Source organism: Cerasicoccus frondis, assembly GCA_031296915.1.
GTDB classification, from domain to species: domain Bacteria; phylum Verrucomicrobiota; class Verrucomicrobiia; order Opitutales; family Cerasicoccaceae; genus Cerasicoccus; species Cerasicoccus frondis.
Window position 1 is genome coordinate 173,015 of the sequence record JAVDPC010000003.1, and the last position, 57,671, is coordinate 230,685.

General features: G+C 55.3%; 43 protein-coding genes (1 of these 43 cut by a window edge). 21 read left to right on the plus strand and 22 right to left on the minus strand.

Translation table 11 applies throughout. From position 1 onward, the window contains the following. Positions 1–235 precede the first annotated feature (235 nt). Positions 236–2,245: a GumC family protein gene (locus tag RBB63_RS03510; RefSeq protein ID WP_309381137.1), complete on the plus strand. Its 2,010-nt coding sequence runs from the start codon at positions 236–238 to the stop codon at positions 2,243–2,245. On the opposite strand, the gene RBB63_RS03515 is transcribed toward RBB63_RS03510, so the two are convergent. Beyond that, the gene (locus RBB63_RS03515; protein ID WP_309381139.1) at positions 2,242–2,937 is read right to left on the minus strand and encodes a pirin family protein; all 696 of its coding nucleotides are present in this window, start codon (positions 2,935–2,937) and stop codon (positions 2,242–2,244) included. The two genes, RBB63_RS03510 and RBB63_RS03515, sit on opposite strands and share 4 nt — an antisense overlap. Before the next feature lie 404 nt (positions 2,938–3,341). Here RBB63_RS03515 and RBB63_RS03520 point away from each other — a divergent pair, with 404 nt between their 5' ends. From RBB63_RS03520 to RBB63_RS03535, 4 genes are all read left to right on the plus strand, one after another. Next, on the plus strand, positions 3,342–4,748 hold the full coding sequence (locus RBB63_RS03520; protein ID WP_309381140.1) for an ammonium transporter: 1,407 nt from the start codon (positions 3,342–3,344) through the stop codon (positions 4,746–4,748). A 61-nt stretch (positions 4,749–4,809) separates the two neighbouring features. Next, complete coding sequence (locus RBB63_RS03525) at positions 4,810–5,148, plus strand: P-II family nitrogen regulator (protein ID WP_309381142.1); 339 nt, start codon at positions 4,810–4,812, stop codon at positions 5,146–5,148. Between the two features lie 144 nt (positions 5,149–5,292). Beyond that, a complete protein-coding gene (locus RBB63_RS03530) occupies positions 5,293–6,432 on the plus strand; it encodes an MlaE family ABC transporter permease (RefSeq protein ID WP_309381144.1) in 1,140 nt (379 codons plus the stop codon). 42 nt (positions 6,433–6,474) lie between these two features. Beyond that, complete coding sequence (locus RBB63_RS03535) at positions 6,475–7,851, plus strand: MFS transporter (RefSeq protein WP_309381145.1); 1,377 nt, start codon at positions 6,475–6,477, stop codon at positions 7,849–7,851. A 6-nt stretch (positions 7,852–7,857) separates the two neighbouring features. Here the strand turns inward: RBB63_RS03535 and RBB63_RS03540 are convergent, their stop codons facing one another. Next, on the minus strand, positions 7,858–9,426 hold the full coding sequence (locus RBB63_RS03540; RefSeq protein ID WP_309381147.1) for a hypothetical protein: 1,569 nt from the start codon (positions 9,424–9,426) through the stop codon (positions 7,858–7,860). Positions 9,427–9,519: 93 nt separating this feature from the next. After that, the gene (locus tag RBB63_RS03545; RefSeq protein ID WP_309381149.1) at positions 9,520–10,689 is read right to left on the minus strand and encodes a Gfo/Idh/MocA family protein; all 1,170 of its coding nucleotides are present in this window, start codon (positions 10,687–10,689) and stop codon (positions 9,520–9,522) included. 464 nt (positions 10,690–11,153) lie between these two features. Here RBB63_RS03545 and RBB63_RS03550 point away from each other — a divergent pair, with 464 nt between their 5' ends. From RBB63_RS03550 to RBB63_RS03560, 3 genes are read left to right on the plus strand one after another with little or no spacing between them, the layout of a single operon-like run. Further along, entirely contained in the window at positions 11,154–12,002 is an 849-nt protein-coding gene (locus RBB63_RS03550) for a DUF4272 domain-containing protein (protein ID WP_309381151.1), read from the plus strand. Between the two features lie 55 nt (positions 12,003–12,057). After that, a complete protein-coding gene (locus RBB63_RS03555) occupies positions 12,058–12,600 on the plus strand; it encodes a hypothetical protein (protein ID WP_309381153.1) in 543 nt (180 codons plus the stop codon). Positions 12,601–12,643: 43 nt separating this feature from the next. After that, the gene (locus RBB63_RS03560) at positions 12,644–13,444 is read left to right on the plus strand and encodes a hypothetical protein (protein WP_309381155.1); all 801 of its coding nucleotides are present in this window, start codon (positions 12,644–12,646) and stop codon (positions 13,442–13,444) included. Positions 13,445–13,625: 181 nt separating this feature from the next. Here RBB63_RS03560 and gap read toward each other — a convergent pair whose 3' ends face one another. The 11 genes from gap to RBB63_RS03615 form a co-directional block, all read right to left on the minus strand. Then, a complete protein-coding gene (gene gap / locus RBB63_RS03565; protein ID WP_309381157.1) occupies positions 13,626–14,651 on the minus strand; it encodes a type I glyceraldehyde-3-phosphate dehydrogenase in 1,026 nt (341 codons plus the stop codon). A gap of 195 nt (positions 14,652–14,846) precedes the next feature. Then, positions 14,847–15,518, minus strand: a complete 672-nt coding sequence (locus RBB63_RS03570; RefSeq protein WP_309381159.1) for a hypothetical protein — start codon at positions 15,516–15,518, stop codon at positions 14,847–14,849. 47 nt (positions 15,519–15,565) lie between these two features. Then, complete coding sequence (locus RBB63_RS03575; RefSeq protein ID WP_309381161.1) at positions 15,566–16,447, minus strand: tetratricopeptide repeat protein; 882 nt, start codon at positions 16,445–16,447, stop codon at positions 15,566–15,568. 41 nt (positions 16,448–16,488) lie between these two features. After that, entirely contained in the window at positions 16,489–18,234 is a 1,746-nt protein-coding gene (locus RBB63_RS03580; RefSeq protein ID WP_309381163.1) for a BatA domain-containing protein, read from the minus strand. Beyond that, positions 18,231–19,130, minus strand: coding sequence for a DUF58 domain-containing protein (locus tag RBB63_RS03585; protein ID WP_309381166.1), 900 nt, complete (start codon positions 19,128–19,130; stop codon positions 18,231–18,233). Before RBB63_RS03585 ends, RBB63_RS03580 begins: the two co-directional genes overlap by 4 nt. Continuing rightward, complete coding sequence (locus RBB63_RS03590) at positions 19,127–20,620, minus strand: hypothetical protein (protein ID WP_309381168.1); 1,494 nt, start codon at positions 20,618–20,620, stop codon at positions 19,127–19,129. The genes RBB63_RS03585 and RBB63_RS03590 overlap by 4 nt, the downstream gene beginning before the upstream one ends. A 9-nt stretch (positions 20,621–20,629) precedes the next feature. After that, positions 20,630–21,370, minus strand: coding sequence for a hypothetical protein (locus RBB63_RS03595; RefSeq protein WP_309381170.1), 741 nt, complete (start codon positions 21,368–21,370; stop codon positions 20,630–20,632). A 1-nt stretch (position 21,371) separates the two neighbouring features. Beyond that, positions 21,372–22,325, minus strand: coding sequence for an ABC transporter ATP-binding protein (locus RBB63_RS03600; RefSeq protein ID WP_309381172.1), 954 nt, complete (start codon positions 22,323–22,325; stop codon positions 21,372–21,374). After that, complete coding sequence (locus RBB63_RS03605) at positions 22,326–24,212, minus strand: hypothetical protein (protein WP_309381174.1); 1,887 nt, start codon at positions 24,210–24,212, stop codon at positions 22,326–22,328. Positions 24,213–24,218: 6 nt separating this feature from the next. Then, on the minus strand, positions 24,219–25,241 hold the full coding sequence (locus RBB63_RS03610; RefSeq protein ID WP_309381176.1) for an AAA family ATPase: 1,023 nt from the start codon (positions 25,239–25,241) through the stop codon (positions 24,219–24,221). A gap of 3 nt (positions 25,242–25,244) precedes the next feature. Beyond that, positions 25,245–26,555 (minus strand): hypothetical protein, encoded by a 1,311-nt coding sequence (locus RBB63_RS03615; protein ID WP_309381178.1) that lies wholly within the window; start codon positions 26,553–26,555, stop codon positions 25,245–25,247. 321 nt (positions 26,556–26,876) lie between these two features. Here RBB63_RS03615 and RBB63_RS03620 point away from each other — a divergent pair, with 321 nt between their 5' ends. Then, positions 26,877–27,440 (plus strand): hypothetical protein, encoded by a 564-nt coding sequence (locus tag RBB63_RS03620; protein ID WP_309381180.1) that lies wholly within the window; start codon positions 26,877–26,879, stop codon positions 27,438–27,440. A gap of 1 nt (position 27,441) precedes the next feature. Here RBB63_RS03620 and RBB63_RS03625 read toward each other — a convergent pair whose 3' ends face one another. Next, on the minus strand, positions 27,442–29,022 hold the full coding sequence (locus tag RBB63_RS03625) for a phytoene desaturase family protein (protein WP_309381182.1): 1,581 nt from the start codon (positions 29,020–29,022) through the stop codon (positions 27,442–27,444). Between the two features lie 271 nt (positions 29,023–29,293). Here RBB63_RS03625 and RBB63_RS03630 point away from each other — a divergent pair, with 271 nt between their 5' ends. The 9 genes from RBB63_RS03630 (at position 29,294) to RBB63_RS03670 (ending at position 40,750) form a co-directional block, all read left to right on the plus strand. After that, on the plus strand, positions 29,294–30,760 hold the full coding sequence (locus tag RBB63_RS03630) for a NarK family nitrate/nitrite MFS transporter (RefSeq protein WP_309381184.1): 1,467 nt from the start codon (positions 29,294–29,296) through the stop codon (positions 30,758–30,760). A 9-nt stretch (positions 30,761–30,769) separates the two neighbouring features. Then, positions 30,770–32,512, plus strand: a complete 1,743-nt coding sequence (locus RBB63_RS03635) for a bifunctional protein-serine/threonine kinase/phosphatase (RefSeq protein WP_309381187.1) — start codon at positions 30,770–30,772, stop codon at positions 32,510–32,512. Positions 32,513–32,641: 129 nt separating this feature from the next. Next, positions 32,642–35,623 carry a nitrite reductase large subunit NirB gene (gene nirB, locus RBB63_RS03640; RefSeq protein WP_309381188.1) on the plus strand — a complete coding sequence of 994 codons (2,982 nt, stop codon included), beginning with the start codon at positions 32,642–32,644 and terminating at the stop codon, positions 35,621–35,623. 180 nt (positions 35,624–35,803) lie between these two features. Next, on the plus strand, positions 35,804–36,466 hold the full coding sequence (locus RBB63_RS03645; RefSeq protein ID WP_309381190.1) for a hypothetical protein: 663 nt from the start codon (positions 35,804–35,806) through the stop codon (positions 36,464–36,466). 112 nt (positions 36,467–36,578) lie between these two features. Beyond that, on the plus strand, positions 36,579–37,199 hold the full coding sequence (locus tag RBB63_RS03650) for a DUF4202 domain-containing protein (RefSeq protein ID WP_309381192.1): 621 nt from the start codon (positions 36,579–36,581) through the stop codon (positions 37,197–37,199). A 55-nt stretch (positions 37,200–37,254) separates the two neighbouring features. Continuing rightward, on the plus strand, positions 37,255–38,055 hold the full coding sequence (modA, locus tag RBB63_RS03655; RefSeq protein WP_309381194.1) for a molybdate ABC transporter substrate-binding protein: 801 nt from the start codon (positions 37,255–37,257) through the stop codon (positions 38,053–38,055). Position 38,056: 1 nt separating this feature from the next. Continuing rightward, the gene (gene modB, locus RBB63_RS03660; RefSeq protein WP_309381196.1) at positions 38,057–38,761 is read left to right on the plus strand and encodes a molybdate ABC transporter permease subunit; all 705 of its coding nucleotides are present in this window, start codon (positions 38,057–38,059) and stop codon (positions 38,759–38,761) included. After that, complete coding sequence (gene modC, locus RBB63_RS03665) at positions 38,739–39,839, plus strand: molybdenum ABC transporter ATP-binding protein (RefSeq protein ID WP_309381199.1); 1,101 nt, start codon at positions 38,739–38,741, stop codon at positions 39,837–39,839. The genes modB and modC overlap by 23 nt, the downstream gene beginning before the upstream one ends. 68 nt (positions 39,840–39,907) lie before the next feature. Then, positions 39,908–40,750: a carotenoid biosynthesis protein gene (locus RBB63_RS03670; RefSeq protein WP_309381201.1), complete on the plus strand. Its 843-nt coding sequence runs from the start codon at positions 39,908–39,910 to the stop codon at positions 40,748–40,750. A 42-nt stretch (positions 40,751–40,792) separates the two neighbouring features. Here the strand turns inward: RBB63_RS03670 and RBB63_RS03675 are convergent, their stop codons facing one another. The 3 genes from RBB63_RS03675 to RBB63_RS03685 form a co-directional block, all read right to left on the minus strand. After that, complete coding sequence (locus tag RBB63_RS03675) at positions 40,793–41,770, minus strand: DUF4159 domain-containing protein (RefSeq protein ID WP_309381203.1); 978 nt, start codon at positions 41,768–41,770, stop codon at positions 40,793–40,795. Positions 41,771–41,893: 123 nt separating this feature from the next. Beyond that, on the minus strand, positions 41,894–42,694 hold the full coding sequence (locus RBB63_RS03680; protein WP_309381205.1) for a hypothetical protein: 801 nt from the start codon (positions 42,692–42,694) through the stop codon (positions 41,894–41,896). 130 nt (positions 42,695–42,824) lie between these two features. Next, the gene (locus RBB63_RS03685; RefSeq protein ID WP_309381208.1) at positions 42,825–43,754 is read right to left on the minus strand and encodes a transporter; all 930 of its coding nucleotides are present in this window, start codon (positions 43,752–43,754) and stop codon (positions 42,825–42,827) included. Positions 43,755–44,782: 1,028 nt separating this feature from the next. On the opposite strand from RBB63_RS03685, the gene RBB63_RS03690 reads away from it, so the two are divergent. From RBB63_RS03690 to RBB63_RS03700, 3 genes are all read left to right on the plus strand, one after another. Then, positions 44,783–46,219 (plus strand): PP2C family protein-serine/threonine phosphatase, encoded by a 1,437-nt coding sequence (locus RBB63_RS03690; protein WP_309381210.1) that lies wholly within the window; start codon positions 44,783–44,785, stop codon positions 46,217–46,219. Between the two features lie 85 nt (positions 46,220–46,304). Then, positions 46,305–47,540, plus strand: coding sequence for a tryptophan synthase subunit beta (trpB, locus tag RBB63_RS03695; protein WP_309381212.1), 1,236 nt, complete (start codon positions 46,305–46,307; stop codon positions 47,538–47,540). After that, positions 47,537–48,139 (plus strand): GNAT family N-acetyltransferase, encoded by a 603-nt coding sequence (locus tag RBB63_RS03700; RefSeq protein WP_309381214.1) that lies wholly within the window; start codon positions 47,537–47,539, stop codon positions 48,137–48,139. Before trpB ends, RBB63_RS03700 begins: the two co-directional genes overlap by 4 nt. A 160-nt stretch (positions 48,140–48,299) precedes the next feature. On the opposite strand, the gene RBB63_RS03705 is transcribed toward RBB63_RS03700, so the two are convergent. From RBB63_RS03705 to rpsA, 4 genes are all read right to left on the minus strand, one after another. Next, entirely contained in the window at positions 48,300–48,938 is a 639-nt protein-coding gene (locus RBB63_RS03705) for a hypothetical protein (protein ID WP_309381216.1), read from the minus strand. A 101-nt stretch (positions 48,939–49,039) separates the two neighbouring features. Next, positions 49,040–50,128: a tRNA 2-thiouridine(34) synthase MnmA gene (mnmA, locus tag RBB63_RS03710; RefSeq protein ID WP_309381218.1), complete on the minus strand. Its 1,089-nt coding sequence runs from the start codon at positions 50,126–50,128 to the stop codon at positions 49,040–49,042. 158 nt (positions 50,129–50,286) lie between these two features. Next, positions 50,287–55,545, minus strand: coding sequence for an InlB B-repeat-containing protein (locus RBB63_RS03715; RefSeq protein ID WP_309381220.1), 5,259 nt, complete (start codon positions 55,543–55,545; stop codon positions 50,287–50,289). Between the two features lie 1,080 nt (positions 55,546–56,625). Beyond that, on the minus strand, positions 56,626–57,671 hold the 3' portion of the coding sequence (rpsA, locus tag RBB63_RS03720) for a 30S ribosomal protein S1 (RefSeq protein ID WP_309381223.1). 604 nt of this gene lie beyond the right edge of the window; only the last 1,046 of its 1,650 coding nucleotides appear in the window; its start codon lies off the right edge, out of view; the stop codon is at positions 56,626–56,628.

Below are 57,671 nucleotides of genomic sequence, written 5' to 3' on the forward strand. Positions count from 1 at the left end.
TATGTCGCAAAACCAAGCGAAGAAAGCCTTGAATCCGAATGCAAGCGGGGGAGTGTCCGTTCCGGCGCCAGTCCGCAATTGGCGAGATTATCTGCTGATGATCCGTGAGCGATGGCTTATTGGAGTGAGTCTCGGTCTTCTGTGCTCCTGTCTATTTGCATTCTACGCGCTCAAAGAGCCGCCGCTTTATCGTTCTACGGCAACTTTGCTCATTGAATCCAAGACGGACCGAGTGGTGGACATTGCTGAAGTCGTTGATAACAACGTTCGCAATAGCACTGAACTGCGCAACCATCTCTCGCAGATGCGCAGCCGTAGCTTCACTCGACGAGTCATCGATAGCTTTACGGAAAAAGAGGCGGCAAAGATTACACAACCATATGATACCGAGGAGTCCAAAGGGAATTTGGGCTCGATAGCCTCCAACATCAGCATCAGTCTTCCTGAGGGGCAGGTGTTCTACTTTACAGCGACCCACCGGGACCCAGAGATGGCGGCGCTGATTGCCAATCGTTACATCCGCGAGTACATACAGTATTTGTTGGAGCGCACGACCGTAGGTGAGACTTCAGCGAACCAGTTTCTACAGGCTCAGGCTGATAAGCTCAAAGACAAAGTCACTGCCGGAGAAGAGGCGTTGGAGAAATATCGCCGTGAAAATAACATGGTGTCGTTGGATGAAAGTCAGGATGTGATTGGCGTTCGTTTGCAAAGTTTGAATGCAGCTGTCACCGCTGCTCGGGTCGAAAAGCTGAATGTCGAAACAAAGCTACAGCAGGTGGAGGATGCTCAAGCCAATGATGCCGACCTATTGCAGATCCCTGTTGTCAGTGAATATGGCAATCTCGCGGAGACCATTGGAAATAGGCAGCAGTTGGAGGCAGAGCGGAAGCTGTTATCGCATCGTTATCTTGAGCGCCATCCGCGGATGGTGGAAAATCAGAATAAGCTGGATGCGAATCAGGCGCTGATCAATGAGATCGCGCAGAAGGCAATCGCTGACCTTCGCGCCCAGTTGGCGGGAGCAAACCGCAAGTTTGAGAATCTCCAGCAGGAGATGGCTAAGGCGGAGAAGGACTCTCTTGACTTAGATGAGCTTCGCATCGTCTACAATGGCATGCGACGTGAGGTCGATAGCGACCGAGCGCTGTACCAGCAAATTCTTTCTCGCATGAACGAGACAACGATCTCGGCGCAACTTGATAACAGCAACATGCGCACGCTCGACGAAGCAGCGCCTTCATCGATGCCTTTTTCGCCGGATCGTGAAGCGGTTATCACCAAGGCAGTTGGTCTTTTCTTCATCATCGCCATCGGTGTGCCGATCCTGCTCGAACTCGTGAATAATCGGCTTCATGGGTATTGGGATGTTCAAGTTTATCTGCAGCGTGAGTTACTTGGCGAGGTTCCCCGTAGTAATCGGATCGATCCCGAAAAACTTCCTTTTGCAATTCGTGACGATCTGAATGATTCGCTATCCGAGGCTTTTCGTGTGCTTTATGGCCAGATTTCGATGATATCCGAAAGGGAGTTTCCGAAATCAATCTTAGTTACCAGCACTGTGCCAGGCGAAGGTAAGTCTACCTTGGCGGCCAACTTGGCATTTACTTTCGCCAAGCATGGTAAGAAAGTTCTCTTGATCGATTTCGATTTGCGTCGACCTGTTTTGCACCGCTTCTATAAATTGGAGAATGAAAAGGGTTTGCTGAATTGGTGGAACAGCAAAAAGGAGGTCCATGAGTCACTGCCTTTGATTGAGGATAATGACTTGGGCATCGTTAATCTCCAGGGGAATATGTGGATGCTCCCGTCCAGTGGCACTTCCAAGAATGCGACGGAAATGTTGTCGCAGACTCGTTTTGAGGAATTGGTTTTCCAACTTAAGAAAGAGTTCGATCTTGTGCTTTTCGACACACCTCCTGCCGGCATTTTCGTTGAGACTCTGCAACTAGGTGAAGTGGTTGATGAAGTTGTATATGTTTCCCGCCAAAACGCGGTGAATCGCAACAAGGCAAAAAGGGTTTTACAGGACTTCGACAAGGTGGGCGTCAATGTGCTTGGTGTCGTCCTTAACTCCGTTAAAGGCGCTGGTGCGCAGCGTTACGGCTATTATGGTTATTCTTATAGCTCAACTGATTATGTCTATCGATACTACCAGAGACGTGATCGCAAAGACCGTAAGAAGCTAAAGGAAGATAATTCTAGCAAGGATTCACAGAAGGACAAGGAAGCGGTTAATCGTTAAGATTGCTCCGTTTGAAACCATAGAAACTGCGCATCTTGTCTCGTCAGTATCTCAACTGAGTCTGGGCCATGCGTAGCTAACCCATCTCCAGCGCTGAGCTGAAATTTGTCTTGGGATATTTCGCCTTTGATTAGGTGTAAGTAGCCATAAGGCGCTTGGCTGGGTAGCGTGATTCGTGATTCCTGTTTGGCCTCGCCTAGCCAAAGTTGAGCGTTTGCCAGCCAGTGGATGGGGGCTTCATCAGACTTGGCTGCAATGAGCTTCAGGCCGTTCTGCGTGGCAATATCAGCTGAATTCGCTTTCTTGTAGTTAGGCTTGGTATCCAAGTCAGCTGGCAGCAGCCAAACCTGTAGGAAATGCACGGGCTCTGAGCCTGGGTTATATTCGCTGTGGGTTACACCGCGGCCTGCGCTCATATATTGAAACTCGCCAGGCTTGATTCGGTCGCCGTTTCCCAAGCTGTCTCGGTGTTCCAGTTCGCCCGAAATGACATAGCTCAGGATCTCTGCGTTCCGGTGAGGGTGTGCTCCAAAGCCTCTTCCAGCCTCTACTGAATCATCGTTAAGGACACGTAGTGCGCCATGCTGGACGCGTTTGGGATTGTGGTAGCTGCCAAAACTGAAGCTGTGGTGGCTTTTGAGCCAACCTAGATTCGTCAGGCCTCGTTCATTGGAGTCTATTTTGATTTTCATAAGTATATGCTCAATGAAAAGCATCTTGATGTAAAGACAAATTCCCTACGTGATTTTTGCACAAAATTCTGGTTAAAAATATGCAGAAAAATAATTAAGCTGGCGTCGGAGACGTGGAGATGCGGGCAAATATACGCAGCTTCCGAATAGGTTTGAGACAGTTGTTGCTCAAAAGAAACACAGTTGGCGTATATTTTTTGCCAGTTGAGCTCTTTCTGAATGAATTGATTTCATGTGAAGTTGTTTTTTCTCTCATAGGTTTTATGCGATTTACAGGGAGCCGCTGGGATCGAGTCATGTTGGATTAGCCTAAATTGGCACGATGGGTGCTTTTGTAGGCGCCTCTCAGAAAAACTCCGGTTATCCACGGAAAAATTCTCAATCCAACAAACTAAACTATGATCATGAAACTCAGACTCCTGAAATTCTTGATGCTTATGCTCGGACTGTCCTTTTTCGGATTTTCCGGGGCCATGGCTCAGGATGAAGTGGTAGAAGAAGTGACAGCAGTCGTTGAAGAAGCGACGGCAGCTGAACCAGACGAGGATTACCTCGCGCTGGTAGAGACGTATGGCGTCACTTTTGACTTTTTCACCATCAGTAACCTCTGGACTTTGATTGCCGCTGCTTTGGTGTTCCTAATGCACCTCGGTTTTGCGACTCTCGAGTCCGGTCTCGCACAGAGTAAGAATACGGTCAACGTTCTGTTCAAGAACGTGTTCATCATTTGCATGGGCCTGATCTCTTACCTTGTTTGGGGCTTCAACGCAATGTATCCTGGCGACTTCAATGGCTTCTTTGCCATGGGAACTCCGCTGACCATGGCAGATTACGGCGCCACTGACTTTTCTTACGGTGGCACAGGTCTCTGCATGACTGGCTGGTCGGACTTCATCTTCCAGGCTATGTTTGCTGCTACAGCGGCTACCATCGTTTCCGGCGCCGTTGCTGAGCGTGTTAAGCTCTCGAGCTTCATGATCTTCGCAACTCTGCTCGTGACTTTCGGCTATCCGGTAACTGGCTCCTGGAAGTGGGGCGGTGGTTGGCTCGACGCCAAGGGCTTCTACGACTTTGCCGGTTCCTCGCTGGTTCACGCTTTCGGTGGTTTCGCTGCCTTGGCTTGTGTGCTCCTGCTTGGTGCTCGTAAGGGCAAATACCTTGAGAACGGTAAGATCAAGCCGATCCTCGGTCACTCCATGCCGCTCGCCACGATCGGTGTATTCCTTCTCTTCCTCGGTTGGTTTGGATTTAACGGCGGTTCTGTTCTTTCGGCAAACCCGGAACTCGTGTCCTTCGTATTCGTTACTACTGCAATGGCCGCTGCCGCTGGTGGCTTGGCTGCCATCGCTGTTTCCTGGGCACTGCTCAAGAAGCCGGACCTCTCCATGGCTCTCAACGGTATCCTCGCTGGTCTCGTTGGCATCACCGCTGGGGCTGACTCTGTGACTCTGCTCGGTTCGGTCATTATCGGCCTGATCGCTGGCGCCTTGGTGGTTGTTTCCATCCTGTTCTTCGACAAGATCAAGATCGACGACCCGGTTGGTGCTGTTTCCGTTCACGGTGTTTGCGGTATCTTCGGAACCGTAGCCGTAGCGATCTTCCAACAGGAAGGCGCTGGTTTCAGCTTCATGACTCAGCTCATTGGCACGCTGGCTGTATCAGCCTTTGCTTTCATCTTCTCCATCATCTTCTTCGGTATCCTGAAGGTTACCATCGGCATTCGTGTCAGCGAAGAGGAAGAAGCCGAAGGTCTCGACATTGGCGAACATGGTCAGGAAGCATACCCGCAGTTTGCTCCAGACATCAAGTAATGGTCAGAGTCTCTTCTTGATTCATTGCCAATAACGGAATAATCATTAATACGAATTAGTTATGAAACTCGTAAAAGCCATTATCAAGCCCTTCAAACTCGAAGAAGTGAAGGAAGCTCTCTCGGAGATCGGCATCGAAGGCATGACCGTAACTGAGGTTAAAGGTTTCGGTCGCCAGAAGGGCCACACCGAAATCTATCGCGGCAGCGAATACACCGTGGACTTCCTCCCGAAGGTCATGGTTGACATTGCCGTTCCTTCCGACATTGCGGAAAAGACTGTCGAAACCATCGCTAAGGCTGCTAAGACCGGCAAGATTGGTGACGGCAAAATCTTCGTCATTCCGATCGAAGAGTCTGTACGTATCCGCACTGACGAAAAGGGCGAAGGCGCTATCTAAGGCATTCCTTAGAAACTGTCGTTAAATTTCGAACCCCGCTGGTATTTCGCCAGCGGGGTTTTTTGTACTACAGTTGCAATTTCCTCGGTCTGCGCACGAAAGTGATTGGCAAATGACGCGTTACCAACAAGATCAGTGCCCAACATGGCTGAAAGTCAGGCGACAGCTGATTTAAATTTCCGGCGTGAAGCAGGCTCCTTGGTCCTGGTGCTGGCAGGTGAGTGGAAGTTCGGATCAGCGCTTCCCGACTTTTCTGCGGTAGAATCTCAGTTCAAGGAATCGAAGCCGCCATCAAAACTAGCCTTTGAGTCCACGAAGGTATCCGCCTGGGATACGGCGCTGATGACCTTTTTGCAGAAGGTTGGAGACTTGGCGAAACTAACTAAGACAGAGCTCGATTTATCCGGTTTGCCTCCAGGGGCGGAAGGGCTGCTGAAGCTGGCGACCGCCGTGCCGAAAAAAGAGGGGACAGGGCGCGATGAGAAGCGTGAGTCATTCTTTACGCAGGTAGGCAATGCGACTTTAAATTTTGGAAAGGAACTGCGAGAAACGACTGAATTCATCGGCGAATCGACGCTTTCTTTTGGTCGTTTTCTGCGTGGCAAAGCGCGTTTTCGGTGGGTTGATTTATGGGTTGTGGTTCAGCAAACGGGGGCTGAAGCCCTGCCGATTGTGGCATTGATCAATTTCCTTGTGGGCGTCATTCTAGCCTTTGTTGGCGCCGTACAACTTCAGAAATTTGGCGCTGATATCTATGTGGCAGACTTGGTTGGTTTGGCCATGGTGCGTGAAATGGGCGCCATCATGACGGGCATTATCATGTGTGGCCGAACTGGCGCTGCGTTCGCTGCGTCGCTTGGCAGCATGAAGGTTTCCGAGGAAATCGATGCATTGAAGACGCTGGGGTTGTCGCCGATGGATTTTCTCGTGCTGCCGCGTATGCTGGCGCTGTGTTGCATGATGCCAATGCTGGTGTTGTTCGCTGACTTCATTGGTATCTTGGGGGGCATGATCATCGGCACCTCAATGCTCGATGTCACCGTTCAGCAATTCATCAACCGCACTATTGGCGCTATTGATTTGGCGAATTTTTCCACGGGCATCATTAAGGCGGCGATCATTGGGATCATTGTCGCCGGCGCGGGTTGTATGCGTGGGATGCAGTGCGGCAGCAGCTCGGCGGCGGTTGGCCAGGCAACGACTTCTGCTGTGGTGACGGGCATTACGTTGATTATTGTCACTGACGCCATTTTTGCAGTGCTCTTCAACATCGTTGGCCTGTAAGCCGACTTGTTTATCGTTGTTCTGTGTGGGCTGTGACGCTTCGTGCTGGCCTCGCTGGCGGGATTCCTTAAAGTAGACTTAATGGGTGGTTATGTAAGCGATGGAAATCAAGTTGAGGGGCCAGGGGGGGCTCGAGCTTGGTTGATCTGGGGAACGGCGGCCTTATTTTATTTATACGAGTTTTTTGTCCGCGTGGCGCCCTCGGTGATGGAGCCTGAGCTGCAGTCCTCCTTTCATCTCAGCGCAGGGGCTATCGGTGGCGTGCTCGGCGTTTACTTCTATATTTATGCGCCGATGCAACTGATCGTCGGCCCAACGCTTGATCGGTTTAGCGCTAAGGCGATCCTGGTGCCTGCCTGTTTGCTGTGCGCGGTGGGCTGCATTGTAGTGATGTCCGGGCATACGGGAGCTGGTTTGGGGCTGGCGCGGCTTTGTCAGGGTTTTGGGTCTTCATTTGCTTTTGTGGGTACGATGTACCTCGCGGCGGAGTGGTTTCCCCGGCATCGCCTGGCGTTGTTGTCCGGGCTGACTACTTCGCTCGGAATGATTGGCGCCATCGTTGGCAATGCAGGGATTGCTGATGCGGTATCTCAGCTGGGTTGGCGGGTCACGATGAAGGATGCGGGCTATTTCGGGCTGTTCGTCATGGTGCTGATTTTCGTGGTGATTCCTCATAAGCCGCCTCATGAGCGACCTAAACATGCAGGTTCTTCCAAAGGATGGCTGCATGGATTGAAAACGGTGTTAATGAATCCGCAGACTTGGTTGGCCGCGTTGGTGACTTCTGCCCTGTATATGCCGCTCTCGATCATTGGGGCGCTGTGGGGGGTGCAATACATCATGGCGCTGACGGGAGAGGATAAAGTCGAGGCATCGGGAGCAGTTTCGATGTTGTATGTTGGCTGGTTGTTTGGGGCTCCGCTGGCTGGTTGGCTTTCAGAGCATCTGGGGCATCGGCGCTTGCTCTTGGGGGCGTCCTCTTTGTTGACGCTTGCGGGCACTTCATTGCTGCTGCTGTTCAGCTCAATTGACATGTGGGCGGTCTATGGCCTTATGTTGATGATTGGCTTAGTTTCCTGCCCACAGGTCATCGGCTTCGTGGTCGCGGTGGAGCATAATCCGCGCGAATATAGCGGTACCTCGATCGCTGTGACAAACATGATGGTCATGCTGTTTGGCGGGCTGGCAATGGCGTTTTTTGGCATGGTGCTCGACTGGACTACAAGCACGGAGCTGATTAGCGCCGATGGGCATTATTCGGTCCACGCCTACCGCTGGGCGATGGCGATGTTGCCCGCTTTTGCGATGGTGGGGGGCGTTGCGGCCTGGCTGCTCAAGGAGAGCATTGACCGCGATGAGCATTTAATGGCAAAGAACAAACGAAAGCAGGAGAAACTTGCGGCGGCGGCCGAAGCCTGAGCGTGCTTAACGGCGCGGGCCGCGACGCTCGATGTGGCTGCTGGACTCTTCTTCAATTTCTGGTGGAGCCGTCGGCGCGACTGCCTTGGGCTTTACCTCTTTGATTTCGGCAACCACGGGCAGCTCAAATCGCCATGAGCCATTACCTGACTGGGGGGGGGGCGTCGCGGTGGATTCGCGAGCATTGGTTAATTGGCCGGGGGGGATCTTGTTGGGCTTGGGTGAAGCGTCTGGCTGCTTCTCGGGCAGCTCTTGGCGCTTCACGTCGATGACCTCCACCATGCGGCTGGGATCGCGGCTGGAGCCCGCCTCCTGAACTGCGGCGACCGCCATGGCCTGCAAAGACGTGGGCGCCGGAGGGGAGGGGGGGGCAGCGGTTACGGCTGCCTTCGGAGTCTCGGTGGCGAGGGGTAAATTGGAGTGTTTGCTTTCCGCCGTGGGGGGGAGGGGGGGGAGGTCGTATTCAAATTGCCGTTCGGCCTGGCGGGAAAGCAGCTCCTGTTGGCCGCGGAGCGCGCTCAGGTCGGCATAGGCGTCGGCGAGCTGCTGGCGTAGGTCGGCGTTGCTTTGGGCGAGGTCGGCGTTGTCCTTGGCCAGGCGTTCCTGCCGCACCGAGATTTGGGCAACGGAGGCGGCGGAGAATCCACGCGCGTCCTGGGTGTCCTCCAATTGTGCGAGTAGGTCTGCGTTGACTTCCTGCATGCGCTGAAGTTCCTCGCCAGAGCGGAGTTGCTCGTTTTCGGCGATGAGCTTCTTTTGGTTGGCTTGAAATTCAGCAATGATTGCGTCGCGGCGCTTGAGCTCGGCGGACTGTGCTTCGAGCAGCTTTTGCAGCTCCGCAGCCTCGGCTTCTTTGGCTTGGAGCAGTGTGTCGAGCTCGAGGATTTGCTTTTCGAGTTGCTGATAATCCTCCTGCGGCGTGACGTCGGCATCGAGGTTGGCGAACATCGTGATCTCGCCGGTGGCCTTGGCTGTTTCGCCAGTGTCGGGGTTGATGAAGGTAAGCTCGAAAGTTGCTTGTTTATAGGGGGGGGCGGTGGTGAAAGGCTCGGTGGAGTCGACCATACCTCCTTTTTCATCAACCAACAAAATACTCAAAAATGAAATTTTATAACCGCTGTTAAGGGCATCTCCTGCCATGTTTGCAGTGAAGCTAATTTTGTCTGCTTCCTCTTTATCTTCACCATTCTTTATGTATATGTAGCCGACTAGCAGATGATCAGGATTTGGAAGGGACAGGTGTCCCTCATAGCTAATTACGTAATTCCTATCTAACGTGAATTCAGCATCCAATATGGACATCGTGGGTAGCAAGTTCGGCAGCCCCTCTTCAAGTTCGAGTTCCGGGAATTTAGCTGTCTCCATTGTCCCCGACAGCACACGGGGCGGGCCGATGTCTGCGCGCAGCACCGGGTCGACGTAGTCCACGTCGCCCTCGAAGACGAACGTGGGCGTGGCGTCGAGGTTTTCGGGCTCAGCGGCGTCGTCCTGCGCGCAAAGTGCGAGCGGGATCAGCGTGAGCAAGACTGTGGCGATGCGGCGCATGGAGGGATGAGACAGGTATGGAATGATCAAGTTTCAAAGGTCAGATCTCAATTTTCAATGTGAGGCGGGGGGGATGCCTCGACATTGAAAACTGACCATTGAAAACCGACAACTGACAATCAACTACAGCTTCGGGAACTTGGTCCACTTGGCCTTGGCTTTGGCGGACTTCACGCAGGTGTCGATGAAGGCCATGCCGTAGAGGCCATCGTCGACGCTGACGATGTCGTAGCCGGACTTGCGGGGATATTTGCCCTGAACTTCGTCGATGATGGCGTCGGCTGCGTCCCGGTAAATATTCGCAAAGGCTTCGAGGAAACCTTCGGGGTGGCCGGGGGGGATGCGTCCGGCGGCTTGCGCAGTCTTCGTCAGGTAGCCCTGACCACGCTTGAGGATTTCGCGGGGCTTGTCGGGGTATTTAACGATGAGCTCGGTCGGGGTTTCCTGATGCCACTCAAGCGAGGCTTTCGTGCCGTAGATGCGGATGTTGAGCCCGTTTTCTTCGCCAGCGGAAATCTGCGAGGCGTAAAGGATGCCCTTGGCGCCGCCCTTGTAGCGGAGGAGCATGTTGCCGTCGTCTTCCAGCGTGCGGCCGGGGACGAAGCTGGTGAACTCAGCGCAGATGGCTTCAATTTCGAGCCCGGTGATGTAGTGGGCGAGGTTTTCGGCGTGGGTGCCAATGTCGCCCACGGCGCAGCTGGCGCCAGCGCGCTTGGGGTCGGTGCGCCAGGCGGCCTGCTTTTGGTCGTCGGCTTCGAGGGCGGAGAGAAGCCAGTCCTGCGGGTATTCGGCGACAATCTTGAGCACCTCGCCGATCTTGCCTTTCTTCACCCATTCGCGGGCTTCCTTGACCATCGGGTAGCCGGTGTAGTTGTGCGTGAGGGCAAAGACTTTGCCGGACTTTTCGACGACCTTTTTCAGCGCCTTGGCTTCTTTGAGGTCGAAGGTCATTGGCTTGTCGCAGATGACGTTGAACCCGGCTTCGAGGAAGCACTTGGCCACGGGGAAGTGCATGAAATTGGGCGTGACGATGGACACGAAATCCAGGCGCTGGTCTTCAGGCAGCGCTGCTTCGGCCTTGGCCATTTCTTCGTAAGACGTGTAGGTGCGGTCGGGGGACACGTAGAGATCCTGCCCGGAGAGGCGGGAGCGGCCGGGGTCGCTGGAGAAGCAACCGGCGACGAGTTCCATTTGGCCGTCGAGGTTCGCGGCCATGCGGTGCACCGCGCCAATGAAGGCGTCGCGGCCACCACCGATCATACCATAGCGGAGTTTGCGTTTGAGCTTATTCATAAAAAAGAGGGGGAGGGTGAATATGAAGTGCGGATTTATTAATTAGGGGGGAGGGGGGGCGCCAATGGGCGAAACTTGGGAAAAGTGAACCATGAATTCCTGCGCCACGCAAGTCAACCAACGTCCCGTTGGATCGGAGATATTTGAGGCAATGCGTGGCCAAGGAGCGGCGGTAGGGCGGTTGATGGCAACCGTCCCAGTTTTTCAAGAGGAGGGGGGGACTGCCCGAAAGGGATAATCGGGCGCTACCTGTTAACTCGAAATAGAGTCCGGGCCGCTACGTCGGAAAATGAGAGAATGGATGGTGATTTTGCATGAACGTAAATATATTTATCGGTGTCTGGATTCGCAACGAAAATTTTAATACGGAATCACTTTATTAGTGAAAGCTACTCACTATTAACTCGTGCTGAGCATCAAGGATTTACAGCGCTGATATTGCTGTTTTAACTGACGCGAAAATCATGATGCGTATTTTTATTTCGTTTTTTGCGATCCAAATGGCGGCAACGCTGGCTTGGTCAGTTGAACCAACGGGGCCGGTTTATGCCGAGCCGCACGCCACGAAATCCATCGAGGAACTGGGTGGGGACCCGACGACCCATAACACCGAGCAACCGGACCCTCTCGGCGCCGCCCTGCGTGCGCACTCGAACCATGCGCTGGAAGAGGCCGGGTTCCGGTGTGCGCCCTCGCTGCCGACCCTGGGGCATCGTGCGGGCGTGCCCGGCAAATTGCGGCCCGAGGGGGACATTGAGAAACGCCTGCTGGTGAATTACGTGCTCTACCTCTACGTGGTGTTCGGCGAGGACGATATTTCCAAGGATGACTTGGGCGCCTTCATGTCGGTCTATAATTTGCCGGACGAGTTTACGCAGGAGGAGGCGGTGATCCTCACCACGCCGCGTAGTGAGGCGCGGAAGCAATACATGGACAGCATTGGCTGGAAGCTGGAAAACATGGCCGCGCTGGCTTGGCTGCTGGGTTACGACGTGAAGCCCTCGCTGGATGGCAAGATGATTCACGGCGACGCAATTGGCGCCTTGCTGGAGTTTACTGGGGGCGCTTGGGAAGGGCCGGAGGCGTTTCGAAAGGCTTTGAAACTGCGCTCCGAAGCTGAGGTGCAGCAGCTTGAGGATACCTTTTACTGCGCACACAATGCGGTTCGCTCCGCGCAAATGGGTTACGCGGATCAAGCGCCGAAGGGCTTTCATCCGGTGATGAACGGCGGCGTCATCCACGAAAAACGCCATGTGCTGACGTGGGCGTTGTCACCCGGCACGCCTTGGGATGAGACGGATTTAAGCACGTGAGTGAACGGCAAGAATGCAGGTGCATGTGCTTGATGGGATGTGATATTACCTGCATGTGAAATGGTTTTTACGCATCATGATGTATGGCAGTTTGGTGCTGATATTGTGGGGCATCTCTGTGCCAAGCTTTGGATGTCGTGGTGTTAGTACACCGAGTGCTAAATCCCGCGCGCAGATTGCTGGCTACAGCACTGCGCTAAGTGCCTTCAAAAATGAATACGGCGAGTTCCCGAAGATGTTTCAGGAGACCGGTAGCGTGAATCTAGCTGAGGGGCTGAATGCCGAGCGTTTCTTCATCGTGCTTAGCGGACGTTATCCTGACGGTTCACGTAATATCGAGGCCGCGCGCCAGCAAGGGAATCGGAAATGCATCGCGTTCTATTCGTTTGGGACCAGGGAATGGCAGACCCCCGAAGGTTGGAGCCGTCCCACACTCGTTGATGGCTACGGTAACCGGAATATCGTCGTGGTCGTTGACATCGATGGCGATGGGAAGATTTCGGTCCCAGTCGATGGAGAGATGACTGAGATCGATGCACCAATTGGGATTTACACACTCACGGATAATCCTGATGAGTTCGTTGCGACTTATTTGTAATGATGATCGAGGTCTGTTTACAAGCATGTGGCCGTTTATTAAAGTGAATAGCAAATCGTTGTTTTGCGCACTTGGGCTGCTGCTGTATGGCGTGATTCCGGTGTTTGGGCTCATCCCACCGCCCTATTCTTTCCCCGAAGTGGCGTCGTTTGCGGATGTAGTCTTCATCGGAAAGATGGTGGGGGCTCGGCATGCGGAAGAGTATCAGTTCAAGCAGTATGGCATGACTCAGGATATTGAAGATCTGATCCTCATCGATCTGGAGGTGGTCGAATCTTTCACGCCTGGATTCGATAGCGAGGTGGTGGAACTCTTTGGCGTTAACACGTATGGGGTTGGTTTAGGCTATCGGTCTGATATCCGTTTTAAAAAAGATACCGTCGCGTTGTTCATGGCGACAAAGACTGACGTGGAGAACCAATACAGTGTTTCGATGTATGGTTATGCCGCGCTGCAAAACCGAACTGAGGAACTACAAGCTCTGCGTGAATGGAAGGAGGGCGGTTATGAGGGCGACCTGCGAGCTATCTACGATGGCGGCATCGCTGAGAAAGAGCGCTTGGAAAAGGAGCGCATTGCGCGGGAGAAGGCTTGGTATAATGAGCAACTGGAAAAAATGGCGCCCATTCTAATGATTGCCGATCGAGCCGAGCGCCGCCGACAGTTGATGGCGCTGATCGAAGCGTCTGGTTTTGACGGACGGAGAGAAAAAACCGAGCGCCGACCGACTAATGCGCCAGTTGACTGGCGGGATGAGTTTTGGCGCGTTGCCTCGGGCCACGTCGAAGTCGTCGAGTTAATCGAGTGCAATAAGCCGTCTGATCAGAGCGGTTCCGGCCGTTGATTCCTACAAAACTGCGGCGGCTTGTCTAGAGACTGCGCCCTACCTTCAGTGCGACAGCATTTGCGGCCTGCTCAAATCTCCGGATGCAGCGCATCCGACGGTGCAGCGGGACGCTGCAAAAAACCGCCCCCATTGCTGGAGGCGGTTTTAAAGCGGTTTAATCTAAAAGCTTGCTGACAGCTTAGAGCATGCCGGCAACCTTCTGGATCAGCTCGACGCAACGGTTGGAGTAGCCCCATTCGTTGTCATACCAGGAAACGAGCTTGAAGAAGTCGTCGGAGAGACCGAGGCCGCTGCCTGCATCGAAGATCGAGGACAGTTCGCAGTGGATGAAGTCGCTGGAAACCACTTCGTCGGCGGTGTAACCGAGGATGCCCTTGAGGGAGCCTTCGGATGCAGCCTTCATCTTCTCGCAGATTTCCTCGTAAGAGGTCTTCTTGGCGGTCTTTACGGTCAGGTCCACAACCGAAACGGTCGGGGTCGGAACGCGGAAAGCCATACCGGTGAGCTTGCCCTTAACTTCCGGCAGCACGAGGCCAACAGCCTTGGCGGCGCCAGTGGTGGAGGGGATGATGTTGATCGCTGCGCTGCGGCCGCCCTTCCAGTCCTTCATGCTCGGGCCGTCAACCGTCTTCTGGGTTGCGGTGTAGCTGTGGACCGTGGTCATGAGACCTTCAACGATGCCGAACTCTTCGAGGACAACCTTGGTCATCGGAGCCAAGCAGTTGGTGGTGCAGCTTGCGTTGGAAATGATGTTGTCGTCTGCGGTCAGGGACTCGCAGTTGACGCCGAGAACGACGGTCTTCACGCCGTCACCCTTGCCGGGAGCGGAGATGATGACCTTCTTGGCGCCAGCGTCGAGGTGGCCTTGAGCCTTCTTGTCTTCGACGAAGAGGCCGGTGGACTCGATGACGATGTCTACGCCGAGCTCGCCCCAAGGGAGAGCTGCCGGGCCTTCGCGCACGGAGAGGCTCTTGATCGTGTGACCGTTGACGACGAGCGTGTCGGCGTCAGGCGCTTCGACGGTGCCGTTGAAGCGGCCCTGAATCGAGTCGTACTTGAGGAGGTAAGCCAAGTTGTCCGCGGGGACGAGGTCGTTGATTGCAACGACTTCAATTTCCGTGCCGAGCAAACCCTTGTCGACAAGAGCGCGGAACACGAGGCGTCCGATACGGCCGAAGCCGTTGATACCTACTTTTACTGCCATGATATCTGGTTTTTGTTGGTTCTGGTTGAAAATACTCCGTGCAGAGTGGTGTGGAAGGGCGAAACAAAGCCTGATTTCGACCCTTTGCAAGCGTTATTCTGCGCAAGGCTGGTTTGCCAGTGCTTTATGACGAAGTTAAATTAGAAAATTCGGAAAAACTTATATAAGTCAAGATTGGTATAAGAAAAAGTTTTGTTACGGCTGGGGTGTATCTGCCTGACTCATGCCGTTGACCTGCTCTGCTCGCACACCTGGGGCCAGTAGCGCCTCTCGGGGCAATCCACCAGTGGCAGCCCAATTGTTGCAATGCACCACCGCGTCGCTTAGCTCGAGGTTTGCGTCGAAGATGAAAAGCTGCTTGTCATCGTAGGCGTCCCAAAGCTCGTAATGGTGTCTGGTAGAATAAATCTTGGTTTCGCTGTTGTAAGTCGTTCTCGCAACGCTAAATAGCAACCAACCCATTTCGGCATTCCACCATTTGGGCGAATGGACATCGGCTTTCAGCCATGGGCGTTCGTTGAGGAGAAGATCTTGGGGCAGCAGCTCTGCGAGCACGAGGTGTTCGGCGTTTTTGACTCGAACTAAGAGAAAGTAGGCAAACTTTCCTCCGTCTAGGATCAGCATGATGTAATCGCTCGAGGCGGGATCGTAGCCGTAAGTCGCAACAGACTGCCTTTCCGGGATGACGTATAAGTTATCGGCGTTAAGATAGATCAGGAAATCTCGGGTTACATTTGGAACTTGAATGAAAGACAAGTCATTGTAGCCCTCAACCACGCTGAACTCCTGGGGTGTAAATAATTGTAGGATATCGCCCTGAAGATGACTGGCGAACCAGGCAAAGATTGTGATCGTGGCTAAGCGCACCCTCATTATTTGGCCGGAATCATTGTGTTCATTTAAGTCTGCTTGAGCTAATTTAGCTGTTCAAGGATTTCTTTCGCGCGTTGGTGGCTGGGCGCCAGTTCCAGCGCTTTCTCCAAATGAACGCGGGCGGCGTCGGGGAGACCTTGGCGGAGCAGTAGCTCGGCTTTGACCACCGACACCTCGGCATACCACGGGGCGGCCTGGCCGCAGCGGATGATGAGCGACTCAGCCTCGGCGGCTTGGCCGTCGACCCCGTATTGACGGGCAATTTCTGTGGCGACGATAATCTCGGGCGAGTCGGTTTTTTGCGCATAGATGCGCTGCTCCCAACTGCGGCCCATGATCGCGAATAGGTTGACGCTCATCAGGCCGACCCAGCAAATTACGAGCACGCTCGTGGCCCGCCAACCGTGGCGCCGGATCATTGCCTGGCGGCCGCGCTCGGTGTCACGCCAGAATGTCACCCCGCGCACAAACAGCGCTGCGATGGTGATCGAGAGCCCCATGCCGCCGAGCAGCACGGGAAAGTGGTCGAACGGCGTGACGAGCCCCGGCGCGATGCCGCTGAAGGGGATCATTTCGACGAAGGAAATCACGACTCCGTAGAAAATCCACGGCTCGATCTTTTTCAGCCGCCACGCAAACCGGATGAAGAGCACCAGGATCAGCCAGTAAAAGAGGCCCTCGCGCATAACGGCTCCCGGGGCGACGGTAAAGGTTAGCGGTTCGCGGGCCATCGGCCAGAGCCAGTAGCCAAGCTGTTCGAGGATCAGATGTGGCGCGAGCAAGATGCGTTGGCCGAGGGAAAGCGCGGGCAGCAAAGTCGTCTCCACGGGGCTGGCCTCCTGCCACAGCCAATAAAAGCTGGGCGAGATCAGCCAGATAAACGCCGCGACGGGCAGGATCGACTTTGCGGGGGTGAGTTTCACGGCGACAGCCAAGCGCGGCGCGACGGCCCGAGGCAAGGCAATTACTGATTGCGCCCGGCGAAATGGTAGCTGGCCAGCATGGCGCCGACGAGGAGCAGGCCCCAGAGCGGCGTGAGGAAGTCGTCCTCGGTGTTTTGGCGGATGAGTTTCTCGTTGCCGGCGGTGAGGTCGTATTCGCTACTGGCGCGGGCGAAGTTGGCCTCGCGGATGTCGGCAAAGCGTGCGGCGCCGCGGAGCATGGGCTGGTCATTGTCCAGAATCGTGAATAAGCCGGGGGCGGCGGGGGCGTTCCAGGAGATGAGCGGCGCGGCGGAGTCGTCTTCACTTTGCATTGCAAAGCTTGCTTCGCCGCCGGGCAGGGGAAGCGGTTGATGCGTTTCGAAATTTTCGCGCCAGGGCGTGCGTCGCTGTTCGCGGGCGCTGGCGATGTAGCGGTTGATCAGGATGACGTAGGCGGGCAGGCGGTCGAGGTTGCTTTGCTCGGGATCGAAGCGAAACACTAGAGCACGGCCTTGCGTGGTTGGCTGCAGATAAATCAGCGGTTCGGCGCCGGACCACACGAGCACTTCGGCTTGGTCGCTGGGGGGGAGGGGCAGGTTTTCGCCACGCTGCATGACGAGGCCATTGAAGGTCAGCCCTTCGACCAGAGAATGTTGCTCCACGAACGACTGTGGGGCGGCGAGCGAAGCGCCCTCGGCTGGAAGCTTGGCGAAGGCGATCGCGTAAGGCTCGGGCAGCGTGCCCAGGCGGTCGGGGCTTTCCAAAGAGTAAACGCCGACATCTGTTTGCCCAGCCACGTTGCCATAGCGCAGGCCTGGCATGCGGTCAATGACCTGACGAATCCAGGTGCTGAACCCTTGGTCGCCAAATAACTTCGCCGCGACAGGGCGGATTTGTGGGCTGACGATTGGCGCACGGTCATCCAGCGTAAAAGCGTCTGCTTGCAACTGAAGCGTGATCGCGGTTTGGTCCGTGGGAAATGTTCCGCCGACTTGCCGCACGCCTTGCGCGGGGATGGTGATGGCTTGCGGTTCGGTTTGTTGGCCATTTTCAGTGGCGATCCACCAAGTGCGCTTTTGTGGCGCATCGCTGTAGTTGCGGATCATCGCTTGCCAAATCAATTGGCCGTCTTTCGTGTCCGCGCGCACGCCGGTAAAGCCGACATTGGGGAGGGGGGCGCCCACGGTAATGACTTCCGCGAGGGCGCCGAGGGATGGTTGCGGTGCGTCGGTAATGTAAATGACGCGGCCTTCACGGCCCACGCCTGACTGCGCAGCGCGGAGTGCGGGCTCGACCTCGTGAGCGCTGCGGTTAGGGCGGTAGTCGGTCAAACTTTGCATTGCAGAGTAACTGTCGGTTCCGTGGTAAAGCCGTTGGCTGGTCGGGTGCGAATCGCGAATGAGCCAAGTGGTGCTGCCAGCCAGGCGCTGGGTGTCACGAATTGCGCGTTCGACGGCCTGTGCGGCCTCAGTCTGAAAGGCGCTCATCGAGGCGGAGGCGTCGAGCACGATGGCGACCTTGGCCGTGGATTCATCCTTGATCAAGCGCGGTTGTGTGAGCAGTAGCGTAATGAGCAGCGCGGCGAGAATCTGCATCCAAAAAGCCCAGGAATGCCGCCAGAATTCCCAGCGTCGTCCCGAACGGCTCTCGGACTTCGGCTTGGGCATCAGGAAAAGGGTGGAGGTGAGGATGGGCCGAGCCTTGTGCTGAAAGCAGTGGATCGCAATGATCGCCGGGATCGCGAGGAGGCCCAGCAAGCCCCATTGATTCGCGAGGAAGATATTCATGCGCCGAGGACCTCCACGGCTTGCGAGTTGAGGGCTTCGCGGGTGAGCGCGGGAACGAGTTCGCCACTGGAGCGCACGCGGGCGAAGTCCACCGAGCGTCGTCGACAGGCGTCACTCCACGCTGCAAAGTGCCCACGGTAACGTTGGCGGTAGGCTTCGAGTTCGGTGGCGGACAGGTTGTGCGTTTGCCGTATTTTTTGTTCGCAGTCGATCAGCTCGACGTTGCCGATCCAGTCAGGGTTGGCTTCCGCTTCGGCCCATGGGCAAAACACAATACAGCGCATGCGGCCAGCAGAGAGAATGTTGACCACGGCTTCCGGCGCGCTGGGAAACAGCAAATCGCTGACGATGACGCGGAGCGACTGCGCACGCCAGGGGACGCGATCGAAATGGGGGACGGCGTTTGCCCCATCTGAATCGGCAACCAAGTCCAGCTTGCCACTGCGCAGGCTCTCGGGCGCAATGAGTTTTACCTGGTCGCCCACAACTTGATAGGCCCTGAGCTGCGCGTTGATTTGAAACGTGCTTTGCGATGCAAAGTAAAGCAGCTCCAGTGAGCGTTGCGCCTTTTCCGGCGTGACAAACATTGAGGCTGACGCGTCGAAGACAAGGTCCACCTGTGGGCTTACTTCCTCGCGGTACAGCTTCATGGTGTAGTTGCCACTGCGGGCGTAGGCTTGCCAATTGATGTGGCGTGGGTCATCGCCGGGGATGTATTGGCGATGATCCTGAAAATCGATTGAGCTGCCGATGCCCATGCCCGCCCAGTTGCCTGCCTGCCCACGCCAGTTGTCGCGGCGAAATGCGAGTTGGAGCACACGGGCGGCGGCCTCGGCGTTCTTCAAAACTTTGCGATGCAAAGTAAGATCGGGCAACTGTGTGGCGTGATCACTCATGCTTCAACGGTGGCCGATTGCGTGGCGGCGGTTTCTGATTTAGAGGCGTCTGCTCGTTCGTTGATCTCGATTGCGCTTTGCTCCAACTGCTGAATCAAGCGACGTTGGCGCCAGCCGCCGAAGAGCACGATGGCATAGCAGATTGAGGCGAACGCAGCATTGCCAATGAGGTAGAGCGTGAACTTACTCGAATGCTCATCAATCAAGCCGATGCTCAATACGCCAGCTTGTGGCAACCAGAACAGTAGTGCGGTGAGTTCCCATTTTTTCACTTCTTCGGTCAGCATCGCGAGCACGACGATGCAAATCAGCACCAACTGAATCAGCATGAATAAGCGCATGCCGCCATCGCGCATTCTCAGGCAAATAAAGATGGCGCGCGGCATCAGGAGTGATCCAAAGAGGGAAATGAGCACCAGGTATGCTTTGCCGAGATCGCTGTGTCCGCTGCTGAGCCAATTGAGAATCACGGCAAGCATGCAGAACGTCAAAAGCGTAAAGTTGGCGCCGGAAATCCATCCGGGATACAGCAATGTGCGCCCGAGGAATTTGCCCAGAAATCCTTTACGCACAAACGGACAATAGACGCCGGGTAACTTGATGGGTTCGCCAACGATCGCGCTGATGCTCACGGCGGTCATTGCCAAGCAGAGTACGGTAAAAATCGTATTGATGGCCTCGGTATGGCTGAAGAGATAAGTCAGCCACCACAGCGCGATGACGCCCAGTAGGTACAGGCGTTTCAGCGTTTCGTGGTTCTCCGCCATCGGGCTGATGCGCGCACTGGCAAACTCCAAAAACAAGCCGCCAACCAACGCGCTGAGCATGAGCATGATGGGGATGACGTAGTAGAAGTTTTGCGCGTCGATGGAGTTGATGATGTCGTCGATGTCGATGTGTGCGTTATCCAGTACTTCGATAAACATCATGCTGCCAAAGAAGAGGCCAATCACCACAATGACGCGGAGTACTTTTCCCCGCACGACCGAGACACATATTGCAGCGCCGGATAAAACCAGCGAGCAATACAGCATGACGCCGAGGATGATGAGTTCGTAAAGCGGGTTCACCGACCCCGTGAAATAGCGCAACACAATGTAGGGCAGCAGCGAAAGCACCACGAGCAAACCTTGGAAATTCAGCGAAAGCCATTTGCCCAGAACGATGCCCCGCGAGTTCATGCTCGAAAGTTGTAGCAAGTCCAAGCGTGCGTCGTCGTATTCACGCCCCAGTGAATTGAGCCCCGATAGCGGCAGGATGAACAGAAGGTAAACGCCGACGATAAACCAGAATGCGACGCTGACCTCTTCGACATCGTTGGACCCCGAGGCCGTGGCGAGCACGAAGATGACGAAGAGAATCATCGCAATTTGCACCGCGACGAACACGCCGACGAATTGGCGCGAGCGCACTGACTGCCGGAGCTCTTTGAGGAGGACCGGGTTGATGAAATCGCTTGGTTCGCGGTTGCCTGTAAGTCGCTTCAGCATGCTGGGAAATTAGGCGCGGATGTAAGGAGTGGGTTCAAAAAATGGCATGGGTTCGGCGGTCTGTCGTTCGAGTATCGAGCAAGCCGCCATGAACATAATGACGCTGATCACGCATTGGCAGACGCCCATGAGAATAATCGCGGCGATGATTTGATTGGTCGCGGCGCCAAAAATTGCTGAAAACAACAGCAGGAAAAATCCGCCGAAGACAAAGAAAAAGCTACGTCCCCACCGGGTTCGCGCAGCCGAGGCGCTAACGGTGAGATTCGTAGCGATGAGCGAGCCATAGATCAAGCCGCCGAGGATCATCAATTCGTGCAATGGATTCACGGCGCCAGTGAAGTAACGTAGCGCTAGATAGGGCATGAGCGAGAGGACCGTCAACCAGCATTGGATGTTGAGCGACAGCCATTTGCCCAGTGCTATTTTTTGAGCTTGGAGGTGCGTAATGCGCAGCAGCTCAAACCGGCCATCCCGGTATTCCGTTGCGATGGCGTTAAGCCCTCTGAGTGGATGAATGAACAACATATAGGCGCCGACTAAGTTCCAGAACTGCGTCTGTGATTGGCTGACGTTGGCAGAGGTGGACGCCGTGGCCATGCTGAAAGTAACGTAGAGCACCATCGCGATTTGGACGATGACGAATAGGCTCACAAACATGGGTGAACGCACCGCCTGACGCAGCTCTTTGATCAGGATTGGGTTGAGCCAGTCGCTCGGGTTTGCGAAGTCTGGGAGAGCAATGCGCACGTTAGTTTTTCTTGCCGGTTAGCATGTCGACAAACGCATCTTCCAGGCGCTTGGGCTCGCGGTGGAAATCATACACTTCGATGCCGTGCGCGATCAGCTCTTGCAGCAAGGTGTGCAGCGAGTCTTCGACGTTGGCTGATTCTTCGATGACGAAGGCCACGGAGGCTCCACGCGGCAGGTTTTCGCGCTTGGTCAACTGGGCGTGTTGTTCGATGAACTGGTGAAGCTTTTCTGGCTGGCCTTTGGTGAGGATACGCAACACCAGCCCCTCGACGCCGTCGTGTAGCAGGCTTTCTGCGTCGCCATGGTGGACCAGTCGGCCCGCATCGATGAAAAGCAGCGAATCGCACATTTCACCTAATTCAGATAGGATATGAGAACTGATGAAAAGCGTCTTGCCCATCTGCTTGAGCTGGCGGACGAGGTTCTTGAATTCCAGACGCGCCTTGGGGTCGAGCCCAGCGGCAGGCTCGTCGAGGATCAGCACTTTGGGGTCCGAGAGTAGGGTGCGCCCGAGGCAGAGGCGTTGCTTCTCGCCTTTGGAGAGTGTCTGGCAGGGGCGCTCGGCGAGGCGATTGAGCTCGGTGAAGTCCATGACTTCATCAATGCGCGCCTTGCGATGCTGTCCCTTCAAGTCGTAAGCCCGTGCGAAGAAATCCATGTAGTCTAGCACGTCCATGTTGGGGTAGGCTCCGTAATGGTCAGGCATCCAGCCGACGAGGTTGCGTACTTCGCGCGGATGGGCGAGGGTGTTGTAGCCAGCCATTTTGATGTAGCCACTGTCGGGATTATCCAACGTGACCATCATGCGCATGGTGGTGGTTTTGCCGGCTCCATTGGCGCCAATGAAACCAACGACGCGGTTGGCTTCGACGGAAAAGCTTAGCCCGCCAACGGCCTGCACATTTTTGAAACGTCGGTGGACGCTTTCGACTTCGATCATGGTTTCCGCCATTTAATTGCCCTCCTGGTTAACAACGGGCCCGGCGATAATCGTTTGGTGGTTTTCCCAGTTGATCTTCGTGAGCGTTTCGGGGTAGGCGTCTTGCATGGGCTCCGCCAAGGCGTAGAACCAACCTTTGTGAATGGCGAGGTTGCGGTAGTCGGAGAAGAGATGGCCGACCCCGCCGTGCAACTGACGCTGTTGCCACCACTGTTGAAAGTCTTCCTTGGTGCAAGAGGTGGCTAAGTCGCTACGGCCGACGCCTAAGTTTTGCACGCGCCAGAAGTCGCCATCGTCATCGATGTAGTAAAGCTCGCGACAGTTAGCCTGGAGATTGGAGCTGATTGTCACTTGGCCCTCGCCGCCTTTCACCAGCACTGCTTCGCGTGAAGGCGAAACGTTGATCAGCCGGTTCCATTGAAGCCGACGGCTTTTGTAGTAATCGCCCTGGTAGTGATTACTTTGCAGTGCAAAGTTACCGGATTTTTGGAGGGTGGAGTTTGGCAGCTCGGAGCCGATGTGCCGGTAGGTTGCCGTATCGGGCAAGTTAAAGGAACTGCCCATGAGAATGCCCGTTACGGAAAGCTCGTCCTGGATGTTGACGCGGATTTTGCGGATAGGATCGATGACTACGATGCGGCTGATTTTGCCATCACCGCCAAAGCCATCACCCAGAATGATGCTGGCAATGATCAGCAGGCAAAACGCCAGTGAGATGACTGGTATTGTAATGAACACACGCCAGCGATTGCGCCCGCGGGCGAAGACAAAGAAATTGACCGGGCCGACGATCAAGCCGAAAGCGATGACGCTGAGAATGACGATCGTGAAATTGACGCCGTCAATCGCGATGCTGTGCTCAAAGTATTTGCTCTGTTCGGCGGCCTTATCGAGCAGGCTGCTGAGTGTGTCATCGGATTTGGTGGCCGCGTATTTTACCGGTATGCTGCCGGGCGTTGGCGCTGAATAGCGAAAGTTGAGAAAGGCATTGTTATTTCGTTCATAAAACGACTGGCTCAAAATTTGGCTGTCATTTTGCCGCGAATGCGTCGTCGTGCCGCTGATGCTGTCTATGTCGGCGTTCAGCGCGTCGAGGCTTTCGTTGAAAACGATGACTTTTCCCATGCCATGGCCGCGGACATGGCCGCCGTCGGGAATGTCGCTTAAGTCGACGTCCAGCGGATGGCCCGAGTCGACCAGGATGCGTAGCTCCCCTGCGAGTAACACCCAGTCGAGTATCGCCCGCCGCGCGGCGGCGGACAGCGAATCCCAGTCCTGCTGACTGAAGAGTAACTGATCAAAGGCCAGGTAGGCGCGCCAGTCTTCAGGGGCAATGCCAGGCGTGACTTCGGTGTACTGGATGCCCCCGCCGCCGGCGCTACTGATTCGGTTGACAAGCTTGACGCCGATCTCGTTGTAAAGCCCATCGGACAAACCAGAGAACACATTTAAAGAGCTCCCATAGTTCCCTCGTGAACTGCGGTGAAAACTTGCCCGTTGATTGATGCTGGTCCCGGTGAAGTTGACCATCACGTCGTTGCTTGCATCCGAGTTGGCGAGCGGGCAGAGAAAGCGGAAGGTGCGTTTATCGCCGGCGGGTACTTCGAGAGACGCATTTGCGGACTCCAGTATATGCGTGTTGCGGTAGCCGGAGGAGCTCTCACTCGAGACCTGCCAGCGTCCGTCATCCTTGGAGCCGTTGGTGATGTGGATGAGAATCGGGTAGTAGCCGTCGTGCTCGTAGGGAAGCAGCTCCCACGGGACTTGCACATCGATCTGCACACGGCTGGTAGGGCTTGCATAAACGGTAAAAGTGCCCGTCGCTGCAAGTGCGCGAGGCGACAGCGTGGATGCAATGACTAACAGCGCAAATTGCAGCAGAAAATGAAGGCGTCGCATGGTCGGCTATTTGATTTTGGCGGCGGACAGGCTCTTGGGTAATTCGGCTTCCTCGGGATTGATCTCCTTGATAAGCTGCGCAACAAAACTATCCGGCGTGACGCCTTCCATGCGGTCTTGGTAATTGATGATAATACGGTGCCCGAGCACGTGGGGCGCGGCGGCGCGCACATCGTCCACGCTGGCGTGGATGCGGCCTTCGAGCAAGGCGCGGGCGCGGGCGGCGCTGGCGAGGCCGATTGCGGCGCGCGGGCTGGCGCCGAACTTGATAACCTTCGCGGCCGTGGATTCGTTGGGATACGTGGCGTGCACCAGGCGCGCGATGTAGCTCTTAACGATCTCCGGCAGGAAGACTTTGTTCGTTAGCTGTGCGATGCGCGCGAGCTGTTCGCCGGTCATGGATTTGCGGACGACGGGCTCTTGGCCGAGCGTGCGCGCGGAAATGATTTTCTCCAGCGTTTCCTTCGACGCGCTGTAGACATTGAGCTTGAACAGAAAGCGGTCGAGCTGCGCTTCGGGCAGCGGATAGGTGCCCTCCAGCTCGATCGGGTTTTGCGTGGCGAAAACAAAGAACGGAAAAGGCAGCGTGTAGGTCGTGCCCATGACGGTGACGCGGCGCTCCTGCATCGCTTCGAGCAACGCGGACTGCGTCTTCGGGCTGGCGCGGTTGATTTCGTCGGCGAGGAGCAGGTTGGTAAACACCGGGCCTTCCTGAAAAACGAAGGTGCGCTGGCCGTCCTTTTCCTGGAGCATCGGGTTGCCAGTGATGTCGCCGGGGAGCAGGTCGGGCGTGAACTGCACGCGCTTGGTGTCGAGGTCGAGCGTCTTGGAAAAAGTGCGGACAAGCTCGGTTTTGCCGAGACCGGGCAAGCCTTCGAGTAGCAGGTGCCCGCCTGCGAGCAGGGCAAGGATCACGGTCTCGATCAAGGTCTCCTGCCCGAACAGGATTTCGTTAACGGCGGCGCTGAGGCCCTTGAGCGCTTGCGAGGCTTCGCCGGCGGTTTGTTCGGTCAGGGTGATGTTATCCATTATTTACTGAAAATAGTTTTCGAGCAGCTTACGCTCTTCCGGGCTGAGTTGATTTTTCCAAACGACGTCTCCGCCTTCACCGAGTGAGGCCGCGCCGCTGGTGGTGGTGATGGTAAAGGTTTCGCCAGCTTCGTTTTCGTCCGGCGCGCGGTCCTGGATCGCAATGGTGTCGCCGAGCGATGCGTTGCGCAGGTCTTCATTGCTGACGCCCTCCATTGTTCCCGGCTTCACTCGGGACTCGGTGGCGTTGGCGGTGAGCGGCGCGGCGCCGGGGCCACGTTGAATTTCGCCCATTCCTAACAGCTGACATTGTCCAGCGATCAGGAGCATTTCCTCCAGGTTTTTTTCGTCGAGCTTGGCCATCATCGCGACGAGCTTACCGTTTTTATCCAGCTTGCCTTTGACGAGTTTGTACTGGGTCGGATCAATGCCCGAGCAGGCTTGGCAGTCGCCCATTTTCTTGAGCATTTCCATGAGTTCACCATCAATGGGCATGGAGCCGAGCTGCATTTTTTGCAGGGTCTTGGCCATTTCGGCGTTCAGCATTTTAGCTTGTTCGCTGAAGGGTTCTTTCCCGGCTTGTTTCATGGCGTCGAGCATGGCTGAGGCGTTGAGCATCTCCTGGGCGAGCTTTTGCAGGTCCTGTTGGGTCTGGTCGCGTAAGTTATCGCCTGCTTCGAGACTGCTTTGCGTAAACCACTGTTCGGCGGGTTGCTGGCGCAAGTTGTTGAGCTTTTCCTTGAGCTCCTCCAGCGCGACTTCCTCGACGACGTCGTTTTCCTCCAGCTCTTCGATCCACGCATCAAGCTCTTCCCAAGCCATGGGCTGCTGTGGGTTGTCGATCTCGACTTGGGCGCTGATTTTCTCTACTGGGATCAGGCAACCGATGATCAGCAAGATGGCCGATGCCGAGATCGGCGTGGCGACAGGGCCCCATTTAAAGTGAAACGGCGCGCCCCATTCCGCCGGTAAAGCCGGCCAGGCAATGACGCCCTCGCTGGCGGCGGACAGCGCGCTTTTCAAGCCGAGGTGTTCTTCGAGGCGGATCAGGCCATCGCGCTGCGTTAAGAAGCGTTTCCACGCCAGTCCGAGTGCAATCAGGCCCAGGACGACGGCCCCGCCAATATAGCTCCAGACAATGACTTCCTGCGGCCAGCGTTGCTGCCGCGCATAGATGACGCCGACGGCGGAAATCAGGTTCCAGGCGAGGAATAGCGGTAGGTAGCGCTGCAACCACCAGAACAGATTTGCCCCCCAAGCCGTCAGGCGGGCGTGGCGCATCCAAATTTGTTCCGTGGCAGTGGAGGGCGGCATAAATAGGTATGTTTTACAGATAACACCTTGGGAAGACTTGTTCCATTATAAGTTTCCACAATATTATAACGGTTTGCTCAAGACTATGGATCTTTAGAGTAGTATCATTTGCGTGTCTACAGATAGTTTTGTGCCCTTCTTAGCTAGTCTCCCAAACAAACAAGACTTGCTCCATTTACAGTGCCTGCGCCATCTAGACTTCGCGTCAGAAAAATGATTCCGGTTGCGATTAGAAATTATGGGCTCATTAATCTTGAATAGCGATAGATGTTCGCATTGGTTGGATTGGATTAGTTATAGGTAAATGCTATTATTAATATTATGAGCGACAACTACTACATATCCGTGACTTTGAATTGCCGTCTGCAACCGTTGGATCGCGGTGATCATTTTGAAGATCCTCTTTTCGATGCTTTAGAGGAAGCTGGTCTGGGAGAGATCGATGGAGGCGGTACACAGATGTTGGCCAATGGTGAGATCGACTACTGCGACATAGAGGTCGCTTTGACTGACTTGGAGAAGGGGATACCTTTCGTCATTGCCGAGCTAGAAAAGATAGGCGCTCCACGCGGGTCGCGTCTTCGCTACAGCAGTGATGATGGGCGCAAGGAGGTTGCATTCGGCAAAGCGGAGGGACTGGCTCTTTATGTTAACGGAACAGATTTGCCGGATAGTGTTTACCAAGAGTGCAATATCGATTATGTTTGGGAGCAAATAGACGAACGCACAAGTGAAGCCACTAAGGTTCTTAGCTACTGGCAGGGGCCAGAAGAAACCGCGCTCTATATTTATGGTGATTCCAATGCTGCCGCCCGCGAGGTTATAGAAAAACTGATGGGCGAATATCCGTTGCTCGAGAAATCCCGTCTCGTAGACATAGCCTGATTTAACGCCACTTCTTCTGCTCCTTGAGCATGAGCTTGGCCGTGTTATGGCCGCTGGCTCCCCAGACGCCGCCGCCGGGGTGGGTGCTGGCGCCGGTCAGGTAGAGGCCCTTGATCGCGGGGATCTTGTAGCTGGAAAGCTCGGGCATCGGGCGGAAGCAGAACATCTGGTCGAACGACATTTCCAGGTGCATCACGTTGGCGCGGAGCATGCCGTGGAGGCGCTCGATTTCGAGCGGAGTCTGGATGTAGCGGTCGATTACCTTGGCCGAGGTGCCCGGCGCGTACTCGTCGACGGCGGCCAGGAGCTTGTCGGCCTCGCGATCGGCAATGTCGTCCCAGTTCTCGCCGTTGCGCAGCTCGTAGGGGTGGTATTGGCCCCACACAAACATGACGTGCTTGCCAGCCGGGGCGAGGGTGTCGTCGAGGCTGGAAAAGGTCATCACGAGCGGGATCGGCTTCTCCGGCGGACGCCCCGCGAGGTAGTCGCCATAAGCGGCGTCAAGCGCCTCGCGCGACGGGCAAAGGAGCTGTAAGCCGCGGTGCATTTCGCCCACGCCGCGCTCGTCCACCTGGAAGCCCGGGTAGTCGGGCAGACTCTCCATCGCGCAGCGGACGATCATGCCGAAGCCGTTGCCGACGCGAAGCGATTTCGAGCGCTGGCGAATCTCGTCGGGCAGGTCGGGGCAGTCGGCCAGAAAGTTGTCCAGCGTCGTCTTAATATGCGTTGCGGCAACGACGGCCTTGGCATCGTGGCGGTCGCCGTTTTCCAGCTCGATGCCAGTTGCGCGGCCATTGCTGGTGATGATACGCTTCACGGGCGCGTCTTCAAAGACTTCGCCGCCGTCGGCGATGATGCGCTTTTTGAGCGCCTGCGTGAGCGCGCCGCTGCCGCCCTTGGCCCGCTTCATGCCCGACTGGTGATACATCGCGTGCCAGCCGGCGAAGTCGCCCGAGGCCGCCTCTGAGGGCGGGGGGCCACTCTGCGCGGCGAGCCAAATGATCGCTGTGCGCAGCGCCTCATGCTCGAAGGTTTCCAGGACCAACTGGCCGTAGGGGCCCATCAGTTTGCGGACCATGTTCATGTGGTCGCTGCCCTTGAGCGAGCGCCCGAACATCGTGCTGACGAGGTTCCACGGCGTCGGCGGTTTGAGAAAGGCGTCGAACACGCCCTCGTTGAGCTTGCCCCAAGCGTCGACAAACGTGCGGTAGGCCTCGGCGTCTTTGGGGCTGATCTCGGCAATGCTTTGGCAGGTCTTTTCGACGTCGCGGTAAAACGCGATGCCCTTGCCCGGCTGGCCGGGGAGGGGGTAGTAGGCCCAGGGGTCCATCTCCAGGTATTCGAGGCCGTATTTGGCGAGCTCGAGGTCGGCGAGGACGGGCGTTTGGTGGATCATCACGTGGGCCGAGCTGCCGACGTCGATCTTGTAGCCGGGGATCTTCGTGGTGTCGGTGCAAACCGCCCCGCCCACGGTCCCGCGCCGCTCAAACACGGCGACCTTCTTGCCGGCCTGCGCGAGGTAGGCGGCGCAGATCATGCCGTTGTGCCCGGAACCAACGATTATGGCGTCATACGAAGACATGCGCTCAAGGTGTCGGCTCGCGCCGCGATGGCAAGTAAGATGGTGACGTGGTGAAACGTCCCAGCATAGCGGGAAATACACTCATTGCGCGAGTGAGCGCTCCAAACACAGTTACAGCTTTGCCGGATTTTTGGGTTGGGGGACTTAGGTTGCGTCGAATTGCAACTTCATTGCTTAAAGCATGAATATAATTCATGGAAAATGGGTTTTTGATTCTATATATTTATCCACAGGCAGCATCTGGCATATGATTGGCTGATTAGTTGGCTCCATGTCGACCAAGCTAAATTTATTGAATATTAAAGATGCCCGCATCCGCACGCTGCACATGGCGTGGTTTGCGTTTTTCCTGACCTTCGTTATGTGGTTTAATCACGCGCCGCTGGTGGTGGCGATTCGTGAGACCTTCGATCTGACTGATGCTCAATGGAAGGCTTTACTGATTCTGAATGTCGCCATGACGATTCCCGCCCGGGTGATTATCGGTATATTGGTAGACCGTTTTGGTCCGCGCCATGTGTTTAGCGCTCTGCTGGTGATCGCGGGCGTGCTGTGCGCATTATTCGCCTCGGCGCAAAGCTATGAACAGCTGGCCCTCGCGCGCTTTGCTATGGGCTTCATCGGTGCGGGATTCGTGATCGGCATCCGGCTGGTGGGCGAGTGGTTCCCCGCGAAACAAGTGGGCTTGGCTGAGGGCATCTATGGTGGCTGGGGCAACTTCGGTTCGGCTGCTGCTGCGATGACGCTGCCTGGGCTCGCACTCGCCTATGGCGGGGAAAACGGCTGGCGTTTGGCGGTGTTGACGACTGGCGCCATTGCGATTGCCTACGGCATTTTCTTTTTCAAATTCGCACGTAATACCCCGAAGGGCTCGACTTACTTTAAGCCGAAGAAAAGCGGCGGTTTGGAGGTAACCAGTCGCAAAGATTTTTACTTCCTGTTGGGCATGAATATTCCGATGTATCTTGCCCTCGCTGTGCTGGCCTGGCGCCTTTCGCCAACGGGCGTGGCGCTGCTGAGCCAAGGCGCGGTATACGCTATTTATGTTGGATTGGTGGCGCTCTACGCCTACCAGGCCTCTCAGATTTACCGCGTGAACAAGGAGATGCTTCAGGACGGCGTCGACGAGATTCACCACTACGATTTTAAGCAGGTGGCGATCCTGAATGTGAATTACTTCGTGACCTTCGGATCCGAACTGGCGGTCGTGTCAATGTTGCCCATGTTCTTCATCGACACTTTCGGGCTGAGCCCTGTCAAGGCAGGCTTCCTGGCTTCTGGCTTTGCGTTTATGAACCTGGTGGCCCGCCCTGCGGGAGGGCTGATCAGTGACAAGTTCGGTCGCCGCGTGAGCATGATCATCCTGATCCTCGGCTTGGCCGTGGGCTACCTGACGCTGAGCCAAGTCAACGGTGCATGGCCGATCGCGCTGGCCGTCGCTGCGACAATGATGTGTTCGTTCTTCGTGCAGTCGGGCGAAGGCGCGGTCTTCGCGATGGTGCCGCTGATTAAACGCCGCATGACGGGCCAGATCGCTGGCATGACGGGCGCTTATGGCAACGTCGGCGCGGTTTGTTTTCTGACGATTTACAGCTTCGTTGACGCCTCGACCTTCTTCATGGTCATCGGCTTTTCCTCGCTTCTGGCGCTCGGCGCCTCTATCTTTTTGGCCGAGCCCAAGGGGCACACTGCAGAGGTCATGCCCGATGGCAGCGTGCAGTATATTGAAGTTTCCTAAGCCCCACGGATGCAGCACCTTAAGCCCCAATTGAAAGTCCGCAACGGACAGGCCACGAGCCCCGGCGTGAAGCCGGAGAACGAGGACTGCCTGGGCCTGCGCCTACCCTCGGATGCACAACTGGCCATCAAAGGCGTGGCGGCGGTGATTGCCGACGGCGTCAGCGTAGCCGAGGCGGGCAAACAGGCGGCTGAAATCTGCGTACAGAGCTTCCTGAATGATTACTTCGACGCGCCGGACACATGGACCGTGAAGCGCGCCGGGGGAGAAGTGACGCGCTCAATCAACAACTGGCTTTTCGGGCTGGGCAGTGGTTTCAGTAGCCCGGACCGCGGTTATGTTTCGACCTTTAGCGCGGTCGTATTAAAGTCCAACACCGCGCACATTTTCCATGTCGGCGATTCGCGTATCTGGCAATTGTGCGGGCACAATCTGAGCCAGCTTACGCAGGATCACAGTGTCCGCATTGGGGGCGGCCCGGCCCAGCTGACGCGCGCCATGGGCCTGGAGTCTCGCGTTGAAGCAGATTATGAGAGCCGATTGGTGCAGGCTGGCGACGCCTTTTTGCTGACCACCGATGGCGTGCATGGCTTTGTCGATAAAGAGGAAATCGAGGCCATTGTGCGCTTCGGCCTCGACGACCCGGACGCCGCTTGCCAGCGCCTGATCGACGTCGCGCTGGAGCGGGGCAGCAATGACAACCTGAGCGCATTGCTGTTTGTGGTCGACGAACTCGTCTTGGCAGGTGTGAGCGAGGTTTACCGCGAGTTGACGCGTCTGCCGTTTCCCCCCGACCTCGCGCCCGGCATGAAGATTGATGGCTTGCTGGTCGAAGAGGAGATCAGCGCCACGTCTCGCAGCCAACTTTACCGCGTAAAGTGTGAGCGCTCTGGCGCGCGCTATGTGATGAAAACGCCGTCGGTCAATTTCGAGGACGATCCCGCGTATCTGGAGCGTTTTGTCACGGAAAATTGGACGGCGAGGCGGCTCGACCACCTGCATTTGCTCCACGCAGCCAAGCGGGAAGGGGAGGCGCATTTCCTCTACAACCTCTACGAATACGTGGAGGGGCCTACGCTGGCGCAGTGGATGCAGCAGCAGAACGAGGTCAATATTCCAGCAGTGATCGAGCTGGTGCGGCAGGTGATTTCGGGTGTTCGCGCGCTACACCGCAATGACATTTTGCATCAGGACATCAAGCCTGCCAACGTTATCGTGCACCCTGAGCGTGGCGCAGTGATCATCGATTACGGCTCCTGCCACATGTCTGGCCTGGAGGAAATCCAAGCGCCGTTCGAGCACCTGCGCGCCCTCGGCACCGTGACCTATAGCGCGCCGGAATATCGCCTGGGCAAAACGCCGACGCGCCTCGCGGACTTGTTTTCCATCGGTGTGCTGGCTTACGAGCTGCTGACTGGGCAGCACCCCTACGGCGGCGCTTACGAACGGGCGACGAATCTGCGTGAGCTCTCGTGCCTGCAATACACATCGACTAGCCAATATAATCCGCTCGTGCCGGAGTGGATGGATGGCGCGATTCGCAAGGCGGTCCAGATCAACCCGCAACTGCGTTACCAGGTGTTTTCCGAATTTGAATACGACCTGCAGCACCCGAATCCGAAACTGATGGACTCTGCTTGGCGTCCGCTGATGGAGCGCGGTTCGTTGAAATTTTGGAAGAACTTCGCGCTGCTGCTCCTTATTGCTCAGGTCGGTACGCTGATCATTTTGCTCAAATTGTTACTTGGATGACTAAAATTGTACACATGGACCTCTCGCCTCTTTATGAAAAATATTCATCCAAATTCCGCCGCTTGTTCTCAATTCGTGCGCTGTTTCCGCGCATGCGGCTCTCTGTGTAATCGCCTAATCGACTAAGATATGAGTAAGCTCGAAAAGACAATCGTCGTGATTGGACACGGCATGGTGGGCCACCGCTTTTGCGAGCGGATGGTGCAGTTTGACGAATCGAAAACCTACCGCATCGTCACTTTTTGCGAAGAGCCGCGCGCCGCGTATGACCGCGTGGGGCTCACGTCGTTCTTCGCTCACCGTGACGCCGAGCAGCTGATGCTTGCGCGCCTGGAGTGGTATCAGCAGCAGGGTATCGAGCTGCACATCGGCGACCGCGCCAACGCCATCGACCGCGAGCGCAAAGTCGTCACCTCGGACAAGGGCTTGGAGATTGAATACGACATCGTCGTGATGGCGACGGGTTCGTATCCCTTCGTGCCGCCGATCCCAGGCGTCGAGAAGTCTGGCGTCTTTGTTTACCGCACGATTGAAGACCTCGAAAAAATCATCGAATACGGTGGCAAGGTGAAGCAGGCCGCCGTGATCGGTGGCGGTCTTTTGGGCCTCGAAGCGGCGAAGGCGGCCTTCGATCTTGGCCTGGAAACGCACGTCATCGAGTTTGCCTCGCGCCTGATGCCGCGCCAGGTGGATGAGGCCGGTTCGCGCATTTTAAAGGACAAGATGGAGGAGCTCGGCGTAAAGGTCCACCTCGACACAGCGACCGACGAGATCCTGGGCAATGGCAGCGTTGCCGGGATGAAGTTCAAGGACGGGCGGGAGCTGGACGTCGGCATGATCATCGTCTCGGCTGGCATTCGCCCGCGTGACGAGCTCGCCGAAGAGTCCGGCATCGAGCTGGGCCCTCGCGGCGGGGTGCTGATCGACGACGAGCTGCGGACGAGTGATCCGTCTATTTTCGCCATTGGCGAAGTCGCGCTGCACCAAAATATGATCTACGGCCTCGTCGCGCCCGGCTACGAAATGGCCGAAAAGCTCGCGGCGAATCTTTGCGGCGATACGCAGACGTTTAACGGCGCTGACCTCTCGACCAAGCTCAAGCTGATGGGCGTCGATGTGGCCAGCTTCGGCGACTACGAAGCCGGGCCGGATGCGGCGACATCGCTCGTGGCGGAGGACCCTTTTAGCGGCAAATACAAGCGCCTGTTTTTCACTAAAGACGGCAAAAAACTCGTTGGCGGCATCCTCGTGGGCGACGCCTCGGAGTACGGCACGCTGTCGGCGTTTGCCAAGGCGGGCGAAGACCTTCCCGCCGCGCCAACGGACATTATGGGGCTCAATGGCGGAGGCGGCGCAGCGTTAGGCGGCGTCGAAGCCATGCCCGATTCCGCGCAGATCTGCTCTTGCAACAATGTCAGCAAGGCGCAGATCTGCACGGCGATCGAGGAGCAGGAATGCGACTCGCCACTCGCCGTGAAAGCCTGCACCACGGCTGGTTCCGGCTGTGGTGGCTGCATGCCGCTGGTGACGGATCTTTTCAACGCCGAGATGAAGCGCCTCGGCCGAACGGTCAACAAGGACCTCTGCGAGCACTTTGCCTACACGCGCCAGGAGCTGTTTGACATTTGCCGCGTGAAGAAGATCAACAATTTTGCCGACCTGCTGAAAGAAGCGGGCAAGGGGACGGGCTGCGAAGTCTGCAAACCAACGGCGGCATCGATTTTCGCCAGCTTGTTCAACGATGTGATCGTCGACCCGAAGCACGCTACCCTGCAGGACACCAACGATCGCTTCCTCGCCAACATGCAGCGAGGCGGGCTCTACTCGGTGGTCCCGCGCGTGCCGGGTGGCGAAATTTTGCCCGACCAATTGATCGTCCTCGGGCAGGTGGCCAAGAAATACGGCCTGTATTCCAAGATCACCGGTGGCCAGCGCGTGGACCTCTTTGGGGCGAAAATGCAGGACCTGCCCAACATCTGGGAAGAGCTGATCGCGGCGGGCTTCGAGTCCGGCCACGCCTACGGCAAGGCGCTGCGCACGGTCAAGAGCTGCGTCGGATCGAGTTGGTGCCGCTACGGCGTGCAGGACTCGGTGAAGTTCGCCATCCAAGTCGAAGAGCGCTACCGGGGCATCCGCGCGCCGCACAAGATGAAGATGGCAGTCTCCGGCTGCACCCGCGAATGCGCCGAAGCGCAGAGCAAAGACTTTGGCCTGATCGCGACCGAGACCGGCTACAATCTTTACGTTTGCGGCAACGGCGGGCAAAAGCCGCGTCATGCCGATTTGATCGCCACCGACCTCAGCGAGGAGGACGCCATCAAGCTGATGGACCGCGTGATGATGTTCTACATCCAGACCGCCGACCGCCTGACGCGCACCAGTGTGTGGTTGGAGAAAATGGACGGTGGCCTGGACTACCTGAAGTCTGTCGTGGTCGACGACAAGCTCGGCATCTGCGATGAGTTGGAGCGCCAGATGCAGTTCCTCGTTGATACCTATCAGTGCGAGTGGAAGGCCGTTGTGGACGACCCGGCCAAGCGGAAATTCTTCCAGCAATTCGTCAACACCGGCGAGAGCGAGCCGATTATCGAGATGGTCGACGAGCGTGGCCAGCAGCGCCCCGAATACTGGAGTAAGGTGGGCGGCGACGTGCTCGACCTGAAGGTGGGCGAGGTCGATTTTGCCGAGGCCCGCAGGTCCGCCAATACGCGCCTCGTGCCCGTTGGCAAGGTGTGGGACTTCCCGCAAAACGGTGGCGCCGCAGTTAAGGTTGGCAAGTCGCAGATTGCCGTGTTCCACTTCGCTAGCCGCGGCGAATGGTACGCCACGCAAAACATGTGCCCGCACAAGAAGGCCTTCGTGCTGTCGCGCGGGATCATTGGCGACAAGGAGAACACGCCCAAGGTTTCGTGCCCGCTGCACAAGAAGAATTTCAGCCTGGAAACGGGCGAATGCATCAGCGGCGAGGATTACTCTATCGCGACTTTTCCGGTGCGGATTAAGGGTGACGACGTGATCTTGGAGCTGCCGCCGGAGGACATTTTGGATGCGGCGTTATCCACCCAGAATTTCTGCAAAACTGGTTGTAGTAGCAGTTGTGCAACCGCGTAGAAAATAAGAGAGTAAAAAGTCAAATGAGCAAAGCTCCGGCGTCGACAGGCGCCGGAGCTTATTTTTGTGATGGAGTATGTCAATTGTGTTAAAACATTCGTGTTTGTCGTTTTAGGGTGGCGAATCAAGTATCTGCTTCTAGTATTCGGACTGTCATTGAATCTAAACTGGATGTTATATATGAAACACGCTAAAGCAGCTTTGATTTTTTTACTCCTTGGTTACCTGAATCTTGGAGCGGTTATTATCACAGGAGATGGGCTAAACATTGGTTCCGGCAATACGCTTTCAAGTGACTCTGGCGTTGTTGGCAGTAATAACACCATGAATGGGTCACAAGCTGATGGAAACCTCATCGTCGGTCGGTATAACACCATCGATTACGAAACCGAAGACTCCCTCATTGTGGGCTACGGCAACTCGATTGGCGAGGAAGAGAGCCGCATCATATTGCTCGGCTATGCGAATACTGGAGGTGGACATGCGGCCATCGCGATGGGAGGATTGAATTCTGTCGGTGGATATTATGCCGTAGCAATTGGATATTCAAATATGATTAATAGACTACGGGCGTATGGTATCGGGACTGGTTTGATCAGTGACAAACAAGAGGTCGTTTACCTGGGCCGATACAATGATACGACCATCATCCCAGACGAAGAGACGCGCATTTTAGTCGTCGGCAATGGCAATGGCGTGGTGAGTGATCCGGCCGAGCGTAGTAACGCGTTGATCGTCTACGAGAATGGCGATTTAAGTGTACAGCAGGACGTTTATGCGCGCAATGTCATTCTTGATGAGCCAGCTGGGGATATTTCCATGGGGCAGTTTGGCGAAAACTAACGGTGACCTGAATCGCGCAATTATTCGGACGTTACGCTAGCATTCATTTTTTGATCAATACCCTTAGCTCCGGCGTCGACAGGCGCCGGAGCTTCTTTTTAAAATGCCGCCCATGTTCGAAATTTCCATTCCCGACAGCGACATCGCCAACCGCGAACGCTTTGACCAAGCCGTCGCGCGCTTCGACGCGATAAACCAGGAGGACCCGGCCGAAATCACCTTTGAAGGGACGATCTATGCGGCCGAGTATTTACTGGCGCAGGCGCTGTGCTATCGGGTCGTGCAGCTGGCGCCCGAGGCGTCGGAACCGTTGTTGCTCGCCAGCCGTTCGCAGCACATGCGGCGTTGGGAGCGCCCACGCAGTGAATATCCGGAGGGCCGCGCGGGCTACCTGAAGTGGCGCGCCGATCTGAAGGTGTTCCACGCCGACGAATCGGCCAAGGTGTTGGGCGAGCTTGGCTACGAGCAGGAGACGATCGACGCCGTGCGCGAGCTGAACCTGAAAAAGAACATCAAGGGCAATGCCGATTGCCAGACGCTGGAAGACGGTCTGTGCCTGGTGTTCCTGCAATTTCAATACGACGGCATCGTTGAGAAATACGACGAAGCGAAGGTCATCGACATCCTGCAGAAGACGGCGAAGAAGATGAGCCCTGCGGGCCTGGAAGCCGCGACGAAGCTCGACTACTCACCACGCGGCAAGGAACTCTTGCTGAAGGCATTAGCGGGATAACTAGCTGAGTCGGGCGAACTCATTGGCCAGTGCTTTGCTGTAAATCTGCCCGGGTATGAAGCGATCAGCCACATTGAAAACGGTCGCGCTGTTGGGCGCGGCGTTGCTCTTAGACGCTTGCGGGAAAGACGCGGCGCCAACGAAGTCCATCACTGTGTTTGCCGCGGCGAGTTTGAGCGACGCCGTCACGGAAATCGCGCAGGTCTACACGGTTGAGACGGGCAGGGAGGTCGTCTTGAACTTCGCGGGCTCGGGTTCGTTGGCCAAGCAGATCATGGCCTCGCCGCAAGCCGACGTTTACCTGAGCGCGAACACGCGCTGGATGGACGAGGTGGAAAACGCGGGGCTCATCGTCGACGGTTCACGCGCGGATTTGCTGTCCAACCAGCTTGTGGTGGTCTGCATGCAGAGCGCGACGTTTCAGTTGAGCAAGCCGGCGGAACTGGCGTCGCTTGATTTTCAATACCTGGTCATCGGCGATCCGGCTTACGTGCCCGCTGGCCAATACGCGAAGGGCTGGCTAGAGAAACTTTCCGCGCTCGACGGCGCGTCGGTTTGGTCGCACTTGGATGGCCGCCTGTCGCCGATGCCCGATGTGCGTGCGGCCTTGAAGCAGGTGAGCAACAATGGCAAGCTTGTGGGCATCGTTTACCGCACCGACTATTTGACTGAGAAAGACCAGCTGCGCGAGCTCTACGCTGTGCCGCTGGGCGCCGCTGCGCCGATCCGCTACTGCGTGGCCGAGATCGCGGGCGCCGACGAAACCAGCGGCGCAGAGTTCCTGAAATTTCTGAGCACACCGGCCGTGAAAAGCGTGTTTGAGCGCTACGGGTTTTTGCCGGTAACCAACGACTAACATGGAGCCGATCATCAACGTCATCCTTTCCACCCTGGCTTGGGCGAGCTTGGCGTCGTTGATTGTATTTTTGCTCGGCACGCCGCTGGCGTATTGGATGGCGCGGTATGACTTCCTGGGCAAGCGCGCGCTGATCGCGATCTCCAGCTTGCCGTTGGTGTTGCCGCCGACGGCGGTGGGCTACCTGCTGCTCCTGCTGCTCGCCGACCGCGGTTTGCTGGGGCGCGAAACGCTGGGCTTCAGCCTCGATATTTTGCTGACTTGGAAGGGCGTGGTGTTGGCCTATTGCGTGATGTCGTTCCCGCTTTATTTGCGGACCGCGCGCGTGAGCTTTGAGGCGGTCGACCCGGGCCTGGAGTCGATCAATCGCACGCTAGGCAACAGCCGTTTAGCGACGTTTTTTGCGGTCACTTTGCCGCTGGCCAAGCGCGGATTAGCGGCGGGAATTATCCTGTCGTTCACGCGGGCAATGGGCGAGTTTGGCGCGACGATCATGGTCGCTGCGAACATTCCAGGCAAGACGCAGACTCTGGCCTCGGCGATCTACAGCGCTCAGCAATCGGGCGACGACACGCGGGCGAACATCCTGCTGATGGTCGCCATCGCGCTGGGTTTCATTTTGGTTTACCTGACGGAGTGGCTTGCGCAGCCGAAGCGCTTCACCAACGCACACGCATCGAACTATGCCACTGTCCATCCACATTGAGAGCGACGCGGGCGTGGGGCTGGCCTCGTTTCAGCATGAGTTCGCGGCGCCGGTCGCGGGCGTGTTCGGGCCGTCGGGTTGTGGCAAGACGACCTTGCTCGAAACGATCTGCGGCATGCGGCGTCCGCCGATGACAACCGGGCGCATTGTCTTCAACGACACCGTATGGCTCGACCAGGCGCAGGGCATTTGCCTGCCGCCGGAAGCGCGTAACGTGGGCTACGTGCCGCAGCAGCATTTGCTGTTTCCGCATTGGCTGGTGCGGCAAAATTTACTCGCCGGGCAGAAGCGCGCCATGGCGCAGGGGAGCGATGTGAAGGCGCTGATGCAGCAGGCGGTCGATGCGCTGGAGCTGGGCGATTTGCTGGAGCGGTATCCGCATCAATTGTCCGGCGGGCAGCGTCAACGCGTGGCGCTGGGGCGGGCGTTGATTTCGGGCGCGAAGCTGCTCCTGCTCGACGAGCCGCTGGCGTCGCTTGACCACAAGTTGCGCTACCGCATCATTCCGTTTTTGCAGCAGATTCGGGAAACGTTTCAGGTGCCGATGTTGATCGTTTCCCACCAGCCGGCGGAGCTGCAGGCGCTGTGCGATGAAGTGGTGGTGATGGAGCAGGGGAGGCTGGCCGACAAAGGCTCGCCGCGCGATGTGTTCCTGAAGTCCGAGATTTATTCGGCGCTGGAAGACGGCTTTGAAAACATGCTCTACGGCCACGTGGTGAGCCACACTGAAACGCTGACTACGCTGAAGCTTTGCGATGCAAAGCTTGGCCCCGAAGTGCAGGTGTCGCGCATTGATTTACCTGCTGGTTCGCGGGCGTTGCTGCGACTCAACGCGCACGAAATCATGCTCGCGAAGCAGCCGGTAGCGAAGATCTCGGCGCGCAACCGCCTGCCGTCGCGCATCGTGGAGCTACGCAAGTTGCCGAACAAAGTCATCGTGGTGACGCAGGTCGGCGACTGCTCGGAGGCGATCATTGCGGCGGAAGTGACGCTGGATGCAGTAACCAGTTTGGACCTGAAAGTGGGCGATGGCGTATTCCTCGTCATCAAGTCAAACAGCTTCCAGGTCTGTCGTTAAGCGGGGCTCAAAAATACTTCGCGAAGAGGGGTTGCAGCGGGCATAAAACGCGCTCAACTTTTCGGGCAATGTTTCGACGGCTGTTTCAAGTAATCCTGATTTGGTACGCGATTTGGTTCCTCGTGGGGCTGGTCGCGGTGGCGATTCCCTACGAGTCTCCGGTGGGCCACTGGGAGGATTTGCTGTTCATGATTCTGGCTTCGGCAGTGATCTTTTTTGATGCGGCGCGGCGGATCGGGTGGGGGGCGACGATTGCCTACTTTATCTGGATTGCGGCGGTGTCGGGCGGCATGGAAATGCTGGGCGCGATGACCGGGCTGCCCTTTGGCGCCTATGCCTACACGGACAACTTTGGGCCGCGCATCGCGGGGATTTTGCCCTGGGCAATTCCGCTGGCATGGTGGGTGGTGCTTTACCCGCTGCTGCTCCTGATGAACAGCATGGTCCGCAACAAACGTGAACCGCGACCCGGGCTGATCGCGCTGGGGGTGGCGATCTGCGCGACCGGGGTGGACCTCGCCTTGGAGCCGGTGGCGACCATCGTGCGCGAGTATTGGATCTGGGAAAGCACGGGCGCCTACTACGGGGTGCCGCTGCTGAATTTCTTTGGTTGGTTCATCACGGCGTGGATCATTGTGTTCCCGTTGCAGTATTTCATGGGTCGCATTTTGATCGAAGGCTACATTGCGCCAGGAGCGATGTTTTTACCGTTTGCCGCGTTGGGCAGCGTGCTGGCGAGTTTCCTCATCGCGGGCATGGTGCATGGGCTATGGCTGGCCAGCGCGTGGACCGCATTCCTGACGCTACTCGTCACTGTCATCGTAGTGCGCTTTGCCTGGCCACGCCGCGAGGTGTTCATGATGAACCATCAGGGACGCTACCGACCAGGATACCGCCCACGGAAATACTAAGCGCGGTTCGCTTTATTCAGTAACGCTGGATGTTGGCGCCTCTTAGCGGGTGAAAGCGTGGACGAAAATATTGACGCCGAGCTGGGTGTAGAAGCGGTGAGCGTAGTCGCTGATTTCCGGCGTGTAATAGTAGCGGAATACCCGCCAATCCCCACTCGGTTCCTGAACCCAGGCGGGCATGGCTTCCTGCTGAGTGTAAATGACGTCCTGGCGGCCATCTTCACGCACGGCCTCGAATCGGGTGCCTGTGTATGCGGCTTCCGACAAGCGCTCCGAGAGCCCCTCGGCGCCTTCGCGAATGCGGAAACCGATAAAGGTGGTCCATTGCTCCATTTCGTTTTGGCCCCAGCCCATGGCCAGAATCGGCATGCAGAGTACGGCCAGGCGGTCGTTTACTTCGAGGCCCATGGCGGAGTAGGTGCCTTGCGGCCATTTTTCGTTAACGACGAAATCGCGCACGGTTTCCGGCAGCACTGATGCGTCGGGCAGGCCCGCATGGAACGAACGGAACAGTGAATGGTCGCGGGGCAGGGCGCGAAAGCGATTGCCCGGATATATATCTTGAAAGACTGCTTCGATTTCAGGGCTCACGCGCCACTCGGCAAAGCTGTGGCTTTGGCTGTAGGCGGGGTTTGATTTGCGCAGGAAGTCGGCGTTGATGCCGGCATCGATGTAGAGAAAGCCGCCGCGATCCAGAAAGCCTTTGAGGTTGTCTTTTTCTTCCGGCGTCAGTTCCCAGTCTGGGCGGTCGCCGAAATTGACGTAGCACACCGGATGTTGGAGCAGTTTGGGATCGGCAAAGCTTTCAATGAATACGGGGTCGAGCGAAATGTCGAAAGTTGTGCTGTCGTTGATCGTTTCGATGAGCGTGGGCAAGGCATCCGGGTAATTGCGTTGGAGGAGCGGACCTTGAACCAACTGCGTCACGGAAAAAGCGGACATATTGGGGGCCTTGACAGTGGCTGAGATCGATGCAGTTGCCAATAGCCCGAAGACGACGATGATAGCGAGGATGCGCATGTAATATGTTAATTAGGTCTACGAATCGCGCCTGCGAACGCGAATGTTTTTTCTATGGACGAAGATTATGGCATTTCGTTCCAAGAAAAGCCGCGAACTGTAGTGCGGCGAGACCAAGCCGGATCAACGCTGATTTTTTCGCCATACGAGTGAGATGGCCAATACGCCGAATCCAAAGATCATCGCATAGGCTTCTGGCTCGGGTACGGTTTGCAGCGTGATGCTTTGAATCGCGCCTTGCGCGCCGGTTGCCGATGACAATCCAACCGAGGCAATAGATAGAGGATTCTCTTCGTAGGTATAGGTCAGGCCTGCGCCTGCTTCATCGAGGTCGACCTGTACGCCGTTGATGTAAGCGTCTACTGTCCACTGTGCGACGGTTGTGTTTAGGATGAGCTCGGCAGTGAAACTCGTCACGTCATAGCCATCCTGACTGTATAAGTCTGTGTTAGTCAGGGCCCCGTAGCGCACGTTGAATTCACCGTTGTTGCGCATGAAGAGCCATGGCTCGCCTTGCGTGGACCCTGTCTGGTAGAGCCCTGTATTTGCGCTGGAGGAGAATGCTTGCGCAAAGCCCAAACCATACCAAGTAGTGCTGTCCACGTCAGTCATGTTGAAGACAGCGCTGAGGCTGTAGATGCCTGGATTATCGGCAAAATAGGAGGCGCCGATTAACACACCTGCCATGGCGTTGCTAGTGGTTGCTGAACCAAACTCGGCTGCGCCATCGACTACTTTCCAGCCGAAATTATCGCCGCCGTTGAAGCCTACCCAGTTATTTCCGGTTCCAGTTACCGGGGTGCGCCCAGGTAGATTTGAGTTTGTGCTCGAATCGCCAAAGTCATCGTAAAATATAATGTCAGCGCACAAGGTGGATGCGCCAATGCACAATGATAAAGTTAAGATCGGGGTAGATAATCTCATATCGATACGTTAACGGCTCAAAATGGCCATGTCAATGGGTTTGCCGTCGTTCTTTGAGCTTTGCAGATTATATTTTGGACCAGTAAAAACCCCGGTCATTATCAAATGACCGGGGCGTGCAGGTGCATTTTTAGAACTTCCAGACGGCGTCGAGCGTCACCCGGTTTTGCATCAAGTTATGACTGGTTTGAGTCACGGGTAGTTCAAAGGCTGCGCCGAGCTCGATATTCTCCAGTGGCTTTATGCGAAAGCCCACGCCTACGGTGACAATACTGCTGTAGGTGTTTGAGTTTGAGGCCCCGAAGTTGACTAAATCACCGCCTTCGAAGGTCACGAGCGCCGGAACCGCGCCACCGGCTTGCGGACTAAAACGCGAACCGCCATTGCCCGGGTTGATCACTTGGAAGTAGTTCAGCTCTACCAGCGGGTAAAACATATCCCAGAAGCCATAGCTTGCGTGGAAGCTGCTAAAGATTTCGTCACTCCCATTGTCATTCACGGAGATGATCATGCCAGTTTCATTGCTGAACTGAAAGTCGCCCCACGACTTGAGCACGCCAATAGACGGTGTGATGGAGTAATACTTGCCGCCTTGCCAGACGTCGGTGTTGCCGGTCGGTATTTCTACGATGGTTTTCACGCTGACCGCGAGGTCCTCTTCTTCATCGTAAATGAAAGCCCACTTGACGCCAGCGGCGAGGTTGGCGAAGCCTTCGGCATTTACGAGAGTATTGTCCGGATTAAACACGAGGTAGCCGTCTTTGGCTGCAACGATGGAGAAGCGCTCATTGAGCGCGAGTTCAGCTTGGACTGCGTAGAGCTGGAAGTCTCCTCCCAGTGGCACATCGCCTATGATCGTGCTGATCGAGCTCGGCATATTTTGCCAAATAAAGATTGGGTGAATCTGTGTTTGGGGTAGGGCTGAGTCGAAGTAGACAGGATTGGTGATGGGGCGGATGGTTTGGGCGAAGCCAGATTCATCTGCAGAGAGGATTGAACAGGCGAGGGCGCCGATGAAGGCGGAAGCAGGGAGTGTTTTACGATTTAGTAGACTTAGCATTGTACTAGGATTTAGGGTTCAGGTTTTATACAATAAGTAATTTTAAATATCATTTATTGTATGAAGTAATCGTATCATGGGGACGTTCTGGAATCAACGCAATTTATGGTTGTATGTGCTTATTTATGCTAGATTATTGTGGCCCTGGTTTTGTTGCGAAATAAAGTTGCGAACGTCTCTATATGCGCCCGCTGGAATTTATTTTTTATCTCAAGTCGAGACTGTATCAGGGCAACGATAGCACTAACTCTCGCTGCTTTTGGTACGCTTGGATGAGCAACCGCAAATGTATCTGCCTCTGCCTGATTCGTAGAGACGAAGGATATCTCCAAATTTGATGTGTATCAATCTTTGGAGTCGGTCTTTATAACACCGCCTGCGGTCATTCCGCGCTGGAAGCGGAAATGTATTCAAAGAGGGCAGTTGTTGAATTGGAAGACCCTGGCGTTGGCCGAAATCCGTATCCAGGTTGAGCTGGTATGATGTTCCAATCGCTCAAATCTTCACTCTGGTGTATTTGGTATTCGAACCATGGGAGGGCAAAATATGCTCCAGTTGCAGTTGAGCTGTTGAATAGAGGACCGGAATGATGTAATCCATCCGGGCCAAGCTCGCTCAATGAGATCGAATTGTCGGGAAGAGCAGTCACCGTAATGTTTGAAACCTCGGTGCTCTCGATGGAGGTCGTGTTGGCCAGGCCATAGTCGAGTAGATTCTGATATTCGCTATTGTCGCCATCAACCCGTAGCGTAAGTAAAACACTTAAGTCAGCGAAAACATCTGCATGGCGAGAGACAACTCTGGGGTTGGTGAGTAAGGGCGTGGCGGCAGCGATTGCTGCTGTGTGTAGTTACGACGATTACCTGAATGGTAAAAAATTACTTTAACATGACCCTTGGCGGCACTGTGAAGGTATGGGACTAGATGGCGATCACATTTTGCCGTTTTTTAGGATTTTGATGGCTGTCTTCAAATTGTTTACACCAGAAGATTGCTTCGGCGCATAATTCATTCTAATTTCCTAGCTTATGTACTTTTTTCTCGGCTTGTTGTTCGGCGGCCTAGGCGGTTTTTTGTTTTACCGCCTGTCTGTGCGTCGGCAGAGAGAAAAGCTTGAGGAAGACATTCAACTGCTCCAGCAGGAGAAGCAGATTGTGGTCGAGTTCATGCATAACTTGGTTGAGGCGATCGGCGATGGGGTTAACCGCGATGAGCTTTTCCAGCGGATTGTCCACGCGGCAATCCTCAGTACTGGGGCCTTGAGCGCCTGTGTGTTTGAGCGAAAAGAGGACAAGCTACATGGGGTGGCGGTCGAGGGCTTATTCCCGCCACAACGACCACTGCCTGAAAGTTCACGTGAAAAACTGTCTACGCGCGCCAAGTTCATTGAGGGTATTTTACGTTCAGAAATCTTTGATATTGGCGAGGGCGTGATTGGATCGGTAGCCAAGTCCGGCAAGGCGATTCTGATAGAAGACGCCACACAGGACCCGCGAGTGATCCAGCATGGGGACGCCTCCTTGCAAGTGCGATCACTCGTAGTGGCGCCCATCCCGTTTCGCAATGAGGTCTTGGGCGTGCTTGCCGTGGCAAATCCTGCCGATGGCCTGGCGTTTAATGAGACGGACTTTTCGCTGATCGAATCTCTGGCTGAGCAGGCTGGATTGGCGATCCATAATTCCGACTTGATGCAGGTGCAGATGGAGAAGCAGAAGCTGGACTTCGATATCTCCATGGCGAGTAGCATCCAGGGCATGATTTTGCCCAGCGAGTATCCTCAGATGGATTCGCTCGATATCGACGCCTTTTATCGACCAGCGCAGAAAATCGGCGGCGACCTATATGATGTGTTCCGAATCGATGAGCATCGGGTGGCTTTCGCGATTGCCGATGTCTCGGGTAAGGGGGTGCCTGCTTCGCTTCTCATGGCGATCTGCCAGACCAATTTGCGGCACTTTGCCAAGCAGTATGATTCACCGGCGGAAATTCTGAGGCTCATGAACCGGGAAATGACGCCTGAAATGCGTCAGGATATGTTCATCACCGTGATTTTCGCCGTGGTCGATGTGCGTAAAGAGGAGTTAACCATGGCCCGGGCAGGGCACGAACTGCTGTTACTGGTTCATGACGATCCGCAGAATGGGCCGGCGAAGTCTGAAATGGTTGGCGCTGAAGGCATGGCGATTGGCATGGTGCCGAGCGAAGTCTTTGACCTAATTATCGAAGACCGAACGGTGCCTTTTCAAAAGGGTGACACGGCGGTCTTTTACACCGATGGCGTCACTGAGGCCAGTAACCGTGATGGCGCTGAGTTTTCCGGTAACCGACTGGAGGAAGTCGCCCTTTCGTTACGTGGGCGGAACGCGAAGGCGCTCAACGAGGGCATCGTTTCGACGGTGGAGCGCTTTACTGGCGGCAGCATGTTCATGGACGACTTGACTTTGATCACCGTGAAGCACACCTGAGGCTTGCGTTGGAGCAGGAAATTGACCCTTCAGTTGAGATTAGTTTCTTGTTGCGAATTGTGCTCTCGCCGACTTGCTTGAGGGGATGCCTTCGACGACTTCCCCGAATACCGCAACGCCAATCGACCGCTTTTCGCTGCCTGATGCAGCGGGACATTTTGGTATCTATGGCGGCATGTACGTGCCTGAGACTTTGATGACGCCGCTCTTTGAGCTGACGCAGGCGTATGAGGAGGCCAAGGCAGATCCGGCTTTTCGCGATGAGTTGGCATACATGCTCAAGCAATACGCGGGGCGTCCGACCGAGCTCTATTTTGCTGAGCGACTGACCGAGCATTGCGGTGGCGCGAAGATTTACCTGAAGCGTGAGGACGGCCTTCACACCGGCGCTCACAAGGTAAATAACTGCATTGGGCAGGCGATTCTAGCCAAGCGAATGGGCAAAAAGCGGATCATTGCCGAGACTGGCGCCGGGCAGCATGGCGTGGCGACAGCCGCAGTTTGCGCAAAATTTGGCTTCGATTGCGTGGTCTACATGGGGGAGGTCGACATGGAGCGACAGGCGCTGAATGTGTTTCGCATGCGCCTGATGGGCGCCGAGGTAATCGGCGTCAAGGCCGGGCAGCGAACGCTTAAAGACGCCGTCAACGAGGCCATGCGCGACTGGGTCACGAATTGCCGTGACACGCATTATATTCTTGGGTCCGCGCTGGGTTCGCATCCTTATCCGATGATGGTCAGGGATTTCCATAAGGTGATTGGCGAAGAGGCAAAACGCCAAATGCTCGAAGCAGAAGGTCGCTTGCCCGACGAAATGGTTGCTTGCGTGGGGGGAGGCTCAAACTGCATTGGGCTATTTTTTGAATTTTTGGAAGACGCCGATGTGAAGCTAGTCGGCGTGGAAGCCGGCGGTCGCGGCATCAAGCAGGGCGAGCACGCCGCCCGCTTTGAAGGCGGCAAGGTCGGTGTGCTCCAAGGCTCGAAGACGTTTATTCTCCAAGATCCGGATGGGCAGATCGAGCTGACACACTCCGTATCCGCTGGTTTGGATTACGCTGCGATTGGCCCGGAGCACGCCTTTTACCATGATCGCGGTCGCATTGACTACGCCTATGCCACGGACGAAGACGTCATGGAGGCATTTCAGACATTGAGTCGGGTAGAGGGGATTATTCCAGCGCTGGAGTCGACGCATGCTCTGGCTTATGCGCTGAAGCGCGCGCCACAGATGGCCAAGGATCAGATTCTGGTCGTTAATCTTTCCGGACGCGGCGACAAAGACGTGCAGCAAGCGATGAAAATTCTCGGAGTTGCAGAATGAAACTCGAGGTGAAGACCTTCGTCGGGCCTGATGTCGCTCCCTATCGGGACGACTTAGCCCGGCTGCGGATTCGCGTGTTTCGCGATTTTCCGTATCTTTACGAAGGAGCTATGGACTATGAAGCGCATTACTTGCAGCGCTATTTGGACTGTTCGGAATGCATCTTTGTGCTCGTGTTCGACGGGGAGATGGTCGTTGGCGCCTCAACTGCCTTGCCCATGGAGTATGAAGTCGGCGAGTTTACCGCTCCATTTGTGAGGGAGGGCTACGAAATCGGCAAAATCTTTTACTTTGGCGAGTCCGTGCTTTTGCCAGAGTATCGGGGGCAGGGGCTGGGGCATCGCTTTTTCGATGAGCGTGAGGCGTTCGCTCGAGAGTTAGGACGCTTTAATCTGACAACTTTTTGCGCAGTAGAGCGTCCTGAGGATCACCCACTTAAGCCGGTTGACTATCGTCCGCACGACGTCTTTTGGGGGAAGCGTGGCTATGCAAAGCATCCAGAACTGGCCACGACGTTTGAGTGGCAGGATGTCGACCAGCCAGTGGAAACCGCGCACCCAATGGTATTCTGGACGCGTGAAATCCAGGCAATTGGCTAGAGCACTTTTCATCGAACTTGGCCAATCAGGCCGCAGTGCTTTTCCCTAGCAGCGGCGTTGGCTTTTCGCTCACAGGCTTTCCAGCCTGCGACGCTCAAGCCGCCTTGCTGGACACGAAAAATCACTGCGGCCTGATTGGCCAAGTTCGATGAAAAGTGCTCTAACGGGTCGCTTTTTCGCGGTGATTGAGCGCTCGTTCGCGTTCGTGTAGCTCTTCACGCAGTTGTTCCAGTTCGGTCTGCAACACTTCCTGCTTCTGAGCTTTGTCGAACAGGGAGTTTTCGCTGATCTCAAGGAATTTTTCGCGCTCCTCAAGCACTTGATGAGCTTCCATGATCGGGCGCTTGAGTTCATTGGCGAGCGCCTTGAGCGAAGCGACTTCCTGCTTGAGGGCTTCTACTTCTTCCTGAAGAGCCACGAATTCCTCGGAAGATGCGATGCCGCCTGAAGTGCGCGGCTCGAGAATTTCTTCTTCTTCCTCAAATTCCTCTTCTTCCTCATACTCAACCACTTCGGGTATGCTGGTCGGCGAGTGAGGGACTTTCAGGCTACCGCCCTTTTTGTCTTTGGCTAATTTGAATTCGGATGGATCGCGTTCGAAGATAATCCATTCCGCGTCTTCGTCGTCCGCATTGCTGATGTGGAGGACGGAAATCTGTGATGCTGGGTGTTGTTCTTTTACCTTACTAACATCGGGGAGTGACGCTAGATTGTCTTGAACTTCACCATCCACTGCAACCCACCAGGAGTCTTCCTCGTCGTGGTTGAGCATCCACTGCTGAAGTTCTTTTAATGTCATTGGGGAGAGTAATAGTTAAGTCGACGAGAGCGACTAGCTTTAATGTATCGGTAATTTAAAGTTTCAATTTAGTGAAAGCGACAAAAAATGGTATGTAAAGACTAAGAATAAAACCCGCCACCCAAAAGCGCATCACCTTTGTAAAGCGCGCATACCTGCCCGATGGCCAAAGCGCGCTGGGGTTCTTCGAATTTTATAGCGGCGCGGCCCCCCCCCAGAGGCTGAAAATGGATGCGAATTGGTGGATCCCGGTAGCGCCCGCGCGCCTCGATCGCGCAGGCTTCCGTAATCGGCGCATTCACCCAGCTCAACCGTTCCAAGGTGAATTGTTGGCCCCAGAGTCCCGGGGCGTCCTGGTGGTCAAAGGCAATGATGAGCTGGTTGGCCTCGAAGTCTTTGCTCACCACCACAAAGTGCTCGTTGTCGGTATTGCTGGGCACGCCAATGCCTTGGCGTTGGCCCAGGGTGAAGTGGTGCAAGCCCCGATGCTCTCCCAAAACTTCGCCGGTGCCTGCGCGGACGATTTCGCCCGGACGATCCGGGATGTAATGCCGCAGAAAGTCGTTTATGTTGACCTTGCCCAAAAAGCAAATGCCTTGGCTGTCCTTCCGCTTTGCGTTGGGAAGGGCTTGCTCCAGGGCGATTTCGCGAACCCGGGGCTTGAGCAACTCGCCAATCGGAAACAGCGCTTGTCGCAACTGATCCTGCCGGACGAGCGCGAGAAAATATGACTGGTCCTTGTTGGGATCGAGGCCAGTGAGCAGGTCATAGGAGCCGTCCTCATTCTCGCGTCGACGGCAATAGTGGCCGGTGGCGACGGCGTCGAAGCCGCTCTTTTGCGCGTAATCGCGAAACACGCCGAACTTCATTTCACGGTTGCACATGATGTCGGGGTTGGGAGTGACACCGCGACGGTAGCCTTCGACCAAGTATTGCACGACTCGATCACGATAATCCTGAATTAAATTCACGACCTCGAAATCAATGCCCAGATGCGCGGCAACGGCCTTTGCCTGCTTGATGTCTTCCTCCCAGGGACAGTCGGCAAGAATATCGCTGCCTTCCTCATTCATCCAAGTGCGCATATAGGCGGCGGATACGTCATAACCGCGCTGCTTGAGGAGCAGAGCGGCAACGGCGCTGTCCACACCCCCGGAAAGGGCGACTAGGATTTTTGGGTTTTTAGGCATGAACCCGCAGGTTTAGCGGATTCACGGGGAGGAAATCAAGATATGTCTCGATTCTGCGCCTAGAGCACTTTTCATCAAACTTGGCCCCAAGGCTCGAACCGAGCGCTTTTCCGCACCAGCGGCGTTGGCTTAGCCCTTGGCGGCTTCGTCAAGGAAGTCTACTCGATGAATGCTTCGATACGGACGAAGAAGAGGTTTTCATCGCCAGGTAAACTGACGGTGACCTGAGTTTCACCTCCGCTGCTGGGAGACGTGACCGAGCCGGGAACCTCGATCCACGAGCCGGGCGACATATCCGGGCTATAGAGCACGCGGTAGCGTCGGTTGGCAAGATCGTCATTGGAATTAAAGCTCAAGGTGATCCGGCGATCCTGCGCATCGAATTCCTCTTCGATTATCTTGAAATAGTCATTGCGGTCTGCGGGGTTATTGCCGGAGAGATACTCGTCGTAGTCGGACTTGCCGTCGCCATCGCTATCCACCACGCCATCGGAGGTGTTGATCTGTCCCAGGTGGACAATTTCCCAGCCATCTGGAATCAAGTCGCCATCGGCATCAGTGGTATCGTAGCTGAAGAGGGCGTTGATAGTTGAATCTGCTGTTATGTAGTAGATGTTGGAATCCCAGCCATCGAACACCCATCCGCTATTAGAGCTTAGGATCGGGGATGTGGCCCCATTTCCCGGATATACTAACTGGTTGAGTTCACCTCCCCCCGTTCGCTGCCCTTTGCCGTTCAGCTTGAAAACAACAGCAACTTTAGGCGTTGATAAATCATAGATATAGGCGCTTCCAACATTGTTTATCCATGTATGCTCACCTTCTTCGCTCTCCGCGCCGACAATGACCGTATTATTGCTAATGCTTACGCTGGATCCGAAATAATCGCGTGGAAAGGCGTCGCTTGCCGTGAGAAGTTCCTTTTGATGCCACACGCCATCAATACGACTGAAGACATACGCGCTGCCACTACTTTCACCCGCGTCGTCATTACTTGCTGCTCCGACAACGGCTGTGTCGCCACTGATGCTCACGCTAGAGCCAAATTCATCAAGCGCATCTGCGTCGCTGGCTGTGAGCTTCGTTTGTTCAGACCAATTACCATTAACCTGGATAAAAATATATGCGCTACCGCTCCAAGTGCCTGAATCATCGTCGGCATATGCGCCCACAATTATTGAATCGCCACTGATACTGACTGCTGAGCCAAAGTAGTCGTTGACGACTGCATTACTGGCGTTGAGTTTTGCTTGTTCTGTCCAGACGTCCCCGACTCGTGTGTAGACATAAGCGCTACCAGTATCGTCGTCATTATTTGCTCCGACGACTACAGAATCTCCACTAATGCTCACGCTAATGCCAAAGGAGTCGCCTGCCGAGGCGTCACTCGCCTCAAGCTTTGCTTGTTCGGTCCAGACATTTTCACTTCGGGTATAGATATAGGCAGACTCAGTTGAGCCGACGACCGCTGTGTCGCCATCAATGCTCACACTTATGCCAAAAATGTCGCCAAATTCACCATCGCTGGAGGTCAGTTTTGCCTGTTCAGTCCAGACTCCGTCACTTCTTATATAGAGATATGCACAGCCCCGATCGCCTTGTCGATGGGCTCCAATTATGACGGTGTCTCCACTGATACTTACGCTTCTTCCAAAATAGTCAGCTTCTGCTGCATCGCTGGTGGTTAGTTTTGCTTCTTCAACCCAGACTCCGCCTATCTGTTTGTAGATGTAGGCGCTTCCGCTATTGTACCCAGCGTGATCGTCGCCATAGGCTCCGACAACCACCGTGTTGCCATCGATGCACACAGAACTACCAAAGTTTGCTCCATGGGTGGGGTCTCCTGCATAGATCTTTTGCTCGAAGTAGTCTTCGAGAGTCCTTTCGATATAGGTGGCAGTGATAGTCGTGTTCTGTGTGATTTGGTCAAAGTCTGTATCCCACCCGGAAAATGCCCAACCGTACTTTACGGAAACCAGCGGAGCATTTGCTGAGCTGCCCTCAGGCACTTTCTGGGTTAAGTCGTTCTCATCGGCTTCGCCATATTCGCCTAGAACAAAAGTTACAGTGTACGCGCGTATGTAGGTCGCTGTAATGGTTATTTCATCGGTGATCAGGGAAAAATCCACGTCCCAACCACTGAAATGCCAGCCGGAGTAAGCTTTGACAGTTGGTGCGATTGCGGAGTCGTATAGTGCAACCTGCTGCCTCAATTCGCCACCGCCAGTGCGCTGTCCTTTTTTATCCAAATTGAACCTTACGGTTATCAGAGGCGCTCCGAGGTCAAAGATATACGCGCTGCCAGTGCTGGTGTTTTCGATGTCGTCACCATAGGCGCCAATGATGGCCATATCGCCACTGATGCCCACGCTGAAACCGAAGTAATCGCCATCAGTTGCATCACTAGCGGTGTGTTTTACTAACTCGGTCCAGAGCCCATTGCTTCGAGTGTAAATATAGGCGCTGCCGTTGTCATAGGTGGCATCATCACTGCCATAGGCTCCCACAATGGCAAAGTCTCCGCTGATGCTTACTCTGTAGCCAAAATAGTCGCCTGCTGCAGCGTCGCTGGCGGTGAGTTTAGCTTGTTCAGTCCAGAGCCCATTGCTCCGTGTGTAAATATAGGCGCTGCCACTATCATTTCCCGCATCATCGTCTTGATAGGCTCCAATGATGGCAGTGTCGCCACTGATGCTGACGCTGTAGCCAAAATAATCGTTTGCTGCTGCGTCGCTGGCGGTGAGTTTAGCTTGTTGGGTCCAGGTATCGCCGTCTGGAGTGTATATGTAGACGCTTCCACTTGAGTTTCCTCCGTCATCGTTTTTATACGCCCCAATGAGCGCCGTGTTTCCGCTGATGCTTACTTGGTGTCCAAAATTATCATAAGCAGCTGCGTCACTGGCGGTTAACTTTTCTTGCATTGTCCAAATACCGTTGCTTCGGCTAAAAACATAGGCGCTGCCACTCGCACTCCCGTCGTCGTCATCGTAATGCGCCCCAATGAGGGCGGTGTCGCCACTGATGCTGACACTGCAGCCGAAATAGTCATCTGCAGCTGCGTCGCTGGCGGTCAGTTTCGTTTGCAAGGACCACACATCATTGTTTCGTGTGTAAACATAGACGCTACCGCTATTTTTACCTTCATCATCGTCCTGGTAGGCGCCAATGATGGCGGTATCGCCGCTAATGCTGACACTGTAGCCAAAGTAATCGTTTGCTGCTGCATCGCTCGCAGTGAGTTTCGCTTGCTCGCTCCATTCGCCTTGGCTTTGGACATAAATATAGGCGCTGCCGCTTCTGTTTCCTCCATCGTCATCTTGATAGGCGCCAACGATGGCGGTATCGCCGCTAATGCTCACGCTATAGCCAAAATAGTCGTCAGCCGCGCCATCTCCAGCGTAAAGCTTACTCTCAAGGAAGCTGATCAGATCAAGCTTAGAGTACATCGCCGTAATGGTGGAATCCTGTGAAATATTGCTGTATTCAGTATTCCAACCAACGAAGGCCCAGCCATCGGCGACTGAAATTTCTGGTGGGATCGCGGACCCGCCTTCGGGGATTGCTTGGTCTAACGTACCGGCTATGAGCGAACCATGGGCGCCCAGATCAAAGGTAACGGTATGCATCTGCACGTATTGAGCAGTTACTATTAGATCTGATTCCACTGCCAGAAATTCGGTGTCCCACCCGATAAAAGCCCAGTTATCAGCAACTGAAAAATTAGGTGCAGTAGCTGGGAAGCCATTGGGAATTTCTTGGCTTAACTCACCGCTAGTCAGCGTGCCATATTCGCCGAGATCAAAATTCACGGTATGTAACGGCAAGTAGTTCGCTTTGATCGACAAGTTTTTGGTCACCTCTGAAAAATTCTGATTCCAGCCATTGAAATACCAGCCTTCCGCTGCTTCAACGGTTGGCTCAATGGCAGCTTGCTGATAGACAACTAATTGGCTTAGCTCGCCGCCTCCGGTGCGCTGCCCTTTGTCCTCTAAGCTGAACGTAACAGTGAGTGGCGGAACGGCTAAGTCATATATATAAGCGCTGCCACTGCTAGTTCCGCCTTTATCATCACCGGTCGCTCCAATGGCTACCGTATCGCCGCTGACATTCACGCTGCAGCCAAATGAGTCTCCCTCATCTGCATCACTGGCAGTCAGTTTTGTTTTCTCTGTCCATACGCCTTCTTTGCGGATATAAACGTATGCGCTGCCGCTGTAAGAGCCCGATTCGCTGGACTGATCGGCTCCAATAATTGCGATGTCGCCGTTGATTGAAACCGTTTTACCAAAATCTTGTGCAGATCCTGCTTCAGTGTTTGTGATGAGCGCTTGCTCTGTCCAAAGGCCGTCTGTTCGAGTATAGATATATGCTTTGGCATCTGCGCCGATGATTATTGAATCGCCGCTGATGCTGAGATCGTCGCCAAATAAGCGAACAGGTGCATCACTGGCAGTGATTTTTGCCTGCTCAGACCATACTCCATCGGTTCGTGTAAAGACATAAGCGCTACCGCTGTCATAGGTCCCGACCACTGCAGTATCGCCACTGATACTCACGCGAAAGCCAAAACGGTCGTTAGCAGCAGCATCACTGGCGATGAGTTTTGTTTGTTCAAGCCACTCACCATCAATTCGGGTAAACACATAGGCGCTACCGCTGGATATACCAGCATCATCGTCATATTTCGAACCGATGACTATTGTGTCGCCGCTGATGGACACACTTGAACCAAAGTTGTCTTCAACTGCAGCATCGCTCGCAATGAGTTTGGCTTGCTCGGTCCAAACTCCGTTGTTCCGAGTATAAATGTATGCTGCGCCGGTTTCATCATATTTGCCGTGAGCGCCGATGACCACGGTGTCACCGCTGATGCCCACACTACTGCCGTATTCGCTGTCTGCTGCTGGATCGCTGGCTGTGAGTTTGGTTTGTTCGGTCCACGCGCCGTTGTTTTGAATGTAGATATAGGCACTGCCAGTATTGGCTCCTCTGTCCTGATCGCCAGGCGCTCCAATGATTACTGTGTGACCGCTCATGCTCACGCTGGAGCCAAAATACTCCCTTCGATCGGCTTCGCTGGACGTGAGGTTAGTCTCCAGAATGCCGGCCCAATCTTCAGCGAGATAGCTCGCCGTAACAGTTATGTCCTGCATAACATCGCTGAATTCGGTATCCCAACCGGCAAAACCCCATCCATCGTCGACTGATATCTCTGGCGCAATGGCCGAACCGCCTTCAATTATCGTTTGAGATAACTCCCCGGAAAGCAGTGTGCCATAGTCGCCAAGTTGAAAGGTAACCGTACAAGTGGAAATATCCTCGGAGAAGATCGTTTCAGCCTGCAACTGGGCAGTGACTCCCGCTAAGACGAGCCAAATACTGAAACCGTGAAGAAGGTGAGTGAGAATTCTATTCATTATGCCTATCGGAGCCTAAGGATGATTAGGCGCATTTAGGTTCGTCAACGATTATACATATTTATTATCGTTACAGTAAGGTGCTTAATGTAGGGAAATATTTATGCTTTGAGCATATCATGGTTGGACTTAAGAATACGTTAATGACTCTGCATGGCTACGAACTTTGCTGGCCGCGTTGGAGGCATGAATGGAACCACAGAAAACCGGTCATTGCTGACCGAGGGTTGGGGAAATCGGTTTGGCAATCGCAGGATTAGCTCCGGGCAGCTTCGTTGAGGCTGTCGCCCAGGTTGGTGGAGCTGCTCGGCGCCTTGGATGCGGTCAGAAGCAGTAACTTCGGCTGTCAACTGATCCTGGTTGTAAGAAGCGCCTTGATCGAGAGACCCACACGAAGGGCAACTTGGTTTTTAGACGTCCCATCAAACCCAGTAGTGTTTTGGTGAAATGCTCCGGTGTTTTTTGCCGCAATCCTCTGGTGTGTTGTGTCGGAACCCTTAGGTGTTTTGTGTCGGAAAACACTGGTTGGTTGTGTCGCAAAACACTGGGGCGTTTCGCCGGAAAACACCAGTGGGTTTTGTCAGTTTGCCCCGGTGGATTTTGTTAAAAAACACCAGTGGGTTTTGCCGGAAAACACCAGTGGGTTTGAGGAATTGAATTTGCACACAAAAAAAACTGCCGCAGAGGCGGTGATGTTGATCGCGGTTGGAATCAACCTCACTCAGGTTGCGGTATGGGTGGCCCGCGCGAGGAGTGGGGATCTCACACAAAGGCGCGCGAGGTGAAATTTCAACTGGAGCGCGCTTTTATGGCTGGAGGGCAACGCTTCGTCGTTGCCACAGTTGCTTGGGGGCGCTGATTTTCGGGGCGCCAGAGTTGCCAACAGATTGCGGCAACGACAAAGCGTTGCCCTCCTTACGGCGTAGGAGCCAAAGTGATTGTGGACAATTTCAGCATCGTGAATTTAAGCGCTGGTTGGCGGGAATATCGGCGACGCGGGGCCACTCACTGTTTGCAGCCACAGAAAACCCCGGCCATTGCTGACCGGGGTTGGTGAAAACGGATTTGCGAACCGTGGGCTTAGCCCTTGGTGGCTTCGTCGAGGATATCGCCCAGGGAGGTCATTTGACCCGAATCCTGGATGCGGTCGAACGCAGCGACTTCGGCGGCGAGCTGATCGGTGTCGTAAGAAGCGGCCTTGATGGAGAGACCCACGCGGCGCTCTTCGGCGTCGATCTTGATCACACGGGCGTTGACATCCTGGCCTTCGCTGAGGACATCCTTGATCTTCTCGACGTGGTCTTCGGCAATCTGGCTGATGTGAACCAGACCGTCGATGCCGTGCTCGAGTTCGATGAAGGCGCCGTAGCCGGTGAGCTTGGATACCTTGCCGGTGACGATGTCGCCGATCTTGAAGTATTGCTCGATGTTGTCCCATGGGTCTTCCATGAGCTGCTTCATGCCCAGCGAGATGCGTTGGTTGTCGCTGTCGACGTCGAGGACGATGGCGTTGATCTCGTCGCCCTTCTTGACCACTTCGCTCGGGTGGTTGACCTTGCGGGTCCAGGACATGTCGGAGACGTGAACCATACCGTCGATGCCTTCTTCCAGCTCGACGAATGCGCCGTAGTTGGTGAGATTGCGCACCTTGCCGCGAACGCGGGCGCCGGCTGGGTAGTTGTGGCGAGCCATATCCCAGGGATTCGGCTCGAGCTGGCGGACGCCGAGGCTGATCTTCTGCTCGTCCTTCTGGATGCCCAGAACAACGGCTTCGATCTGATCGCCAACCTTGAGCACTTCGCTCGGTTTGTTGATGCGCTTGGTCCAGGACAGCTCGGTGACGTGCACGAGGCCTTCCACGCCTTCTTCCAGCTCAACGAATGCGCCGTAAGGTACGAGGTTGACGACCTTACCGGCAACCTTGGCGTTGACCGGATACTTGTGCTCGATGTTGTCCCAAGGATTGGAAACGGTCTGCTTGAGGCCGAGGGAAACACGCTCGCGGTCGCGGTCCACTTCGATGATCATGACGTTGATCTCTTCACCCACCTTGAGCATTTCGCTCGGGTGAGAGATACGACCCCAGCTCATGTCGGTGATGTGGAGGAGGCCGTCGAGACCGTCGA

Bases quoted from the DNA above. Each gene is read 5' to 3' on its own strand.
- RBB63_RS03515 (WP_309381139.1), bottom strand. From the start codon at position 2,937: ATGAAAATCAAAATAGACTCCAATGAACGAGGCCTGACGAATCTAGGT.
- RBB63_RS03520 (WP_309381140.1), top strand. From the start codon at position 3,342: ATGAAACTCAGACTCCTGAAATTCTTGATGCTTATGCTCGGACTGTCC.
- RBB63_RS03525 (WP_309381142.1), top strand. From the start codon at position 4,810: ATGAAACTCGTAAAAGCCATTATCAAGCCCTTCAAACTCGAAGAAGTG.
- RBB63_RS03530 (WP_309381144.1), top strand. From the start codon at position 5,293: ATGGCTGAAAGTCAGGCGACAGCTGATTTAAATTTCCGGCGTGAAGCA.
- RBB63_RS03545 (WP_309381149.1), bottom strand. From the start codon at position 10,689: ATGAATAAGCTCAAACGCAAACTCCGCTATGGTATGATCGGTGGTGGC.
- RBB63_RS03550 (WP_309381151.1), top strand. From the start codon at position 11,154: ATGATGCGTATTTTTATTTCGTTTTTTGCGATCCAAATGGCGGCAACG.
- gap (WP_309381157.1), bottom strand. From the start codon at position 14,651: ATGGCAGTAAAAGTAGGTATCAACGGCTTCGGCCGTATCGGACGCCTC.
- RBB63_RS03580 (WP_309381163.1), bottom strand. From the start codon at position 18,234: ATGAATATCTTCCTCGCGAATCAATGGGGCTTGCTGGGCCTCCTCGCG.
- RBB63_RS03585 (WP_309381166.1), bottom strand. From the start codon at position 19,130: ATGAGTGATCACGCCACACAGTTGCCCGATCTTACTTTGCATCGCAAA.
- RBB63_RS03590 (WP_309381168.1), bottom strand. From the start codon at position 20,620: ATGCTGAAGCGACTTACAGGCAACCGCGAACCAAGCGATTTCATCAAC.
- RBB63_RS03600 (WP_309381172.1), bottom strand. From the start codon at position 22,325: ATGGCGGAAACCATGATCGAAGTCGAAAGCGTCCACCGACGTTTCAAA.
- RBB63_RS03605 (WP_309381174.1), bottom strand. From the start codon at position 24,212: ATGCGACGCCTTCATTTTCTGCTGCAATTTGCGCTGTTAGTCATTGCA.
- RBB63_RS03610 (WP_309381176.1), bottom strand. From the start codon at position 25,241: ATGGATAACATCACCCTGACCGAACAAACCGCCGGCGAAGCCTCGCAA.
- RBB63_RS03615 (WP_309381178.1), bottom strand. From the start codon at position 26,555: ATGCCGCCCTCCACTGCCACGGAACAAATTTGGATGCGCCACGCCCGC.
- RBB63_RS03620 (WP_309381180.1), top strand. From the start codon at position 26,877: ATGAGCGACAACTACTACATATCCGTGACTTTGAATTGCCGTCTGCAA.
- RBB63_RS03625 (WP_309381182.1), bottom strand. From the start codon at position 29,022: ATGTCTTCGTATGACGCCATAATCGTTGGTTCCGGGCACAACGGCATG.
- RBB63_RS03630 (WP_309381184.1), top strand. From the start codon at position 29,294: ATGTCGACCAAGCTAAATTTATTGAATATTAAAGATGCCCGCATCCGC.
- RBB63_RS03635 (WP_309381187.1), top strand. From the start codon at position 30,770: ATGCAGCACCTTAAGCCCCAATTGAAAGTCCGCAACGGACAGGCCACG.
- nirB (WP_309381188.1), top strand. From the start codon at position 32,642: ATGAGTAAGCTCGAAAAGACAATCGTCGTGATTGGACACGGCATGGTG.
- RBB63_RS03645 (WP_309381190.1), top strand. From the start codon at position 35,804: ATGAAACACGCTAAAGCAGCTTTGATTTTTTTACTCCTTGGTTACCTG.
- RBB63_RS03650 (WP_309381192.1), top strand. From the start codon at position 36,579: ATGTTCGAAATTTCCATTCCCGACAGCGACATCGCCAACCGCGAACGC.
- modA (WP_309381194.1), top strand. From the start codon at position 37,255: ATGAAGCGATCAGCCACATTGAAAACGGTCGCGCTGTTGGGCGCGGCG.
- modB (WP_309381196.1), top strand. From the start codon at position 38,057: ATGGAGCCGATCATCAACGTCATCCTTTCCACCCTGGCTTGGGCGAGC.
- modC (WP_309381199.1), top strand. From the start codon at position 38,739: ATGCCACTGTCCATCCACATTGAGAGCGACGCGGGCGTGGGGCTGGCC.
- RBB63_RS03670 (WP_309381201.1), top strand. From the start codon at position 39,908: ATGTTTCGACGGCTGTTTCAAGTAATCCTGATTTGGTACGCGATTTGG.
- RBB63_RS03675 (WP_309381203.1), bottom strand. From the start codon at position 41,770: ATGCGCATCCTCGCTATCATCGTCGTCTTCGGGCTATTGGCAACTGCA.
- RBB63_RS03680 (WP_309381205.1), bottom strand. From the start codon at position 42,694: ATGAGATTATCTACCCCGATCTTAACTTTATCATTGTGCATTGGCGCA.
- RBB63_RS03685 (WP_309381208.1), bottom strand. From the start codon at position 43,754: ATGCTAAGTCTACTAAATCGTAAAACACTCCCTGCTTCCGCCTTCATC.
- RBB63_RS03690 (WP_309381210.1), top strand. From the start codon at position 44,783: ATGTACTTTTTTCTCGGCTTGTTGTTCGGCGGCCTAGGCGGTTTTTTG.
- trpB (WP_309381212.1), top strand. From the start codon at position 46,305: ATGCCTTCGACGACTTCCCCGAATACCGCAACGCCAATCGACCGCTTT.
- RBB63_RS03700 (WP_309381214.1), top strand. From the start codon at position 47,537: ATGAAACTCGAGGTGAAGACCTTCGTCGGGCCTGATGTCGCTCCCTAT.
- RBB63_RS03705 (WP_309381216.1), bottom strand. From the start codon at position 48,938: ATGACATTAAAAGAACTTCAGCAGTGGATGCTCAACCACGACGAGGAA.
- mnmA (WP_309381218.1), bottom strand. From the start codon at position 50,128: ATGCCTAAAAACCCAAAAATCCTAGTCGCCCTTTCCGGGGGTGTGGAC.
- RBB63_RS03715 (WP_309381220.1), bottom strand. From the start codon at position 55,545: ATGAATAGAATTCTCACTCACCTTCTTCACGGTTTCAGTATTTGGCTC.